This is a genomic window from Ensifer sp. ZNC0028, from assembly GCF_000799055.1.
In the GTDB taxonomy this organism is placed as follows: domain Bacteria; phylum Pseudomonadota; class Alphaproteobacteria; order Rhizobiales; family Rhizobiaceae; genus Ensifer.
Map to the genome: position 1 here is coordinate 1 of NZ_JTLA01000081.1, position 43,486 is coordinate 43,486.

At 63.7% G+C, this 43,486-nt stretch carries 41 protein-coding genes; 18 read left to right on the forward strand and 23 right to left on the reverse strand.

Annotation, left to right across the window (positions count from 1 at the left end; all coding sequences use genetic code 11):
* Positions 1–130: 130 nt before the first annotated feature.
* Both L981_RS18680 and L981_RS18685 read right to left on the reverse strand, forming a co-directional pair.
* A complete protein-coding gene (locus L981_RS18680) occupies positions 131–1,111 on the reverse strand; it encodes an ABC transporter substrate-binding protein (RefSeq protein ID WP_043619562.1) in 981 nt (326 codons plus the stop codon).
* A 139-nt stretch (positions 1,112–1,250) separates the two neighbouring features.
* A complete protein-coding gene (locus tag L981_RS18685) occupies positions 1,251–2,177 on the reverse strand; it encodes a peptidoglycan-binding domain-containing protein (protein ID WP_043619563.1) in 927 nt (308 codons plus the stop codon).
* 236 nt (positions 2,178–2,413) lie between these two features.
* Between L981_RS18685 and L981_RS18690 the strand changes: the two genes are divergently transcribed.
* Both L981_RS18690 and L981_RS18695 read left to right on the forward strand, forming a co-directional pair.
* Positions 2,414–2,884: a carboxymuconolactone decarboxylase family protein gene (locus L981_RS18690; RefSeq protein ID WP_043619565.1), complete on the forward strand. Its 471-nt coding sequence runs from the start codon at positions 2,414–2,416 to the stop codon at positions 2,882–2,884.
* Complete coding sequence (locus tag L981_RS18695) at positions 2,884–3,741, forward strand: sigma-70 family RNA polymerase sigma factor (RefSeq protein ID WP_043619567.1); 858 nt, start codon at positions 2,884–2,886, stop codon at positions 3,739–3,741. Before L981_RS18690 ends, L981_RS18695 begins: the two co-directional genes overlap by 1 nt.
* Positions 3,742–3,915: 174 nt before the next feature.
* Here L981_RS18695 and L981_RS18700 read toward each other — a convergent pair whose 3' ends face one another.
* Positions 3,916–4,338, reverse strand: coding sequence for a RidA family protein (locus L981_RS18700; RefSeq protein ID WP_043619569.1), 423 nt, complete (start codon positions 4,336–4,338; stop codon positions 3,916–3,918).
* 170 nt (positions 4,339–4,508) lie between these two features.
* Here L981_RS18700 and L981_RS18705 point away from each other — a divergent pair, with 170 nt between their 5' ends.
* On the forward strand, positions 4,509–5,105 hold the full coding sequence (locus tag L981_RS18705) for a TetR/AcrR family transcriptional regulator (protein ID WP_043619571.1): 597 nt from the start codon (positions 4,509–4,511) through the stop codon (positions 5,103–5,105).
* 40 nt (positions 5,106–5,145) lie between these two features.
* Here L981_RS18705 and L981_RS18710 read toward each other — a convergent pair whose 3' ends face one another.
* The 3 genes from L981_RS18710 to L981_RS18720 form a co-directional block, all read right to left on the reverse strand.
* Positions 5,146–7,047 (reverse strand): adenylate/guanylate cyclase domain-containing protein, encoded by a 1,902-nt coding sequence (locus tag L981_RS18710; RefSeq protein WP_043619572.1) that lies wholly within the window; start codon positions 7,045–7,047, stop codon positions 5,146–5,148.
* A gap of 145 nt (positions 7,048–7,192) precedes the next feature.
* The gene (locus tag L981_RS18715) at positions 7,193–7,798 is read right to left on the reverse strand and encodes a deaminase (RefSeq protein WP_043619574.1); all 606 of its coding nucleotides are present in this window, start codon (positions 7,796–7,798) and stop codon (positions 7,193–7,195) included.
* A gap of 369 nt (positions 7,799–8,167) precedes the next feature.
* Positions 8,168–9,634, reverse strand: a complete 1,467-nt coding sequence (locus L981_RS18720) for a nucleobase:cation symporter-2 family protein (RefSeq protein WP_043619576.1) — start codon at positions 9,632–9,634, stop codon at positions 8,168–8,170.
* Positions 9,635–10,010: 376 nt separating this feature from the next.
* Between L981_RS18720 and L981_RS18725 the strand changes: the two genes are divergently transcribed.
* Entirely contained in the window at positions 10,011–10,301 is a 291-nt protein-coding gene (locus L981_RS18725) for a hypothetical protein (protein ID WP_371258892.1), read from the forward strand.
* 46 nt (positions 10,302–10,347) lie between these two features.
* Here L981_RS18725 and L981_RS18730 read toward each other — a convergent pair whose 3' ends face one another.
* Positions 10,348–11,253: a hypothetical protein gene (locus L981_RS18730; protein ID WP_052201873.1), complete on the reverse strand. Its 906-nt coding sequence runs from the start codon at positions 11,251–11,253 to the stop codon at positions 10,348–10,350.
* 195 nt (positions 11,254–11,448) lie between these two features.
* A complete protein-coding gene (locus L981_RS18735) occupies positions 11,449–12,087 on the reverse strand; it encodes a glutathione S-transferase family protein (protein WP_043619581.1) in 639 nt (212 codons plus the stop codon).
* 287 nt (positions 12,088–12,374) lie between these two features.
* On the opposite strand from L981_RS18735, the gene L981_RS18740 reads away from it, so the two are divergent.
* The gene (locus L981_RS18740) at positions 12,375–13,388 is read left to right on the forward strand and encodes an aldo/keto reductase (protein ID WP_043619583.1); all 1,014 of its coding nucleotides are present in this window, start codon (positions 12,375–12,377) and stop codon (positions 13,386–13,388) included.
* Between the two features lie 124 nt (positions 13,389–13,512).
* Here the strand turns inward: L981_RS18740 and L981_RS18745 are convergent, their stop codons facing one another.
* From L981_RS18745 to L981_RS18770, 6 genes are all read right to left on the reverse strand, one after another.
* The gene (locus L981_RS18745; RefSeq protein ID WP_043619585.1) at positions 13,513–14,385 is read right to left on the reverse strand and encodes an NAD(P)H-binding protein; all 873 of its coding nucleotides are present in this window, start codon (positions 14,383–14,385) and stop codon (positions 13,513–13,515) included.
* An 88-nt stretch (positions 14,386–14,473) separates the two neighbouring features.
* Positions 14,474–15,334, reverse strand: coding sequence for an AraC family transcriptional regulator (locus L981_RS18750; RefSeq protein ID WP_043619587.1), 861 nt, complete (start codon positions 15,332–15,334; stop codon positions 14,474–14,476).
* A gap of 107 nt (positions 15,335–15,441) precedes the next feature.
* Entirely contained in the window at positions 15,442–16,383 is a 942-nt protein-coding gene (locus tag L981_RS18755) for an HlyD family secretion protein (protein ID WP_043619589.1), read from the reverse strand.
* Complete coding sequence (locus L981_RS18760; RefSeq protein WP_082006083.1) at positions 16,380–16,667, reverse strand: DUF3302 domain-containing protein; 288 nt, start codon at positions 16,665–16,667, stop codon at positions 16,380–16,382. The genes L981_RS18755 and L981_RS18760 overlap by 4 nt, the downstream gene beginning before the upstream one ends.
* A 113-nt stretch (positions 16,668–16,780) precedes the next feature.
* On the reverse strand, positions 16,781–18,283 hold the full coding sequence (locus tag L981_RS18765; protein ID WP_043619591.1) for a M81 family metallopeptidase: 1,503 nt from the start codon (positions 18,281–18,283) through the stop codon (positions 16,781–16,783).
* A gap of 509 nt (positions 18,284–18,792) precedes the next feature.
* A complete protein-coding gene (locus L981_RS18770; protein ID WP_245281661.1) occupies positions 18,793–19,566 on the reverse strand; it encodes a transporter substrate-binding domain-containing protein in 774 nt (257 codons plus the stop codon).
* A gap of 258 nt (positions 19,567–19,824) precedes the next feature.
* On the opposite strand from L981_RS18770, the gene L981_RS18775 reads away from it, so the two are divergent.
* The gene (locus L981_RS18775) at positions 19,825–20,736 is read left to right on the forward strand and encodes a LysR family transcriptional regulator (protein ID WP_052201874.1); all 912 of its coding nucleotides are present in this window, start codon (positions 19,825–19,827) and stop codon (positions 20,734–20,736) included.
* Positions 20,737–20,971: 235 nt separating this feature from the next.
* Entirely contained in the window at positions 20,972–21,679 is a 708-nt protein-coding gene (locus L981_RS18780; RefSeq protein WP_043619595.1) for a DUF4145 domain-containing protein, read from the forward strand.
* A 320-nt stretch (positions 21,680–21,999) separates the two neighbouring features.
* On the opposite strand, the gene L981_RS18785 is transcribed toward L981_RS18780, so the two are convergent.
* Positions 22,000–23,958 (reverse strand): elongation factor G, encoded by a 1,959-nt coding sequence (locus L981_RS18785; protein ID WP_043619597.1) that lies wholly within the window; start codon positions 23,956–23,958, stop codon positions 22,000–22,002.
* A gap of 354 nt (positions 23,959–24,312) precedes the next feature.
* Here L981_RS18785 and L981_RS18790 point away from each other — a divergent pair, with 354 nt between their 5' ends.
* Complete coding sequence (locus tag L981_RS18790; RefSeq protein WP_043619599.1) at positions 24,313–24,993, forward strand: glutathione S-transferase family protein; 681 nt, start codon at positions 24,313–24,315, stop codon at positions 24,991–24,993.
* Between the two features lie 113 nt (positions 24,994–25,106).
* On the opposite strand, the gene L981_RS35135 is transcribed toward L981_RS18790, so the two are convergent.
* Both L981_RS35135 and L981_RS18800 read right to left on the reverse strand, forming a co-directional pair.
* The gene (locus L981_RS35135; protein ID WP_197067161.1) at positions 25,107–25,610 is read right to left on the reverse strand and encodes a hypothetical protein; all 504 of its coding nucleotides are present in this window, start codon (positions 25,608–25,610) and stop codon (positions 25,107–25,109) included.
* A gap of 229 nt (positions 25,611–25,839) precedes the next feature.
* A complete protein-coding gene (locus tag L981_RS18800; RefSeq protein WP_043619601.1) occupies positions 25,840–26,817 on the reverse strand; it encodes a transporter in 978 nt (325 codons plus the stop codon).
* 325 nt (positions 26,818–27,142) lie between these two features.
* Here L981_RS18800 and L981_RS18805 point away from each other — a divergent pair, with 325 nt between their 5' ends.
* Entirely contained in the window at positions 27,143–28,198 is a 1,056-nt protein-coding gene (locus L981_RS18805) for an aldo/keto reductase (protein ID WP_043619603.1), read from the forward strand.
* A gap of 196 nt (positions 28,199–28,394) precedes the next feature.
* Positions 28,395–30,152: an adenylate/guanylate cyclase domain-containing protein gene (locus L981_RS18810; protein WP_043619605.1), complete on the forward strand. Its 1,758-nt coding sequence runs from the start codon at positions 28,395–28,397 to the stop codon at positions 30,150–30,152.
* A 226-nt stretch (positions 30,153–30,378) separates the two neighbouring features.
* On the opposite strand, the gene L981_RS18815 is transcribed toward L981_RS18810, so the two are convergent.
* Entirely contained in the window at positions 30,379–31,002 is a 624-nt protein-coding gene (locus L981_RS18815) for a hypothetical protein (RefSeq protein WP_043619607.1), read from the reverse strand.
* A gap of 174 nt (positions 31,003–31,176) precedes the next feature.
* On the opposite strand from L981_RS18815, the gene L981_RS35595 reads away from it, so the two are divergent.
* From L981_RS35595 to L981_RS18845, 6 genes are all read left to right on the forward strand, one after another.
* A complete protein-coding gene (locus L981_RS35595) occupies positions 31,177–31,581 on the forward strand; it encodes an antitoxin Xre-like helix-turn-helix domain-containing protein (RefSeq protein WP_043619609.1) in 405 nt (134 codons plus the stop codon).
* Complete coding sequence (locus tag L981_RS18825; protein ID WP_052201875.1) at positions 31,578–32,282, forward strand: RES family NAD+ phosphorylase; 705 nt, start codon at positions 31,578–31,580, stop codon at positions 32,280–32,282. The genes L981_RS35595 and L981_RS18825 overlap by 4 nt, the downstream gene beginning before the upstream one ends.
* A 433-nt stretch (positions 32,283–32,715) precedes the next feature.
* Positions 32,716–33,156 carry a GNAT family N-acetyltransferase gene (locus L981_RS18830; protein WP_043619610.1) on the forward strand — a complete coding sequence of 147 codons (441 nt, stop codon included), beginning with the start codon at positions 32,716–32,718 and terminating at the stop codon, positions 33,154–33,156.
* A gap of 116 nt (positions 33,157–33,272) precedes the next feature.
* The gene (locus tag L981_RS35145) at positions 33,273–33,434 is read left to right on the forward strand and encodes a GrpB family protein (RefSeq protein ID WP_197067162.1); all 162 of its coding nucleotides are present in this window, start codon (positions 33,273–33,275) and stop codon (positions 33,432–33,434) included.
* A 72-nt stretch (positions 33,435–33,506) separates the two neighbouring features.
* Positions 33,507–33,908, forward strand: a complete 402-nt coding sequence (locus L981_RS18840) for a GFA family protein (protein WP_043619612.1) — start codon at positions 33,507–33,509, stop codon at positions 33,906–33,908.
* 77 nt (positions 33,909–33,985) lie between these two features.
* Positions 33,986–34,852 carry a DUF3883 domain-containing protein gene (locus tag L981_RS18845; RefSeq protein ID WP_245281662.1) on the forward strand — a complete coding sequence of 289 codons (867 nt, stop codon included), beginning with the start codon at positions 33,986–33,988 and terminating at the stop codon, positions 34,850–34,852.
* Between the two features lie 50 nt (positions 34,853–34,902).
* Here the strand turns inward: L981_RS18845 and L981_RS18850 are convergent, their stop codons facing one another.
* Both L981_RS18850 and L981_RS18855 read right to left on the reverse strand, forming a co-directional pair.
* Positions 34,903–35,670, reverse strand: coding sequence for an adenylate/guanylate cyclase domain-containing protein (locus tag L981_RS18850; RefSeq protein WP_043619638.1), 768 nt, complete (start codon positions 35,668–35,670; stop codon positions 34,903–34,905).
* A 115-nt stretch (positions 35,671–35,785) separates the two neighbouring features.
* The gene (locus tag L981_RS18855) at positions 35,786–36,673 is read right to left on the reverse strand and encodes a LysR family transcriptional regulator (RefSeq protein ID WP_043619613.1); all 888 of its coding nucleotides are present in this window, start codon (positions 36,671–36,673) and stop codon (positions 35,786–35,788) included.
* 125 nt (positions 36,674–36,798) lie between these two features.
* Between L981_RS18855 and L981_RS18860 the strand changes: the two genes are divergently transcribed.
* Positions 36,799–37,143 carry an antibiotic biosynthesis monooxygenase gene (locus L981_RS18860; protein WP_043619615.1) on the forward strand — a complete coding sequence of 115 codons (345 nt, stop codon included), beginning with the start codon at positions 36,799–36,801 and terminating at the stop codon, positions 37,141–37,143.
* 63 nt (positions 37,144–37,206) lie between these two features.
* On the opposite strand, the gene L981_RS18865 is transcribed toward L981_RS18860, so the two are convergent.
* The gene (locus L981_RS18865; protein WP_043619617.1) at positions 37,207–38,646 is read right to left on the reverse strand and encodes a DUF1254 domain-containing protein; all 1,440 of its coding nucleotides are present in this window, start codon (positions 38,644–38,646) and stop codon (positions 37,207–37,209) included.
* Between the two features lie 328 nt (positions 38,647–38,974).
* Between L981_RS18865 and L981_RS18870 the strand changes: the two genes are divergently transcribed.
* Positions 38,975–40,912, forward strand: a complete 1,938-nt coding sequence (locus L981_RS18870) for a translation factor GTPase family protein (protein ID WP_043619619.1) — start codon at positions 38,975–38,977, stop codon at positions 40,910–40,912.
* A 123-nt stretch (positions 40,913–41,035) separates the two neighbouring features.
* Here L981_RS18870 and L981_RS18875 read toward each other — a convergent pair whose 3' ends face one another.
* Positions 41,036–41,884, reverse strand: a complete 849-nt coding sequence (locus L981_RS18875; protein ID WP_043619621.1) for a hypothetical protein — start codon at positions 41,882–41,884, stop codon at positions 41,036–41,038.
* 526 nt (positions 41,885–42,410) lie between these two features.
* A complete protein-coding gene (locus tag L981_RS18880; RefSeq protein WP_043619622.1) occupies positions 42,411–42,833 on the reverse strand; it encodes a YciI family protein in 423 nt (140 codons plus the stop codon).
* Positions 42,834–43,486 lie beyond the last annotated feature (653 nt).

A 43,486-nucleotide genomic window follows, 5' to 3' on the forward strand; every position in this document is an offset into this window, starting at 1 on the left:
AGCCAGCGCGGCTCGGCAGCGGGGCTGGCGCCTGCCCGTAGCTTGGTCGCGCCCATCGTCCTGCCTTGAATGGGAAAGCGCAGCCAGCGGGACCGGCTGCGCGCATCGTTACGTTTCAGCATTGAACCGATCAGTTCGTGCCGAAGATGCCGGAGAAGGTTTTCAGATCCGCGTCGGAATTCTTCACGGCCTCGGCCGCATTGACCGGCAGCACCTTGATCGTCTCGCGCGCCGGGTAGCCCGCAGGCAGCGCCACGCCGTTGCGCGCCGGGATGTAACCCATCTTCACCGCCGTCTTCTGGCCTTCCTCAGACAGGAGGAAGTCGACGAACTTCTTGGAGGCGTCGACATTCTTGGCGGTCTTCAGGATGCCGACCGGCTCTGTGACGGCCGAAACACCCTCGGCCGGGAAGACGAATTCCACCGGCGCGCCCTTGGCCTTTTCGCGGATCGCCATGAAATCGACGAGCATGCCATAGGCCTTCTCACCGGTCGCAACCGCCTTCAAGACGCCGCCATTGCCGCCGGCAGCCGTAGCACCGTTTGCGGCGAGCGCCTTGTAGTAGTCCCAGCCGAGGCCATCGATGCCGGTCAGGGTCTGCGCGTGGATCAGGGCCGCACCCGAGGTCAGCGGGCTCGGCATGGTGACGAGGCCCTTGGCCTCCGGCTTCGCGAGATCCTGCCAGCCCTCAGGCTTTATGGCGGCCGAGGTGTTGTAGACGATGCCGGTCGTGATCATCTTCGTGGAGTAATAGGCGCCGTCGGCATCATAGAGTGCCGCGTCGTAATTCGCCGCTTCCGGCGACTTGTAGCCTTCGAGATGGCCGGCTTCCTTCAGCCGCTGCATGGTCACGGTGTCGGCGATCAGCAGTACGTCGGCGACCGGATTGCCGGCCTCGATCTCGGCCATCAGCTTGGCCATGATCTTCGTCGTGCCCTCGCGCACCCATTCCACCTCTATGCCGGGATTGGCCGCCTGGAACGCATCGACCGTCGCCTGTGCATCCTCGTTCGGCTGGCTGGTATAGAGCACCAGGCTTTCGGCATAGGCCGCGGTCGAAAGCAGGCCTGCGACAACAGCGCCGGCAAGGACGGAGACAAACGATTTCATGGATATACCCTCGTGTTGAAACTGGCGCCGAGGGATAGGGCCGCCCTTTTACAGGGGTATGACAGAACCGGGGGAAGCGTAGTCGGCGATCCCCGATGCGTCTCGCGCAAATATGTGCAGCGGTTTTGCGGCGACGGACCTAGCGTGGCCCGGTCGACATCTGGCTGCGGTGGCGCACATAGGCATTGGCCAGCGTGTATAGAAACTCGCGGTCGCTGTAGTGCGCATAGTCGTCCAGCCTGTAGACCCGCGCGAAGTTCCGGGCGGCGACCTCGAACTCCGGTCCGAGTGCATTGTCGACATCGCCGAAATAAAAGCCGATGGCCTTCAGGTATTTCTGGATAAGGCGAAGGTCGCCCTCCTCAGACTGGAGGGTCAGCTTGTTGAACTCGTTGGTGGTGAAGATCGACAGATCGTCATTGGTGTTGCGGTACTCGAAGGTCACGACATAGCCGAGGTTTTCCGCAGCGATGAATGCGTGCATCGTTTTCAGGATGACGTTGTAATCGACCGGCCTCCCGCTCAACGGCGCCATGCCGCGGTTGAAGAACAGCATCATCGAGGCGATACGCGACGTCATGGAAAAAGGACTGCTCGGCGAGTAACCCAGCACCTCGAAGACGCATCCGTCGGCCTCATAGTCCTCGGCCGGATCGAGCACCCGGCGCAGGTACTCGTCGTCGACCCCGGTGATCCGGTTGTCCTCGCCATAGTGAAGCCGCCCCTTGATGTACTCGCCCTTTTTGCCGGAAGCCTGCCCCGCCTCGACGGCCAGTTCGCGAATGGCCATGCCGAGCCGGCCCATCAGCATCGTCGCGATCACCGCCTCAACGGCGGCCTTCTCCATGCCGTTTCTGGGAACGACCGCCGTGCCGTGGCCGACATAGGCATCGAGCGCGCCGAAGGTCGCTCCGAATTCGCCCTGCAACTGGCCGTACCAATTGGGCAGAAGCGCCTTCAGCGCAAAGCTTCGCCGCTCCAGCTTCCGCCACAGCGCCGCAAAGTCGTTGATGGTGATCTCGAAGACGTACGGAATATCGAGTGCGGCATTGAATTCGTCCGCCATTGAGTACCTCCCGAAGCACTCGGCACCGCCACCTGAAATAGAGTGGTCCCCCCAGCCTACACTCACATATCGACCGAAGGCGTCATAGTCATCCATAGGGGTTAGTGCGGTGCGGCATAGGCCGGCCCCACCGAAACGATGCGCACTGAAGTTTTTTTCAGAAAAAATCGCGGCCATGTCACACCGGCCGTTGCTCGCTCGTCATGGTATCGGAACCAACGAAAGGAAACGGAACCATGACTGCCAAGATCGACCTTTTCGCCGCTGCCCCGCAACTAATGAAGAGCTGGACCAGCGTCTCGATGGCCGTTGCCGCGAGCCTCGACACCACCATTATCGAACTCGTGAAAATCCGCGCCTCGCAGATCAACGGCTGCGCCAACTGCATCAACATGCACACCCAGGAAGCCCGCGAAAAGGGCGAGACGGAACAGCGCATCTACCTGCTTTCCGCCTGGCGCGAAGCGCCCTGCTATTCCGATCGCGAGCGCGCCGCGCTAGGCTGGACGGAAGCGCTGACTCGCCTGTCCGAGGGCCATGCCCACGAAGCCGCCTATCAGGCGCTGAAGGACCATTTCACCGAGGAGGAACAGGTGAAGCTCACGCTGATGATCAACGTCATCAACGGCTGGAACCGTCTCGCCGTCGGCTTCGGCCTCTGGGTCGACCCGGCAGCCGCCAAGGCCGCCGCGCAGGCTGCCGCCTGATGGCGGTGAGCGCCCATGACGACGCAGCGGCGGTCTTCGATCCGCTGCGTCCAAAACTCGTCCGCGTCGCCTACCGCATGCTCGGCTCGGTCGCCGATGCGGAGGACATGGTGCAGGAGGCCTTCATCCGCTGGATGGGGGCCGACCGCACGTCCGTGCGCGAACCGGAAGCGTTCCTGCGCCGCACGGTCACGCGGCTCTGCCTCGATCAGTTGAAATCCGCGCGGATGAAGCGCGAAACCTATGTCGGCCCCTGGCTTCCCGAACCTGTCGTCGAGGAGGAGCCGGAGGACGACGTCACCCTGCCCCTGATGCTGGCGCTCGAACGCCTATCGCCCTTGGAGCGCGCCGCCTTTCTGCTGCACGACGTCTTCGGCCAGAGTTTTGACGAGGTGGCCGTGACCATCGACCGCGATGCCGCCGCCTGCCGCCAGCTGGCAGCCCGCGCCCGCACCCATGTGCGCGCGGAACGCCCCCGCTTTGAGATCGAGCAGCAGCGCGGCCTCGAACTTGCCAACGCCTTCTTTGCAGCCTCCCGCCACGGCGACATGAAGACGCTCGGCGCCATGCTCGCAGCCGATGTCAGCGTGCATGCCGACGGCGGCGGCAAACGCCCGGCCGCAATGCAGCCGATCCTCGGCTTCGATGCCGTGATGAAGGTGCACGAGCAACTGGCCGCCCTCTTTGCCAAGCACGGCTCGACGCTGATACGCGCCGGCTTCATCAACGGCCTGCCCGGCTTCGTCACCCGCGAGGCCGACGGCGAGCTGCAGACGACCGCGCTGGAGATCAAGGACGGCAAGGTCGCGGCGATCTATGTGGTGCGCAATCCGGACAAGCTGGCGCATCTGCATTAGGCGCAAGCTGTCGCGACCTGTCGCCTCGCGTTTCAATTGTCGGAGCGCTGGCCCTCGATAGAGGCCCGCGGATCGGCACCCAAGGAGCGATCGGTCTGTTTGACAAGGCGTGCGGTGCCGGAGGGCGCCGCATAGAACACGACGTCCTCCAACGCTCCAAATGCCCAACAGGCGCTAAGCCGCCCGCCCCCGCTCGGCACCACCCGCTTCGGGTATCCGCGCGATCACCTTGATCTCAAAGTCGAAGCCGGCGAGCCAGTTGACGCCGATGGCGGTCCAGTTCGGATAGGGTTTTTCGCTGAAGATCCGGTCCTTGACCGCCAGGATCGTTTCGAACTGGTTCTCCGGATCGGTGTGGAAGCTCGTCACGTCGACGATGTCGTCGAAGGTGGCGCCCGCCGCCTTCAGCGTCGCTTCGAGATTGTCGAAGGCGCGTTCGACCTGGCGGGCGAAGTCCGGCTCCGGCGTGCCGTCCTCGCGGCTGCCGACCTGGCCGGAAACGAACAGCAGATCACCGGAGCGGATAGCTGCGGAGTAACGGTGCTGCTCGTAGAGCGCATGCCGGCCGGCGGGAAAGATTGCGTCACGTAACGTCATGGGACTTGCCTTTCTGGTTTACGGGATCGGCACGAAGGAGGACGAACGGGATGCCGGGGCCCTCCTTCACAAATGCCTTCCAATTTGATATACGGCACGTATCTGAAATAGCGAAATACGACGCGTATGTCAAATTCATATACGCACCGTATCTGAAGTTGAGGGCGAAGATGGCCAGAAGCCGCCAGGAAACGATGGAGGAAAACCGCGCGAAGCTGATTTCGGCGGGGCGAAAGGCCTTTGCGGAAAAGGGCTATGCCGCCTCCTCGATGGATGAGCTGACCGCCGATGTCGGGCTGACGCGCGGCGCGCTCTATCACAATTTCGGCGACAAGCGCGGGCTGCTGGCCGCGGTCGTCACCCAGATCGACAGCGAGATGGCCGTGCGCGCCAAGAAGATCGGCGCCGGTGCCGCAGCCGGCGATCACTGGCAGGCGATGCTTGCCGAAGGGGCCGCCTATATCGAGATGGCGCTCGATCCCGAGGTGCAGCGCATCGTGCTGCTCGATGGCCCGGCCGTGCTCGGCGATCCCTCGAAATGGCCAAGCCAGAACAGCTGCCTGCTGGCGACGAAGCGGTCGGTGGAGCATCTGCTGGACAAGGGCGTGTTGAAGCCGGTCGATGCGGAAGCGGCCGCGCGGCTGCTCAGCGGGGCTGCGCTCAACGCCGCCCTCTGGGTTGCCGCCAGCGACGAGCCGAAGACGGTTTTGCCGAAAGCGATTGACGCCTTCCGCGCCATGGCGACCGGGCTGCTTGCGGATCGCTGATCCGCCAACGAACCGGTCTCGACGACCGCCGTGGTGCAGACTATCCGCGCGTGCCGGCCAGTTCCCAGAGATCGATGCCGCCCGAGCGCCCCTTCACATGCACCATGCCCATCGCGCGGAAGTCGAAGAGGTCGGCGACGGCGGAGTGTACCGCCCCGCTCACCAGGATCGAGGTGTTGTACTCCTTGTTCAGCCCTTCGAGCCGCGAAGCGACGTTGATCGTGTCGCCCATGGCCGTGTATTGCTGGCGCGCAATCGCACCGAAGCTGCCGACGACCGCCGGCCCTGTATGCACGCCGAAGCGCGTGAACAGTTCCGGACGACCGCCTTTGCGGTTGGTCTCGTTCAGGCGATCGACCGCCGCCTTCATCGCCAGCGCGCAATGACAGCCATTCTCGATATGCTGCGGATCGGCAACCGGCGCGTTCCAGATGACGAAAATGCTGTCGCCGAGATACTGGATCACCGTTCCGTGGTACTGCTCGGCCACCGTGTTCAGCATCTCGAAATAGGCCGAAAGAATATCGACGACCTCCTCGGGCGAATGCTGTTCGGAGATGCTGGTAAAGTCGCGCACGTCGGTGAAAAGCGCCGTCACCTCCTGTCTCCTGCCGCGAACCGCCGCGCCGCCCTCGGGATCGATGATCCGGCGGACCACCTCGCGCGGAACGTAGAGGGCAAACTGGACGATGGCGCGCCGGCTGGCGGAAAGCGCGCCGCCGAGCGTGTTGATCTCAGTGATCCAGGAATGCGGGGCGTCGTTGCCGGCAAAGTTCAGGTCGCCGATCCGCCGCGCCTCGTCGGCAAGGTGATAGAGCTTGCGGCTGATCACCCGTGACAGCATCAGCGAGCCGATGACACCCGCCACCAGCAGCCCCCCGGCAATCATCAGGTTGCGCACCAGCAGCCGGTTTGCCTGCGCCACCAGGTCCTGCAGCGGCACGACGATCGCGACCGAGCTGCCCTTGAACAGGCCGGCGACGCTGACCGGCGCGATCTGCACCAGATAGCGCTCGCCGGCAAACTCGGCCTCGGTAAGCCCCCCACCCGCATAGGCGGGGTCCTTGCGCAGCCCGGCGACGACGTCGAGGCTCGGATCGAGGCTGTGCATATCGGCCCCGCGACCGCCCGACCAGGCCCCGAGGATCATGCTCATGACCGCGGGATCGGAATGGGCGACGAGGTTGTTGTCGCTGCCGATGACATAGGACCGGGCCCGCGGCGAGATCTCGCGCGCATCGAGCAGGCGGCTGACGGTCTGCAGGTGAATGTTGGTGCCCACCACGATGCCGCGGGTCCCCTTCAGTGGCGCTGCCAGCGCCAGGGTCGGCACCTTGAGCGTGCCCGTGACATAGGGCCCGACGGAAACCGGACCGCCGGTTCGAAGGGCCGCCTGATACCAGGGGCTCTGACGCGGGTCGAAATTCGTGCGCTCGAACGGACGTTCCCCGATCTGCTCGGCGCCTGCGTCGAGGAAGCGAAGCGTCGAGACTGTGCCCGCGTCCTGCCCAAGGGCCAGCAGGCGGACCGCAAAGGCCGTGCCCACAGGCGCTTCGAGCGCCTGGCGCACATAGTCTCGCTCCGTATTGATCACCTGCAGGTAGGAGCCGTCGGGATAGCCGGCATAGATGCTCGTCGCGTTGGAAACGCTTCTGAGCACCTCCAGGAAGAATTGCACCTTCGGCTGCAGGTCGCCGGGCGGCGCGACGGCAAGCTGGGGCACGGTAGACGCAAGCGCCACCGCCTCGTGGCCGCCTTCAAGCGCATTCCTGTAGCCCTCGATCAGCCGCAGGCTCATCTCGCGCATGTGCTTCTCGCCGGCAAGGATCGCCGCCTGCCGCCCCTGGCTGAAGGCCATCCAGATGATCGGCGTTGCCGTTAAGACGAGCAGCGCGACCACGAGCACGCTAAGATGCACCCTGAGAGGCCTGGACCAGTTCACGCAATTCCCCCGAAACGCGACTGTACGCCGGCGACCCTAGCACCTGCGTTCATAAGGAGGAATGCATATTCTTTCAAAGAAATAGGCCATTTCACGCTCTGACGAGAGAATGAAATGGCCCGCTTCAGGTGAAGGCTTTCTTGCCTCAGTTCAGCGGGATGGCGTTGCCGTCCTTGCTGTCCTGATAGGCGGAGGAGAGTTCGTCATATTTCGCGCGGATCGCCTCGGCGCGGGCCTTCAGGTCGCTCCGCTGCGGCTCGGGCAGAGCGTCGATCAGCGCGTGGATCGACTGGCCCTTCCAGAACGCATTCGTCCGGTTGTAGCCGCCGGGCTCCAGCGTGAAGACCTCCTTCAGGATCTTCAGGTCATGCGGGATGGAGAAACTGTCGCGCGAATCCTCGTGGCTGAAGAAGTAGAAGAAGTTGTCGAAGCCCGCCCAAGTGATCGCCGAAAGGCACATCGAGCACGGCTCGTGCGTGGAGAGGAAAATGAGATCGCGGCTGTCCGGGCGCTCCGTTCCCTCGATCTCGTAGAAGCGCTTCAGCGTGTGAACTTCGCCGTGCCAGAGCGGGTTTTCCGTTTCGTTGTTGGTTTCCACGAGCACGGTCGAAAGATCGGATTTGCGCATCAGCGCGGCGCCGAAGATCTTGTTGCCGGCGGCAACGCCTGCTTCCGTCGCCGGAATGATGCCCTTTTCCATCGTGCCGAGCAGTGCGTCGAGCAGTTGGTAGTTGTCGGTCTGCTGTGTCATTCCCAGTGTCCTTTCGTTGGGGTTCAAAGCAACGCCAGGAAAAACAGGAAACGATCCCCTGCCCGGAATGGCGGTATTTCAAAGCAATCCTAGGAAAAATGCGAAGCGGTTTTTCGTTCGGAATTGCGTAATTCAGAGCAATCCTAGGAAAAGTGCGAAGCGGTTTTCCGCCCAGGATTGCGTATTTCAGAGCAATTCCAGAAAAAGTGCGAAGGCGCTTTTCGTCCGGAGTTGCGCATTTCAGAACAATCCCAGGAAAAATGCGAAGCGGTTTTTCGTGCGGGATTGCATATTTTTTCAGAACAAATCCCGGGAGAAGTCTGAAGCGACCTCCCGCCGGGATTGGGCATATTTAGAGATCGCGCCTGTTCAGTGCGCCTCGATCAGCGGCACCTCCACGCCCTTGGCGTCGTAGAGCTTGCCGTTGAGGAAGTAGTCGCCGTCATGCAGGCGGGCGATATCCTGGTAGCGGATCGTGCGCTCCGTCGCCGCCACGAACACCGATTGCTGGTCGGAATTGCCCACGGTGAAGTGGTTGAACAGGAGGTTGAGCAGGATTGCCATGACCGCCGCCGACGAGATGCCCGAATGGAAGATCGTCGCGACCCAGGTCGGGAAGTGCTCGTAGAAACCGGGGGCTGCGATCGGGATCATGCCGAAGCCGATCGAGGTCGCAACGATCACCAGGTTCATGTTGTTGTTGTACTCGACCTTGGACAGCGTACGGATGCCGCTGGCTGCAACCGTGCCGAAGAGCACGATGCCGGCGCCGCCGAGAACCGAGGTCGGAACGGAAGCAACGATCCGCCCCATGACCGGCAAGAGGCCAAGGGTCACCAGGAACATGCCGCCGGTCGCCACCACATAGCGGCTCTTTACGCCCGTCACCGCCACGAGGCCGACATTCTGGGCAAAGGCGCTCTGGGTGAAGGAACCGACGATCGGCGCGAGAATGCTCGACAGCATGTCGGCGCGAAGGCCGTCGCCGAGCCGGCGCGAATCCACCTTGGTCTCGACGATCTCACCGACGGCGAGAATGTCCGCCGAAGTTTCGACCAGCGTCACCATGATGACGATCAGCATCGAGATGATTGCGGCAAGTTCGAAGGTCGGGTAGCCGAAATGGAAGACCTTCGGCAGTGCGAAGACCGGGCCGTTGGCAACTTGCGAAAAATCGGTCATGCCGGCCACATAGGCGATGCCGGTGCCGATGACGATCGAAAGCAGGATCGAAAGCCGCGAAATCGACGCGTTGCCGAGCTTGCTCAAGAGCAGCACGATGATCAGCGTCACCGCTGCAAGCTGGATATTCGCGGTGCTGCCGAAGTCCGGCGCCGCCTTGTTTCCGCCCATGGCCCAGAAGGCCGCCACCGGCATCAAGGTCAGGCCGATGGTGGTGATCACGATGCCGGTCACCAGCGGCGGAAAGAAACGGGTGATGCGCGAAAACACCGGCGTGATCAGAAGACCGATCAGCGAAGCCACGATCACCGCGCCGAGAACCGCCGGAATGCCGCCATTGCCCGAAATCGCGATCATCGTCGCGACGCCGGAGAACGAAACGCCCTGCACCAAAGGCAGGCGGCTGCCGAAGAACGGCACGCCGATCGTCTGCAGGATGGTCGCAAGCCCGCCGGCAAAAAGCGAGGCGGTAACGAGCAGGCCGACATCGGCGGAATTCAACCCGGCCGCCTGGCCGAGGATCAACGGAACGGCGACGATGCCGCCATACATGGTCAAGACGTGCTGCAGCCCGTAGGCCAGATTGGCGCCGACACTCAGCCGTTCGTCTTCGGGATTTTCCGGTAGTGCATTTTCCTCTGCAATGCTTGCCAAGGGTATCTCCTCCATACCTTGTGCGATTGCCCCGTCTCCAGCGGGACAAGCAAAAAGGTAACCGAAGGAGGACAAATCTCGTCTTCCTAAAAAAGGCGAAACACCTTTCGGGTTTTGGGCGGGAATAGGTAACGGCCGTTCCGACGCCCATTCGGGCCGATTGGCAGCGGCGTCCAAGGCCGACTTGCGACCGGGCTGCGGCACCCGAAAGCCCGGTCAAGCGGGTCCAGATAGACCCAAAGATGGTACGGCAGCAATCTTCAGCTTGGCACCGAGTTCAGCTAAAGAATTTGTCGCGAGTTCTCGCAATAACATATTCCAACAGGTTGAAAACATGAAAAAGTTTAACTTCGCCCTTCTGGCGTCGGCAGTTGTCATGTGCCTATCGACAACAGCAAAAGCCGAGGATCTCGTCTTCACGCTGAAGAACGGGACCAATTCTGTCCTGAACAATTTCTACGCCTCTCCGACCGGCGTCGACAACTGGGAAGACGACATCTTCGGCCGGCAGGCTCTTGGCCCCGGCGAAGAGATGGAAATCACCATTGCCGACGGTCGCAGCGTCTGCCGGTACGACATGCGCTTCGAGTTCCAGGGCGACGATCTCGACACGACGACCGATACGCAGGACCTCTGCGAAATGGGTTCCTACACGATCCACGAGTAATGAACGCCCGGCGGGGAGCCTCAGCGGACCCCCGCCGCATGCGCCTTCAGGCGGCCTCCAACACACCGCTTGCGCGACAGGTTTCGGCAAAGGCGATCGAAACGGCCGAGAGCTTGATGGCCTGCCAATAGCGGTAGTCGTGCACCAGCGCCGTCGAAATCCAGCACGCGCCGCGATTGCTCGCCTTCGCCCAGCCGATCAGCCCCGCCTCGCGCGCCAGGCCAAAGAGCCGCGCCGTATGGGTTCTGGAAATGCGGTACCGGCTCGACAAGGCATTGGGAGACACTTTTCCGATCCAGATCGGCGCAGCACTTTCGTCAGGCAGCGCCGGCGCATTCTTGATCAGGTCGTGCAGCACGCTGCTTCCGGAATCCGAACGGACGAACTTGGCGATGCTTGGTGGCGGCTTGTGCCAGTCGCGACGCGCCAGCAGCAGGCGCGCGAAACGAGGCTGCGCACCATGCAAGAGGCCGGGCTGCTGGCGCGACAGCGCATATCGGCCGCCGCCATCGATGAGATCGAGCGCGCGCAGATGAATGTCGAAGTAGCGCCGGATGAGTGCCTCGCTCATCTGCGTTGCGCGAACCGCGCGCTGCCGGCCGTCTCCACGCTCCAGCGGTTCGACAAAACGGTATCTCCGCATTTCCAGGAGAAAGGCATGCACCGTGTTGCGGCTTGCGATCGCGCTCATGGTGCGGGCGAGATTGCCCGGTGAAATCGGCAGGCATGCCCTATCCTGCAGATGCTCGAAATGCATGGCCATCGTCACCTGGCTGAGCATCCAGCGCCGCAGATCCGCCACGTAGTGCACTTCCCGCGGCAAGGCGAGATGCGTTTCCAGCAGTTCGCGCGCAGCGGAATCGAGCCCCTCGCGAAAACGATCCATCCGGACCAGATCTTCGGCAGTATAGGGCGGCGACTGCGCCGCGGCGGAAACGACGGACAACGACATGATCGGGAGTTTTCGGCAGGATCGACCGCGCGGGATGGCGGCCGACCGAAAGGAAGGTTGCAGCCCCATCATACTGGGATCGCAGACGAAATCCAGCGTCCGGAGACCTGCCGCCAGGCCGGGAAGCGGCCCCTTCGAAGCCACCCACGACTGCCGCCGAAGGCGACCCGCGCAGGCCGGCCGACGATCCGCCCGTCAAGCCGGAAGCGGTGGCATCTCGGGCGCGGCGAGCCCGCGGAAAGGATCGCGCCAGGCCTCGATCTCGTCCAACTGCCCGGCCCAGCGCGCAAGCGCCGGATAGTCCGCGATCGGCAGCCGCGCCGCGTCGTTGTAGGGCAGGAACGTCGCCATGCGGAAATCGGCATAGGAGATGCTATCGCCCAGCAGCCAGGCGCGGCCGGAAAGCTCCTCCTCCAACAATCGCGCCGCCCTGTGAAAGGACCTCAACCCCTCCTCCACCATCGCTTCTTCGCAAGGGCCGATGCCGTAGCGCAGCTTGGTGCCGCGCTCCCAATGCACCATGTCGCAAGCCTTCACGAAGTTCTCCTTGCCCCAGCTGATCCAGCGGATCATCTCCGGCTCGTCGTCATCCCTTCGCCAGAAATTGGAACCCAACTCTCGGGAAAGAAAGCAGGCGATCGCATCCGCCTCCCAGAGCGCCCGGCCGGGACGCTCCAGGATCGGCAGAAGCAGGTTGGGATTGAGCGGCCGATAGCGGTCCGCCTGCCCCGGCGCCAACGGCTCGGCAAATTCGAAGGCGACCTCGGCGTTTAGAAACCGCGCCGTTGCAACGGCCAGACGCGGATTGGGGTTTCGGCTGAAATAAAGCTTCATGCGGCGTCGCTCCCTGTTACACTTCATGAAGACGAACGAAGGCGGCGTTTGCCGACAGCCGGAAACAACAAAGATCGGCGATCGCGGCGAAAGCCGGCGACCGGCGATCGATAGCCGCCGATGCGGTTTCCAGCCAGCCATCTGTGAATTCGTTTCTCAATTCCTGCGAAATCCGCCTGCCTAATGCCGATCTGCAGCCCGACCTATCTCTCTGCCCGACAGCGATGCCTCACCGATCGCAGCACCGCACATCAACACCTGCCATTCAACAGCAAAGGACAGGACACATGACACTCAAGGATATTCTGCCCGGCAAGCTCGGCTTCGGCGCAGCCCCGCTCGGCAACATGTTCCGCGAAATCCCCGAACAGGAAGCGCTCGGCACCGTCGAGGCCGCCTGGAACGACGGCATCCGCTATTTCGACAACGCCCCCTTCTACGGCGCCGGCCTTGCCGAGATCCGCATGGGCGAGGCGCTCGCCGGACGCCCGCGTGACGAATACGTCATCAGCACCAAGGTCGGCCGGGTGATCCTCGACGAGATCGAGGATGTCAGCGCCCGCGATCTCGGCGAGAAGGGCGACGTCTTCCGCTACGGTCGCCCCAACAAGATCGTCAACGACTACACCCATGACGCGACGCTGCGCTCGATCGAGGACAGCCTCAAGCGCCTGAAGACAGACCGGATCGAGATCGCCTTCGTCCACGACGTCGCCCAGGATTTCTACGGCGACGAATGGCTCGACGTCTTCGAGACCGCGCGCAAGGGCGCCTTCAAGGCGCTCGACAAGTTGCGCGACGAGGGCGTGATCAAGGCCTGGGGGCTCGGCGTCAACCGGGTCGAGCCGATCGAACTGCTGCTGGCGCTCGAAGGCCCCCGCCCCGATGGTTTCCTGCTCGCCGGCCGCTACACCCTGCTGGACCATGACCGGGCGCTGCAGCGCGTCATGCCCGAAGTCACCAGGCGCGGCCTCGGCATCGTCGTCGGCGGCCCCTACAGCTCCGGCGCGCTCGTCGGCGGCCCGAACTTCGAATATGCGCCGGCGACGCCCGCCATCCTCGACAAAGTCGCGCGCATCAAGGCGATCGCCGACCGTCATGGCATCTCGATGAAGGCGGCCGGCCTGCAGTTCTCGCTCGCCAACCCCGCGGTTGCCGCCGTCATCCCGGGCGCCAGCCAGCCTTCCCGCATCGCCGAAGACCGCGCCGCCCTCAACGAGGCTGTGCCGGCCGACTTCTGGCGGGACCTGCGCGCAGCCGGCCTCGTCAACCCGGAGGCGCCGCTGCCGGTTGCCGGCTAAGCAATTCCAGGAAAAGTGCACAGCGGTTTTCCGCGCGGAATTGCGTCGTCTGGCCAAGCAATTCCAGGAAAAGCGTGAAACGGTTTTCCGCCGGAATTGCGTCAGTTCGAAGCCTTGAAACCCATCAGGCCGGCACGAAGGGCCTCAGAGCCTCGACCAATCCTGTCGTTCCATAACGAACCTCGCCGCCCGGCTCGACGTCGATCAGACCGCCCTTGTTGTGGGCGTCGTAGAGATCGACCAGAAGTCGGGCGGTGCTTGCGCTCAAGGCCCGTTCCAGCGCCTCCTGCCACGCGCCACGCGGCACCGCCTGGGCCGTGATCGTACGCCCGAGCAACTGGCCCAGGGCCGCGGCCACGTCGCTGGCGCTATAGCGGCGCGGCCCCTCGATATGCACGATCTGCTCCGACGTTTCCGCGACCGGGCGGCGGAGCAGGTCCGCAGCCATGCGCCCCACGTCTCCGGTCGAAACGGCGGCAAAGGTCCGCTCCACCGGATGATGCAGGGTCGGAAGGGCACCGGTCGCGATCGCCGCCGGGATGCTGCGCGCCCAGCCTTCCATATGCTCGGCCGATCGCAGGAAGATCTTGGGCATGTCGAGCCAGCGAAGCCGCTCCTCGAAGAGACGGAAGACGGTGGGCATGCCGATATCCTCGGGCACATGGGCGCCATAGTCGGAGATCGCCAGCACCCGTTTCGGCCGCGCCCGGGCCAGCGCCTCGACCATGCTCTCGGTGAGCGAACGCATTTCCGCTCTGGCATCTTCGGCCTTGAGCGGCGGCGGCAGGATGATCTGCACGACCTCGGCTTCCGCCAGAGCCGCGCCGAGCGCTGCCGTGTCACGCAAATCGGCAAAGGCGACGTCGCAGCCGATCGCCTGCAATGGACCGGCCTTTGCCGGATCGCGCAGCACCGCCCGCACCGGCAGCCCCTCCGCGCGCAGGGCCGACGCCGTTGATGTCCCGACCTTTCCGGCCGCTCCGAGAATGACGAACATGATCTTTTTTCCTTGCTGAAGACGGGCAAGGCATAGGGATCACGCGGAACCCGGTCGCACAGAATCGGCCAGGATTTTGCAGCTTCGGTCAGATTTCGCCGGAGCGCCGCATGATTGCGCCCGGCGTCTCGCCGAGCAACCGGCGCATGGTCGAGGCCATATGGCTTTGATGGGCAAAGCCTGCGGCGACCGCGATCTCGCTCGCCGGCAGGCTCGTCGTGGTCATCAGCGCGCGGGCAAATTCCACACGGCGACGGATGACATATTGATGCACCGGCATGCCGGTGCTGTTGCGAAAGAGGATCTTCAGCCGCGTGGCACTCAGGCCCGCCACAGCAGCGAGATCGGCCAGATGAAGCCGCTGGTCTAGATGGGTCTCGATGTACTCGGTCAGCACCCGCAACTGCCGCGCGGAGAGCTTGGGTTCGCTGCGCCCTTGCGCCCGCGCGCCGCCGGTCGCGCTTTCGATCAGCCGCACGGCAAGCGCATTGGCGAGAAGATCGACATAGAGCGGATCGGACGGCGTCTCCGCTTCGAGGTCCGCCTTGATCGCCCAGCCGATCGCCTCGAGCCTGATATCGCGCACCTGCATCTGCGGCAGCAGCTCGACGCTTTCCCGCCCGAGATCCGCCGCCACGCCATCGAGCAGCGCGCGCGAGAAACTCAGCCTGAGGATCCGACAGTCCGCATCGTCCTCCCAGGAACCATCGATGCCGGCGGGCACGATGTCGATATCGCCCGGCTTCTGCACCCGTCGCATGCGCCGCCCGCCGCAGCGGCAATCGGCGTTGACCGGCGGCCCGAAATGCATGCCCAGCCGGTGCACGTCACCGCCAGGCACATGCACCAGCCCGCGCGGAATATGGATGAAATCCGCGGCAAGCCCCTTCCACGCCCGTCCGGCGCTCGTGAACAGAACCTGCGGCGTCTGGATTGCGGAAAGTGTCATGATCTGTCGCCGTCCTGATGCCGGTTTGCGGACGCCATGCTACGTCCCAAACGGTCACCGAACAACCACGCGCAAAAACCTGCGGACGACAAAGGATCAGAACGGGATCAGAACGGATTGACGTAGTTGGTGATCGCGATCTGACGCAAAAGCACCCGGCGGATCACATGCGCCGCCTTCACCCGCTCGGTAAAGATCGCCGCATCGCCCGTGGCGCCGGCCGGCAGCCGTGCGGCGAAAGCCTGGTCGTCGAGCTTCACCCGGACGATGAACGGCGCGGCCGAAAGCGCCTCCGGCGTCACCGCCGTGCCGGACACCCGCGCCTGCCCGGAGGCGATCGCCTGCAGCACGCTTTCGACCTTGCCGGTGTAGGTCTCGCCAGGCGCGAACTTGAAGGTCGCCTCCACCATCTGGCCGGGCTTGATGTAGCGCGCGTCGATCTGGTTGATCTCCACCCCGATGATCGTTTCCGACGTGTCGATGAAGGCCATGGCCGGCGACAGCGGCAGCGTCGTCACGCGCGCGCCCTTGCGCAGCGCGAGGTTGGTCACGTAGCCATCGGCCGGCGCCCGCACGGTCGTCTTGCCGAGGTCCCATTCGGCGCTGCTGATCTGCGCCTTCAGATTGTCGACCTCCGCCTGGCGCTGCTGGACGTCGAATTCGGTCGCCGCATCGCGCGACTGCAGCTTTGTCATCTGCGAAAGCCGGAGCTCCTGCAGCGACAACTGCGCCTGCAGCGCATCCACCTTCGCCTGGTAGGGCACGGGATCGATGCGGAAGAGCACGTCGCCGGCCTTGAGCGGAACGTTGGAAACGACCGGCACCTCCAGCACCTCGCCTGAGACATCGGGCACGATCGCGACCGAATTGCGCACCACCAGCGCCTCGCCCTGCGGCGCGCCCCAGTTCATCGGAATGAACAGGCCGACGAGGAGCAGCAGGAACACGATCGCCGGCGATACCTTCCAGAAGAGATTGAAAGTGACGATCCTGAGCTTCACCAGAAGAAAGAGGATCGCCAGATAGACATTGAAGAGAAAGACGATCATGGCTGGGGGGCCTCGCTCGCATGAACGTCACCGGCGGGGACAGCAGCCGGATGCGGCCCGATTGGACGCGGCACGTCCACATAAGCCCAGATGAGCGCGATCGGCCACAGCGCAAAACCGAGGAACAGCGTCACCCAGCCCGCGACATTGACCGCCTCGCTCCAGGGATGATTGCGCCTTTTTGCGATCGAGCCCGGCAGCATGGCGAGAAAGATCAGCACGGCGACCGTGCTGACCACGAGCACGATCAGCACGATCCAGGCAAAAAGATCGATGAAGCTCATGGCGCTCCGCTCCCGTTCCTTAAGGGAACGCTAGATCCGGAGCCCGGGAGCGTGGAAGTACGTAACAGTTGCGATCCCGCCCAGGAGCCTTGAGTGACATACAGCGGCCCGCCTCAGCCGAATTCACCCCGATCCAGCGGATAGACCGGCCGCCGCACGCGCTGGAATTTGCGCGCGCCGATGTTGGCACTGCTGAGGCCCGTGCCGTCGATCTCGACGATAGCAGACGCGATCGGGCCGAAGGCGGCGCGGAAGTGCTGCTGCGACTTGACGACGACGATGGCGTAATCGGAAGGCTCGATGCCGACGGCGCGGAAGAGATTTCGGTCGAGCATCTGCTGGCGCTCGCTGCAGATGAGGATGTCGATGCCTTCGACACGGAAGCGCACGCTCGGCCCCATCGTCGCCGGCAGGCCCTGGAACATCGGCCCCTCGAAGACGATCTTCCCGTCCGAAATCGCCTCCACCCTGCCCGTAGCCTTGATCGGCCCGCCGCCGACCTCAGGGTCGATCTTGCAGCCGAGCGTCACCTCGCGTCTCGCACCGATGCCGGCGGCGATGAGCTCGGCCACGACTTCCGGATCGCAGAGCGCACCGAAAGCCGCCCTCTCGACGCCGATATCGAGCAGCCGGGCGAGCACGCAGGTGGAATCGCTGTAGGCGCCGCAGCCGGGATTGTCGGAGAAGTCGGCGATCACCAGTGGCCCGGCCCTATCTTTCGCTGAATGCGCGGCGACGATGCCGGGCAGCGCGTCGAGCGGCAGCTGCACATCCTGATGCTCGCGCCGGTCCCAGATCTCGCGGCAGAGACGCTCTGCTTCCGCTTCCGCCTCTTCGGGCGAAACCCGGTTGCGGTCGTAGCAGATGACAGCCGAAGGGCCGGTGTTGAAGATATCGGCATCGTAGAAGCCGGCATTGATCGAAGTCGCGAGCATGCCGTCGCGGGCGGCGATCCCGTCGGCAATCTCGAGCAGCTCGGTCATGGCGCAGGCATGGGTCGTGCGCCCGTCATTGCAGCCGTTCAGCATCGGCGGCTGGCGGATGGCGAGCGTCGGACGGATTTCGCCGCGCATGGCGCGGTTCAAGAGCGCGCCGGCCTTGTGGGCGCATTCGGCCATGTCGACATGCGGATAGGTGCGGAAGGAGACGGCGATATCGAGCAGGCCGGCCATCTCCGGCGCCGAATTGGCATGCAGGTCGAAGGTCGCGGCGATCGGCAGCTCCGGCCCGACGATGCCGCGCACCACCTGCAGCAACTGGATCTGCGCATCGTCAGCCGTTTCCGTGCACATGGCGCCGTGGAAGACGATGAAGACGCCGTCGAGCCTTTCGCCTTCCAGCGCGCTTTGGAGATCGGCGACGAAGCGCTGCCGCATCGCCTCCTCGATCCTGCCGCCGGGCTCGGCCCGCGCCGCCACCGTATAGACCGGCTGCCAGCCATAGCGCTCGCAGCAGTCGATGAACCCGCCGATCTCCGAATTGGTGCCGCGGCCATGGCTCTCGATCTCGGCCCCGACGAAATAGTGGCAGGCCTCGAAATCCCGAAACCCGGTCTTGAGCTTGGAAAACGTATTGGTTTCCTGGTTGAATTCGAGAACGGCGACCCTGAAGCTCATCGCATGCACTTTCATTTTCGGATTGGAGAAGGAGACGGGCGCCGGGGAAAACGCGAAACCCCGGCGCCCGCCTGTTCGCCTGGCGCACGAAGCGTCGAACGCAGCGCGCGGCAGGCGAATTCTATGTGGCAGGACTTGCCCCTTGGGTTCGGCGTCTCCCGTCACCCATTTTGAGAAGAAGGCCGCCCCTCATACATATCTTGAGAGGGAGACCGCCCTTCACACATCTCGATAGGGAGGCTGCCCCTCACGCATCTTTGGAGGGAGGCTGCCCCTCACCCTAACCCTCTCCCCGCAAGCGGGGAGAGGGAACGAGAGCGAGCCATCTACCGATCACCTCGGCCACGTCCCACCGGAGAAAGCCGCAAGCGTGTCAGATTCGGGCGAGCGAGCGCCGCACCGTTCCTTCTCCCCGCCTGCGGGGAGAAGGTGGCCGGCAGGCCGGATGAGGGGCAAAACAACAAACCTCGGCGAGCGCGACCGCAAACCTCAGCGGGCGCGCGTCACGCTCAGCGGAAGTACTCACTCGTCGTCTTCGGCTTCGCCATGATGTCGAAGTCGAAATACTGTTTGCGGATCTTGTCGTAGGTGCCGTTTTCCATGATCGCCTTCAGGCCGGCATTGAGCTTGGCGAGCAGTGCCGCGTCGCCCTTGCGCACCGCCATGGCGTTGCCCTCGGCGGTATCCAGCACGAAGCTTTCGCCGACAAAGGCGCAGCAGCCGCTTTCTTCCTTGGCAAGCCACTCGGTAAAGGCCATCTGTCCTTCGAGGATCAGGTCGAGCCGGCCATTTTCCATGTCGAGAAACACTTCGCTCATCGTCGGATAGAGCTTCACTTCGCTATCGGGGAAGAACTGCTGCAGCGCTTCGACCGCGACCGAGCCGGACTGGGTGCCGATCACCTTGCCCTTCAGCGCCTCGGGAGAGATGTCCTTGAGGCCGAGATCCTTGCGGGCGACGAAGCGCATGGCGTTGAAATAGTAAGGGGTGGTGAAGTCGACCTGCGTCTTGCGATCCGGGTTGATCGCCATCGAGGCGATCATCACGTCGAACTTCTTGGCCTGAAGTGCGGGAATGATGCCCGCCCATTCGTTGGTGCTCCAGACGCAATCCGCCTTGATCTCGGCGCAGACGGCCCGGCCGATATCGTAGTCGAAGCCTTTGATCTCGCCGGCGGCGGTCACATAGTTGAACGGCGCGTAGTCGCCCTCGGTGCCGATCGCCAGTGTCTCGGCCCTGGCTGTGCCGGCCGCAAGCAGCGCCGCAAGCGCAGACATGGTCATGAACTTCTTTATCATCTCGCTCCCTCTGTTCTTCCCTTCGACCGAGCAGGCAGCCTCAGCCACAGCGTCATTCGGGTCGCACCCGACATGCCCCTATGCGCGGAACTGCCTGTGTTTTCGGCCGATTTCAGTTTTCGTTTTGCTTTATTATGCTTCGACAATGCGCAAGACGGCCGCCCTTCGCAATGTGAAAGAAATCATTCCAGACATCGAAAAAATTCATGCTAAGCTGCCGGCGATCCAGACCCGGAGAAGCGGATGCGTGATCTGCCGAGCCTCAAATCCCTGCGCGCCTTCGAGGCGGCCGCGCGCAACGGCAGCCTGACGGCGGCCGCCGACGAGCTTTGCATCGGCCAGGGGGCGATCAGCCACCAGATCCGCAACCTGGAGCTCAATCTCGGTCTCCGTGTCTTCGTCAGAAAACAGCACGGCGTCGAACTGACGCCGGAGGGCGGGCTGCTCTATGCTTCCTGCCAGCGCGCCTTCGACGATCTCGAAGGCGTCGTCCAGCACATCCGCCCACGCACGAGCGACAAGATCCTGCGGGTCCGGGTGGGGCCGTTCTTTTCGATGAAGGTGATCGCGCCGCGCATCTCGGAGTTCCTCACCGCCAATCCCGGTGTGCAGATCCACCTCTCCCACCTCGAAACGATCACCGCCGGCACCGGCCCGGCCGATGTCACGATCGCCTATTGCCTGCAGCCGCCGGCCGGTCGCTTCACCCGCAAGCTCCTGCGCGAACGCCTGGTGCCCGTCTGCGGCCGCGACCTCTGGCAGGAAGACAGGCAGGCGCTGCTGTCCGGCAACCGGCTGCATTATCGCGGGCTTCAGGAATGGCAAAGCTGGATCGCCTCTTCGGGCCTGGCGCTGCCGCGCAGCCGCCAGGACCTGATCTTCGACGACCAGCACATCATCCTCGAAGCGGTGAAGGAGGGCCAGGGCGTGGCGCTGATCGACCGCACCATGGCCGAACACGAGTTCAAATCCGGCCAGATCCGCCTCGCCCACGACCATTTCTACGAACCGGCCGAAACCTACCAGTTCGTCTGCCAGGAAGAACTCTTGCGCACGAAGCCGGTAACGAAGGCCTTCCTCAACTGGCTGATCGCCGAGATCGAGGAGCGCGAGCGGCTTAGCGTGGAGGGGACGAGGGTGTTGGCGCCGAGATAGCCGTGGCAGTCGCGGCTATCCGGAAGTCGTCGCCTGCTCGCGGAAGCTGGGCCTCCCGGTGGCACGGCCTGTAGAAAACTGGACACCGGTGCACGTGCCAGCGCTAACCGTGGTGTTCATACTGTCTCAACCAAGCCCATGAAAAAGCGATGTAATTCGTCCAGGCTCCAGGCTTGCGAAAGCTATCGTTCACTTTGACCGCTTAGCCCTCACGCCAACAGGAAGGAGAGAATGAATGCAGTCGAAGCTGGGTACCTCACGTAAAGGCAATTGCCCCAAATGTGGCGACAATAAATGGGCGACAATTGTCGGGCACTTTGAGCACTCGTATGAACATGACGAAGCGCCGATGACGATTAACGAAGAGTGGTTTCTTCTCTTTTGTCCCGCATGCAAGAAGGCATATTTTGCATCTAAACCGACGTACTCGCAGGTTGTGCCGGTTGGTGACGACGAAGGCGACGAGGCCGAGTATTTTTGGGAAGGCGAAGCGCAACAGTGGCCAAAACCTGAGAAATGGAAGAGGCCGACATGGCTACCGGTTCTTCAAACGAAGAGTGCTCAGCTCCACAGTCTCTTTCTCGAACTTTTTGCAGCCTTGGATGAAGATCTAAAAGTCCTTGCCGCGATTGGCATGAGAACGGCGTTCGAATGCACCTGGGGATTGCTTTCGCTCCCGCCTACCTACACCTTTGAAGGGAAGCTGGACGCTTTGCTGAACGCCGGAAAGATCGGCCGTCACGAATATGACTCCCTATCCGCACTGACTGACGCTGGAAATGCCTCTGCACACCGCGGCTGGGTTCCCAGCGAAGAAGAGCTGGAAGAGATGATGTCCATTCTGACGGCGTTTGTTCAAAGGAGCATTATGACGGGAGCCGTCAAACTTGACCCCCCGCCAAAACCACCAAGACCACCCAAACAGCCTAAGAAATCTTACTAACACGACTATCTGGGGCGGTTACCCCATCGTATTTGGCTTCACGCATGCTCGGAGCGGCATAGCCACTGATCGGCTTTGCCTTCTCCGCGGACGCCTCGCCCGCCACAACGCGCTGCTCGTCGTTCGTCCGACGCCTGCTCGCTAAAGCGCGGTCTTATCAGGCGCGCAAAGGCTCCTCGATCGCGGCATCAAGGCCAGGCACAAACCGTCCTCGACGAGCGTGTTGATCGGGGCAGACCGCGTGAGTTCGCCGGAACCAGAGCGCTACCGGCGAGGCAATGCCGCATCGTCATCACGGGTGGATGACAAGGCGATACCTCTCACCCCGCCTGCTGCGCCCCGTGCGCGTGGATCACCGCATCCGCCTCCTTGCCGTAGAGCTCCTCGAAATGGTCGAAACTCTTGGAGAAGTAGCCGATCCCTTGCGTCGCCGCCCTTAGCGTCCGGGCGAGATCGTCGAGGGCCGATCCCGGCACCAGGGCGCGAAAGATGTCCCAGCCCTTGGCGGTCTCGTCACGGTCGAAGCCGAGCACTTGCCCCTTGTAGGTGGAGACGATCGGCACCAGGCTGCCGGAATAGATCGACGGGATGTGGATCTCGACGCGGATGACCGGCTGCATCAGAACCGCGGACGCCTGCGACAGCGCCTGGCGCACGCCCATCTTGGCGGCCGCGCGGAAGGCGAAGTCGTTGCTGTCGACCGCATGGTGCTGGCCGTCGGTCAGGGTCACGCCGACATCGATCACCTGAAAGCCGAGCGGACCCTTCTCCATCGCTTCGCGCGCGCCGGCCTCGATCGCCGGGATGAAGTTGCGCGGCACCGCCCCGCCCTTCACCGTCTCGGCGAAGGAGAAACCGGCGCCGCGCTCGTTCGGGTGCACGCTGAGCTTGACGTCGGCGAACTGCCCGGCACCGCCCGTCTGCTTGCGGTGGCGGTAGTGCACGTCGGAGGGTTTCAGCACCGTCTCGCGATAGGTCGGGCTCGGCGGCCTGTCGGTGACGCCGACATGGAAAACGTCGGCGAGCGTCTTGCAGAGGTCGCGCAGGTGCATCGGCCCCTGCACGCAGACGAGCTGCGCGCCGCTGCCTTCCTCCTGCATGACCGCGAGTGCGCGGTCGGTCTCGGCGAGCTTGGCGAGCGTGCCCGAAAGCTTGGTCTCGTCGCGTTCGCTGTCGGGCACCAATATGCGCACCAGCATCGGCGTCGGCGGCGCCGTCCAGTCCGGCGCCTCGGCACTGGTGTTGGCGGCAAGAAGCGCCGGCACCGGCAGATGGTCGGCCTTGACGGCGGCAAAGATTGCGCCCGCCTCCGGCGTGGCGTTCGGCAGCGGCTTGCCGGTCGCCGGGTCCTGCAGCGAGCCGAGGCTGCCGCCGCCAAGCGTCGTGCCCTGCTTGATGCCTGCGGTCAGCGCCCTGACCAGCACCGTCTTGCCGACATTCGCCTTGTGATAGGCGTGGAAGCTGACGGCCGAAAGGGCGTTCTCGGCGATCGGGCCGGCCTCGGCCAGTCTCTTTCGCAGCGCATCGACCTGAGGCGCTTCATGGCGCAGCGCCTTCATCAGCCGGAGAATGCCGTTGGCGTGGCTTGCCGCACCCACCAGCACCGGGATGATGCGGTTTTCCTTCAACAGCCGCGTGGAGATCGCGTAGATCGTGTCGTTGGCAGGCGCCCGGTCCTCGATCAGCTCTTCGAGCAGCCAGTCGTCGAATTCCGAGAAATGTTCGAGCAGCTCGGCTCGCGCCTCCTTTTCCCGATCCATCACCGTGTCGGGGATTTCGATCAGCGCCGAGGTCTGCCCCTCGCGGTATCGCCAGGCGCGTTCGGAGATCAGGTCGCAGGTGCCGACGATCTTGTCGCCCTCGCGGATGGGCACCTGGCGCAGGAGCAGCATGTGGCCGGAGTAATCCTGAAGCGCTGCTATCACATCGCGCAATCGCCCCTGCGGCTCGTCCATGCGGTTGATGAAGAGAATGCAGGGCGTGCCCGACGCCTCGATCGCCTTCAGGTAGGGCGCGGCCAGCACCGCCTCCTCCGGCACCGGCGAAACGCACAGCACGCAGGCGTCGCTGGCGATCAGCGCGTGCTGCGCGTGGCCCAGCGCCTCGGTGCCGCCGGGTGCGTCGAGCGCGCACCAGGACTCATTGCCAAATTCGAATTCCGTGAGGTTCAATCCATAGGGTGAAGCGGCTTTTCGAGAGGCCCCCTCCAGACCGGCCAGCTTGTCTACCAGCGTGGTTTTTCCGGTCTGCGAGGGCCCTAGTACCGTGAAGCAGCGCATCGGCAATCCTCCCCTGTCGCGATGACGACGGGCGCCGAGCGTTGCGACGCCCTTGTTCTATTAATTCTAGGGCAGCTTTTGCGCTTTCAATGGTCGCCGGGCACGATGGCGGCAAGTCTTTGCGCTTCTGCCCCCGTTTCCGGCGCTAACCGCTTGGAATCGATCAGCATGGCGTCCCCAAAAAATCGGCGCGCTTCCGGCGCGGCTGCCGCCGTTCACCGCTGCGCCCCCAGATCTTTTGGTCCTCAGACCTCGAAAACCGATTGCAAAACAGGACCGGTTTTGCAATAAACGGGCCCGTAAAGACCTGACGACCGATCCGCAAGCGTCCCTTCGGCACTGGAGACTACGCGCATGTCCCTCACGCTTTACCAGCACCCGCTCGCTTCCTTCTGCCACAAGGTGCTGATCGCGCTTTACGAAAACGAGACCCCGTTCAGAAGCAGCCTGGTCGACCTGCTCGACCCGGAAGAAGCGGCCCGCTTCGCGGCGCTGTGGCCGGTCGGCAAGATGCCGGTCTTGACGGATAGCGCTCGCGACGTGGTGATGCCGGAGACGTCGATCATCATAGACTATCTCGACCGCTACTATCCGGGCCGCCAGCGGCTGATCCCCGATGATCCCGACACGGCCCTGAAAGTCCGGCTCTGGGATCGCTTCTTCGACAATTACATCCACGTGCCCATGCAGAAGATCGTCACCGATACGCTGCGAGCCCCGGGCGAAAACGACACCCGCGGCGTTGCCGATGCCCGCGCAGCACTGGCTCTGGCCTACGGCATGGCCGACAAGCACTTCGCCACGCATGCTTTCGCCGCCGGCGACGCCTTCAGCCTTGCCGATTGCGCCGCCACGCCGGCGCTCTTTTATGGCGGCATCGTCGAGCCCTTCGACGGAACGCATCCGCATCTTTCAGCCTATTTCGAGCGGCTGCTCGAACGCGCGTCCGTGCGCCGCGTGCTCGCCGAGGCACGCCCCTATTTCCACATGTTCCCCTACCGGAAGCTGATGCCGGAGCGGTTTTTCGAGATCTAGAGCGTGTCGCGCAAAGCGCGCAGCGGTCTTGCGATAACGACATTCGCCAAATCAGGGACTTAAAGCGCGTCGCGCGTTTCAAAGATCGCGGCGGGCTTTAGGTGATGCCGGCGTCAGTTGTCGGCGCGGTACCGCCTTGGATCGGCCTGCTGCTCCAGCCACATGGCGTTTTCAAACAGCACCCGCTCGTCGGAAACGCCGCGACGGAACTGGCCGGTGATGTGGCGGGCCAGCCGGTCGGCGCGCTTGCCGTAGCGCGGGATGCTGCACCAGATGCAGACGCGGTCGAAGGTGCGCTGCAACATGTCAAGATCGTCAGGGCCGATCTGACTGTCCGGTTCGCGTGCAATCTCCTGCATTGAAACCTCCTGGCTGCCATGGACGGGCGTGCCGGCATCCGTTTGCGTCGCCGACCGCAGGTCTAAACCGATCATGTATTTGAGGGCACCGCTCTCGCGGATGCCGCGCTGGTAGCAACTGAAGATGCGTCTTGCGATTGCCTCCGCCATCGCGCAGTCGCGCGAAAGTCCGCGCTCGAGCAGGATCTCTGCGAAAACCTGCTCTATTCTGTTCATGTCGTGTGGGAGAAGCGCCTGTGCGTGGGCCGTGGAATACATCGCGCGACCTCCTGAACTGGGGCGAAAGCGCGAATGATCTTTCAGCCGCCGGGGCCCGTATCACTGCCCAGCGATGGCGGCAGTATGCGCCGTTCGGGAGATAAAGCAACGTCGCCACAGACGAACCCTGCCGCGGGCGATCGTTTCGCCCCGGACGGTAATCATGCATTGCCCTCGTCCCGCCGGCCGAAAACGGCGCCGGCGGACGAAAGGGAAGCCCGGTTCGGGCCTACTTCACCTGCGCCGGCGGCGTGCCGATCGGAAAGGCGATGGTGACGAAGCCGGCGGTGCCCTCCGGCCGGTTCTTGGCCCCGAACTCCTGGAAGACCTTGAGCGTCAGCGAGACCGGCGTCTCGGCCATCTTGAAATTGTAGCCCATGGTGCCGCCGATCGCGGCGATCCGGCCCTTGAACGGACCGAGCCTTGCGCCCGCGCCACTGTCGCCCGTTACCTGCTGGTAGAAGTAGCCGGCGACACCGGCGGAGAATTCCGGACTGAAGTGCTGGGTCACCGCCCATTCCGCGTGGAATTCCGTACCCGTCCGGTAGTCCGTCGCCGGGTTCTCGCCGTTGAAGGTGAAGCCCGCGGCACCGGAGATGTCGAGACCGGTTTCCGGGTTGAACCAGGTGCCGGCGAAGGTGAAGTCGCCCGCCCAGCGGTTGAACGAGAGATTGGCAAGCTGTCCCTTCTGGTAGTCGCCGATCGGCACGTTGACGGTGGCGTTCGCCGTCCAGTGGAAATCGCCCTCATGCCAGCCGAGAACCGCGCCGAATACGGGGTCGCCGATGGTAAAGACGGAATCGCTGACCGAGGCCGAGCGGCCGGCCCTCGGCGCCGACAGCGTCGCATCGACGGTCGGCCCGCCAAAGGGCACGATAGCGGTGAAGCCGAGATTGCCGCCGAGCACTTCCTCGGGCATGACCCAGAGGCCGGTGACGAAATCGCCAAACAGCTTCGCATCGACTTCGCCGACGATCTCGCCGCCGAGCGGAAGCTGCTTGTTGCCCTTGAGCTCGCCGAAATAGAAATAGGTGTCGTTCTGGACATAGGTTCCGGGCGGCGCCAGCAGGCCGGCCATCGGGCCGCGCGCACCCAGGAGATAGAACCCCGCGCCGTTTTCGGCCGCATTCGCGGTCAAAGGTGCAACAACGCAGCCCAGACCGGCAACGATCGCCGATGCGGACAGCAGACGCTTTACAACGCTCATCGAGTGATTCCCCTCATCTCTCGACCAAACGATAACATTTTGCCGTCCCCAAGCCAGCCCTAAGAAACCGGAACCGAAAGAACCGCAACATCCGATTGCAGAGTGTTGCAGGTCTACACGCCGTGCCCGCGCACGGACGCCGCGCCCATGCGATCGCCCTTGATTGCCCTCGTGATCGCCCTTGTGGTCGCCACTCGCACGCGTCCCGTGACCCGCCTCCTGACCCGCCCCTTGGCCACCTCTTGACCGCCCCCATCGCCATCGGCTTTCATCGCGGGCCAAGGCTTCTCCTCCCGCTCCGCGCACCAGCAAAGGATCAGAGACCATGGAATACCGGCTGCTCGGCCGTTCCGGCCTGAAAATCTCTGTCATTACCATGGGCACGATGACCATCGGCGGCCGCGGCAAGTTCGCCGAGGTCGGCAATGTCGGCCTGAAGGAGGCGCGCCGCTATGTCGACCTCTGCCTCGATGCCGGCGTCAACCTGATCGACACCGCCGACATCTATTCGACCGGCGCCTGCGAGGAGATCATCGGCGAGGTGCTCGGCGGCAAGCGCAAGAACGGCGTGCTCGTCGCCACCAAGGCGCGCTTTGCAATGGGCCCCGGCCCCAACGACGGCGGGCTGTCGCGCCAGCACCTGATCGCCGCCTGCGAGGCGAGCCTGAAGCGGCTGAACACCGACGTCATCGACCTTTACCAGGTGCATGAATGGGACGGCCTCACACCGCTCGAAGAGACGATGGAGGCGCTCGACAGCCTCGTTCGCAGCGGCAAGGTCCGCTATATCGGCTGCTCCAACTATTCCGGCTGGCACATCATGAAGGCGCTCGGCGTCAGCGCGCTCGAAGGCCGCCAGCGCTTCGTCAGCCAGCAGATCCACTACACGCTCGAGGCGCGCGAGGCCGAATACGAGCTGATGCCGATCGCGATCGACCAGGGGCTCGGCGTGCTCGTCTGGAGCCCGCTCGCCGGCGGCCTGCTCTCCGGCAAGCACCGGCGGAACGAGACGCCCGAAGGCACCCGCCAGCTCGCCGGCTGGAAGGAACCGCCGATCCGCGACGAGGAGCGGCTGTGGAAGATCGTCGACATGCTCGTGGCCATCGCCGGCGAGCGCGGCGTGTCGCCGGCGCAGGTGGCGCTCGCCTGGCTGGTCGGCCGCAAGGGCGTGACATCCGTCATCATCGGCGGCCGCACAGAGGCCCAGTTCGCCGACAACCTGGCCGCCGCCGGCCTGAAGCTCTCCGATGAGGAACGCGAACTGCTCGACGCCGTCAGCCTGCCGCCGGTCATCTATCCCTACTGGCACCAGCTCTGGACCGCCAAGGACCGGCTCGGCGAAGCGGACCTGTCGCTGCTCGGGCCGTATGTAAGAGAATAGCGCCCGATCAGGCTCGCCAACGCTTCGTCGGCATCGTGGATGCAAGCCCCATCGAAGGCGGCACTCGTGAAGCGTCGCCATGGAACCGCCTGAGTGGTATCATGTGCGGGCACGGTCGCGGTGTCGGGCAGCCGGATGGTGCATCCCGTCAATCGCCTGGGCTTCATGCGGCGGATCTCCTGAGGGGGAGACAGCCATGGCACCTGCAAGAGCGGAGCGGCGGCTGGCCGCGATCCTGGCCGCTGATGTCGTCGGCTATTCCCGCCTCGTCGAACAGGACGAGGCCGGGACGTTGTCGGCTCTCAAGGCTCTGCGCCGGGAGCTGATCGACCCGCTGCTCGCCGAGCACCAGGGCCGCATCGTCAAGCTGATGGGCGACGGCGCGCTCGTCGAATTCGGCTCGGTCGTCGATGCCGTCGCCTGCGCGGTCGCTATCCAGAAACGCGTTGCCGAGGACCAGGCCGGTATCCCCGCGGAGAGGCGCATCGTCTTCCGGATCGGCGTCAACCTCGCGGATGTGATCCACGAGGTCGACGGCGATCTCTACGGCGATGGCGTCAACATCGCCGCCCGCCTGCAGTCCGTGGCGGATCCCGGCGGCATTTGCATTTCCGGCACGGCCTACGATCACCTCCAGGGCAAGCTTGACTGCGACTACGAGTATCTCGGTGAACGCGCGCTCAAGAACATGGACCGCCCGGTGCGGCTGTATCGCCCCCTACTGGAAGGAGCGGCCGCACGGGCGCCGCCGCCGAGGCCCGCCCTTCCTGATCGGCCGTCCATCGCCGTGCTGCCGTTCAGCGCCATGAGCGCCGATCCGGAGCAGGACTTCTTCAGCGATGGGCTGACCGAGGACATCACGACAGCGCTCTCCAAGCTCAAGGGCTTCTTCGTGATCGCCCGCAACACGATGTTCACCTACAAGGGAAAGCCGGTGGACGTGCGCGCCGTCGGGCGCGAACTCGGCATCCGCTATGTTCTCGAGGGGAGTGTGCGCAAGTCCGGCAACCGGATGCGGGTGAGCGCGCAGCTCATCGATGCCGCCTCCGAAGTCCATCTCTGGGCCGAGAGATACGACGGCGACCTCGGCGACATCTTCGCCATCCAGGACGAAATCACCGCAAGCGTCGTCGGCCGCATCGGCCCGGAACTGCTGGCGGCAGAGCATGCCCGCGAAAGCCCCAAACCGCATCATGGCCTCGATGCCTGGGAATGTGTCGTGCGGGCGGTGTTCCTGTGTTCGCAACTGTCCGAGGAGAGCAGCGGGAAGATGCTGCCGCTCCTCGACCGGGCCATCACGCTGGCTCCCGGCTATGCCCAGGCGCTGGCCATGAAAGGCTGGATTACCATGTGGCGCGCCTTCCAGGGGTGGGAGGACATGGGCTACGCGCTCTCCCTTGGCAGGGACCTCGTCCAGCAGGCCATTGCCGCTGACGACAAGGAGCCGTGGACCTACCTTGCGCAGGCGATGATCGCCTTTGCAACGCGTGACAATGCGTTGGCGATGGCAGCGATCAGCCAGGCTGTCGCGATCAACCCCAACTCCGCCTTTGCCCACGGCCAGCTGGGCCTTGCGCATGCCAATGGAGGCCGCGCAGCCGACGCCATTCCTTGCATCGACTACGCCCTCAGGCTGAGCCCGCGCGAAGCCTTTCTCGGCGACTTTCAGTTTTACTACGCCATGGCGCATTTCCAGGGTGCGAATTACGAACGTGGACTGCACTACGCGCGGGAGGCGCATCGCTTGCGCTCCGGCCACGTGGTTCCGCTCATCATCGGCACGGCCTGCGCCGGGCTTCTCGACAACCGGGAGGCTGCCGCGGACCTGCTCGCACGGTTGAAGTCACTCGTTCCCGACATCTCCCGCAATGCGGTCGCGGTAACCTCGTCTTTCGTCCGCGCCGAGGACCGGGCGCGCCTGGTCGAGGGACTGGCCCGCGCCGGCCTGAACTGACCGGTTGACCGCAACAACCGGTGGCGGCGTTTGCTGCCGAATGCCGTGCTTCTTTCCAAGTCTTCGGGTTCCCCTTCATCCGCACGGCTAAGGGTTGCCCCCTCATCCGACCTGCCGGCCACCTCGGGACAAGAACTCAAGCGGCAAGAGCCACCAGGACGCCGTCCCTCAGAGGCATGGGACAAAGACACCGGCCAGACACGGACAGCGGCGAACCGAGGGCGCCCTACTTCACGGCAAAGCAGTAGAACAGCCCCTCGCCGCCGGTGCCCTTGAAGGCCTCGACCGTGCAGCCGCCGCGCGTCGCGTGCGACGAGTTCCAGGATTTTGCCTCGGCGGAATCGTTCAATCCGGTGCGGTCGCTGTGGCCGACGATCGCCGAACCGTCGGCGCCACCCATCGTCCAGTTGCCGCAGGTCTCGGTCGCCGCGGTGCCGTCGGCCTTCGAGCCCGTCAGGATATCGTGGCGGTTGGGCGTGTCGCCGCGCCCGTTGATCACTTCGCCCTTTTCGTTGAGCGCCGTCTGCTTGGTCAGGTTGTTGCTGTCGCTGTGAAGCGATGCGACGTCATCGGCGATCTTCTCGCCCTTGGCGTTGTACCACGGCCCTGTGCCAATCCGGTCCTTGGCGTTCTCCGCATCCGTGGAAAGATAGGCTTTCCAGCTCTTGCCCGTCGACCCCGCCGCCTTGGCCAGTGTGTCGCAATAGGCATCCGCCCCTTGCAGGCCGCCGAGGTCACCGCCTTTTCCGGGGTTGGCGCTGGTGACGAAGAAGCTCATGCTGGTGTCCTGCGCATAGGCGGAGCCGGAACAGGCGAGTGCGAATGCGATTGCTGCAAGTGCGCGCTTCATGACTCTCTCTCCCATCAACTGTGCCCGAAAGCCTAGCGATCGCCTTCCAGGGAGTAAAATCGAATTGCCGTGATGGCAGATCCCAAGCCAGCAACCGGCTCAACCCTTGACTTTCTCGCGCTCACGATCAATTTATATCATATGATACAAACGGTCACCGCATAGGAGACATTCATGGCCCTCGCACAACCGGCTTTCGCGCCCGACCGACAAGCTGCCCGGCAGGAAGAGGCTGTCATCGTCAAGGCGGTGGTGAAGGCCTGCGACCTCTGGAACCTCACCAACCGGGAGGCGGCCCAGCTCTTCGACGTGCCGATCGCCACCTGGAACCGCATGAAGGCAGGCGACTTCAAGGGCAAGCTCGACCAGGACAAGAAGATGCGCGCAAGCCTGATCGTCGGCATCTTCAAGGGCCTGCGGCTGTTCTTCAACGGGCCGCTCACCTATCAATGGCCGAAGGCGGTCAACACCGGCCCGCTGTTTTCCGGCCGCTCGCCGGTCGACTTGATGATCGAGGGCGGCATTCCCGTGATGATGAAGGTCAGGCGCTATCTCGACGGGTTGCGCGGCGGCCTATGATCGCCCAAGCGCCCATTCCGGAAATCAACTTCAACGAGCCGGCAACCGTCCGGCTGATCTCGACCGCGTATATCGACGAGCCCGCGGTCAAGCCGCTCGCCGACGGTGACGACGAGATCGAGATCCTCAACCGGCTGGAGGCGATGACCTCGGCGCGGCTGAGCCCGCTCGCCTTGCCCGTCGGCGTCGATCCGGCCGAACTCCTGAACGAGACCTTCGGCTACGGCTGGTCGCTGATCAATGCCGCCTTCTGCCATGCCCGCCCGCCGGGCAACCGCTTCAACGGCGAGGAACGCGGCGCCTGGTACTGCGCCTTCGGCCCGCGCGCGCTTCAGACCTGCCAGGCGGAAATCGTCTATCACCGCACCCGGGCGCTCAGCGAAGCCGGCAGCTTCCACGATATCGCCCGCTACCGCGAGCTGATCGCCGGCTTCACCTGCCGCTTCCATGACGTGCGCGGCGAAAAGGACGCCGCCTATCTCTCGCCCGACACCGCCGTCGCCTACCCCGCCGGCCAGGCGCTTGCCGCCACCATTCTTGCCGAAGGCGGCAACGGCCTGATCTATCCGTCGGCGCGCGACCCTGAGGGCGAGTGCCTCGCCGTCTTCCGCCCCTCCGTCATCCAGAACGTCCGCCAGGGCCGCACCATCACCCTGGAATGGACGGGCAAGGCCGAGCCGAAGATCGTGGAAGAGACCTGAGCGGCCGACAGGACGGCCGATCCTTTCTTGCCATCGCAATGTTGCGGTAATGCGCCCGTTGGAGAAGGGCTCGCTTTCCGGATTTCGGCGCCTGTAGCGGCCGGGCCGGTACGGCAGAAACTGAAAACGTATAATCAAGTTGTTATTGACGCTTAGCCAAGCTGGACGCGTGTCCCCGTGCCTCCGGTTCCTTGCCCCCAACTCCCTCGCCCGTTGACCGGGAGAGGGAACGGCAGCGGCCCGGCTCCGCCTACCCTTTGGTTTCCCTGCCCGCCCCGCAGAGGAAACCGCTCGCGCCCCCCGGCGCAGGATGTGGACGCCGAGCATGCTGCAAGGTCCCTTCTCCCCGCTCGCCCCGCGGGGAGAAGGCGACCGCAGACGGGATCGAACAGAGACCACCGCGCAAGGCCAAAGCGTCGACCACGAGGACCGAATGACGATTACACTCCTGCCCGTCGATACCGTCGATGCCGATGTCATCCGAAGGCTCGACGTTCACGAAAACCAGATGGATTTCATCGCCAGCAACGACGAATCTCTCGAAGAACTCGCCGAACGCCCCGAATGCGTCGGCTTTGCCGTGATGGCCGAAGGCGCGCCGGTGGGCTTCGCCATGTATGCGCTCGACCCCGATGACGGCAACCACTGGATCTACCGGCTGATGATCGACGCCGGCCACCAGGGCAAGGGCTATGGCGCCCAGGCGCTCGCGGCCCTCCTCGAACACATGGCCACGATCCCCGAATGCGGCGACATCTATCTCGGCGTCTACCCGCAAAACGCCCGCGCCCACGCCCTCTACCACCGCTTCGGCTTCCGCGAGACCGGCATGGTGCTTGGCGAAGAAAAGGTCATGCGGCTCGACCGCAACTAGGCAGCGCGATCCGGCACGGACCTTTCGCAGGACCACCACTTCTACCGGCGCGACGTCAACGGCGTTCGAACCCACAAGGTCCATGTCTGCCGATCAGGACATTGGCAGATGCAAGAATGCTGCGCTTTCGCGATCTCCTTCGGCAGGATCCGGATCTCTGTGCCCGTTATCAAGCGTTGAAGCTGCATCTGGAAGCCACGAACCAGCGTGGCATCGGCGAGTATCTCGCCTTGAAGGCGCCCTTCATCGACGCTGCCTTGGCGCTCGAGCAAGGTTGACGTCCGGCACCGATTGCGGACGCCCCGCCAACGGGGCACTATGCCGCCTCAAAACAACAGCAGGAGCGGCCCATGCTCGACGGCTCATGCCATTGCGGCAACGGAAAGTGGACATTGAGGGGCGATCCCGGCCCGATCACCGCCTGCAACTGCACGCTCTGCCACCGCTACGGCACGCTCTGGGCCTATGATTACGAAGGCGAGCGCATCGCGGTCAGCGGCGATCTCCGCGCGTACACGCGGGCTGACGAGAAGGACCCGACGCTCGAAATCCTCTTCTGCCCGACCTGCGCCGGCGTCGTCGCCTGGCGCAGCCTCACGCTCGACCCACGGGGCCGCCGACGCATCGCCGTCAACGTCAGGCTGGCCGCGCTGGAGCAGGTCGCCCATCTCCCGATCGACCATTTCGACGGCTTCGACACGTTCGAGGACCTGGCACCGGACGGCCGCTGCGTGCGCGACATGTGGGCGTAGCCAAGTCCAGCCGTGGATTGAAGCGCCCGATTTCGGGGGATGAAGGCGAAGAACAAGGCGCAATGTGATTTCTTCGGATGACAGGCAGAAGCGCGCTGCATAGCCTGGCGCGCATGAGCGTAAACGATTGGACAGAAACGGAAAATGACGCGATCGTCGCGTCCTATTTTTCCATGCTCAGCGCCGAGCTTTCTGGTCGCCCCTACAACAAGGCCCTGCAAAACCGCGTTCTGCAGGGCGCGCTTGGAAGAACTCGCGGTTCGATCGAATTCAAACATTGCAACATTTCGGCAGCCGCAAAGGGTTTTGGCCTTCCCATTCTCAGCGGTTATCAGCCGAGGTTCAATTTCCAGATGTCGTTGGCCGAAGCGATATCGCGATGGCTAGCCCGCCACCCGCAATGGGATAGCCTCCTTGGCGCTGATCTGGCGTCCGCCATGGCGGAGCCGCCCGCACTCTTTATTGGCGTCGCACCCACTCTGCACAATGCGCCACCACCCACCGAATTGACGCAAATGCAGGCCGTTGCCCGGCGTTTCGACGTGGCTGGACGAGACGAACGCAATCGCGCCCTTGGCCGCGCTGGAGAAGAGCGCGTCCTCCTTCATGAACGCATCCAGCTACGACAAAGTGGTCGCCAGGATTTGGCCGGCGAGGTTCGGTGGGTGGCGCAGGAAGACGGCGATGGCGCGGGTTATGACATCGCAAGCTTCACGCCGGACGGGCGCGTGCGCTTGATCGAGGTAAAGACCACCAACGGCTGGGAAAGAACGCCATTCCATATCTCCCGCAACGAACTTGAGGTAGCCGAGAGACGACGCGAGGAATGGTGCCTGGTCCGCCTCTATGATTTCTCACGCCATCCAAGGGCTTTCGAGTTACGCGCGCCTCTCGACGCGCATGTCTCCCTGATCGCAACCAGCTATCAGGCAAACTTCCACTGACGAAGCCTTAGCGCACCGGTTGGACAGATCAGCGGTGGCTTCGCGGCCGGTCAATGCGTCGCCAGCACCTTCGCCTCCACCGGCTGGTCGATGCCCTTCAGAACCAGCAGCCGGGTGCTGGCGCCCGCCGTCAGCGTTGCCGCCTCGAAAGCCGTTTCCGGGGAGATCAGAATTTCCCCGGCTTCGGCCTGGGATTCGAGCCTTGCGGCCAGGTTGACCGTGCCGCCGATCGCGGTGAAATCGCTGCGGAACGTCGAGAACTCGCCAATCTCGACCTCGCCTGTGTGAATGCCGACGCCCACGCCGAGCGGGCGTTCGCCGAGACCGTCGAGGTCGAGGCGGCCGAGCGCATCGGCGCAATGCCGCTGGATGTCGCGTGCGGCCAGGATCGCCGCCTGCGCATGGTCTTTCCGGATGATCGGAAAGTTGAAGATCGCCATCAGCCCGTCGCCCATCTGCTTGTTGACGATGCCGTCATGCGCCCAGATGGCTTCAGCGCAACGATCCTGAAACAGGCTGACGATCTGGCTCAACCGCACCCGCTCGATCCGCTCCGAAAGGTGGGTGAAACCGCGGATGTCGGCAAAGAGGATGGTGGCGCTTGCCGCGACGTGACTCTGCTTCTTCACGTAACGGAAGGAGCGCTCGCAGATCGTGCAGATGTTCGGGTTCATCTTGCTGCGGGTGATGCCGAAGGCGCGGAACGGCAGCGCCAGGGGCCCGCGGATCGGGATCGGCACATGCATCTGGTCCCAGCATCCCCGGCAGATGCGGGCATCGTGGCTGGCAGCTGGCTGAATGGAAGAGGCGTCTGTCATGGTGCGCATCTGCTCCGGCTCGCAAGACCCGATGGCGTCAGCGAAGCTTCTGACATTTGGAGCACTTTAGCAACGGCTGGATCAACGACGGGGAACGTTCCGCGCCGCCCGACCGTCACCCGGCAAAGAGGTTCGCCGCCATGAAATCGACGAAGGCGCGCACCTTGGGCGAGAGATAGCGATTGGTCGGCCACAGCACGCGGAATGTGCCGGTTTCGCGAAGATAGTCCTCCAGCAGCGAGACCAGCTTGCCTTCCGCCAGTTCCGCCGACACCGCAAAGGGCGGCAGGCAGGTGATGCCGAAGGCGCGCTCCGCAAGAAAGATCAGCGGGTCGAGCGTGCTTGCAACCGTCGTTACAGGTAGATCGAGCTTCACCTCTCGCCCGTCACGATGAAGCGGCCAGGGTTCGAGGCGGCCGGAATTGGCATAACGATGATGCAGGCAGCGATGCCCAAGCAGATCCTCCGGCACCTCCGGCCGGCCATGCGCGCCAAGATACTCCGGCGAAGCGACGATCCGGTGCCGGAAGGTCCCGAGCTTGCGGCTCATCAGGCGCGTGTCCTTGACGTCGCCGGTGCGGATGACCGCGTCAAAACCCTCCTCGATCACATCGACCAGCCGGTCGGTGAAATCGAGGTCGAGATTGATCAGCGGATAGGCGCGCATGAAGTCCGAAATGGTCGGCATCAGCAGCATGCCGGCGAGCGGCAGGCTGACGCGCAGCTGCCCGCGCGGCGTCGCATGCGAGCGCGACAGTTGCGCCTGCGCGGTCTCGAACTCGGACTGGATGCGGCGGCAGGTGTCGAGAAAGAAGCTGCCGTCCTCGGTCAGCGCCATGCTTCTCGTCGACCGGTTGAACAGGCGCACGCCCATCTCGTCTTCGAGCCGTGCGATCGCCTTGCCGACGGCCGAGCCCGAAAGCCCGAGGCGATGGCCGGCGGCCACGAAACTGCCGGCCTCTGCCACCTGAATGAAAATGCTGAGCGTTCCGAGCTTGTCCATCGCGCGCCGATTGCGGAATTATTTTCCGAAGTGATGAGAATACGCGCTCATTTATCCGCTATTTCTCTGCCGATATCCAGATGCCGTCGCGGCCGATGCGCCGCGACGTTCAAATGGAGAGAAGCATGACAACGATCCCTAGCCCCACATTCTCGGCATCCCCCGCTCCGACGACCTTCGTCGTCAACGTCATTCACGCCCATCCCGGCAAGCAGGAAGAAGCCTTCGCCGTCATCCAGGACGTCGTGCATTACGTTGCCGAACGGAAGGAAGGTTTTCTCTGGAGCACGCTGTCGAAGAGCACGGACGGTGAGACCGTCGTCAATGTCGAGGCGATACAGGGCACCGGAAATGTCGACGAGTTCTTCTCCGATCCGGTGTTCGCGGAGAAGTTCTGCAAGCTGGACGAGGTCTCGCGCAGCGAGTTTCACATCTATACGGTCGGCGATCTCGTGCTGCCGAAGCGCTGAGCCGCAGCCTGATCGCGACGCCCTGCGCCTTCACGCGAAGACGCAGGGACGCTTTCGCCTTTGTCATCCCGCCTTTTTCACCGGCGGGATGAGCCACGAGCCGTCGAGAATGGAAGGCGGACTGTCGTCCGGCCAATAGAGCCGCATCATCAGGATGAACTTGTCCTTCGGAGCCGGCAACCAGTTGTTTTCCTTGTCCTTTCCGGGCGATTCATTCTGGATGTAGATCTCCGTCGATCCGTCGGCATTGGCCTTGGGGCTGACGCGGGCGCTGATCGAATAGCGGTTGAGCGGATTGTCGACGAAGAAATAGTTCTCGTCGTACATGGTGATCGACCAGAAGCCGCGCACCGGCGGCAATTGCCCCTTGGGGAAGGTGACGACGTATTTGTTGGAGCCGTGATAGGCGCGGGAAACCAGGCCGTCCCTGGACTTCAGCGACGTCGGATAGATCGCATCCTGCGGACGGTTGGCGCCAAGCCCGATCGCCGTGATCAGCGCCCGCTGCAGGTAGTTGGTGCCGTAGATGCCGGTCTTGGTGGTAAAGCCCCAGCCGTTGATGTTCTGGATGTCGCCATCGCTGAACTTGAAATGCAGCATGGTGCGGTGGAACGCCATGGGAGGAATGCGCGAGACGAAGGCGACGTCGAGCTTGCTCTTGTCGAAATCCTGGCCCGGTACGATGCCGATCTCGGCAAACTTGGCGACCGCTTCGCCATCGGCCGCCGTCGGCGGATTGGTCTTCATCAACTCGCAAAGAAGCGTGAAATATTCGACCGCATCCATGCGGTTGACCTGCTCGCGCACCGCCGTCTTCATGTCGATCGCCGGATCGACCTTGCCGGCGGGCGGCGTCCAGTCCTTGCCATAGGCGCTGAGCGGGCAGAGCTTGCATTCGTCCTGCAGCTTATGCACCGCCGCATAGTCCTCCGGCGTGCCATCGCAATAGATGCGCCCGAGGATCCAGACGATGCCGGTTGAGGATTTGTATTCGGTCACGCCGTCGGGAAGGCTTCCCTGCCAGCCCGGCCCGGTAATGGCATAGGCCTGCGCCCCGCCGCCGGTCGTGCGCTTGCCCGGCACCTGAAACACCGTCGTCCAGCCGTCGAGCATCGGAAACAGGAAGAAGCGATCCTTCATGTCGGGGATCGACAGCACCCACGGTTCCTTACCGACGTCGACGAAGGCTGTCGTGTACAGCGTATCGGCATTCGGCGCGGTGACATCCTTGAAGGATGCGTTCGGATATTCACGCAGCTTGATGACGTGGCCCATCGGCCCCTTGCTGCCTTCGGGCTTGGCCACATTGGTCACCACCCGGCGGGTCATTTCCGTCGTCACCAGTGGGTAGCCGTAGATATAGGCTTCCACCGCCAGCCAGAAATCATCGGCAGCCTCGACCGGATCGAAAAGCGGCGATTCCAGCGCGTTCGCAGGTAAGAACGATGCTGATGCAAGCAGGCCGGCGCCGCCCAAAGCGACGGCGCGACGGGTCATATCCATGTTTGCCTCCCCTTTTTCTTTGGCGGAAGGAAGTTAGCATATACTAATAAGTACGACCAGACATTGTGTTCGCCCGGATCTCGCGTGCGCCCTTGAAGGGGGAGCATCGCGATTTTCGATGGCTCCGGCCACAGCCAGCAAATCTGCAACACCAATTCAGAGTTATCCGGCGGCGCTTGACGCCCTTCACGTGGCGTCCTTAGATTTCACGAGCACCCTCGCCTGCCGTGGGTTGCGCGATCCGCAAGAAGCTCAAGTCTGGAGGCCCCGATGCGCCGAGTCACTTCTCAAGAAACCCAGATCCGAATTTTTGAGAAGCTGATGGGATATGCGCACATTGAATCTGGGCATCCTCGCCCACGTGGATGCAGGCAAGACTAGCCTTACGGAACGACTGCTTTTTGACACCGGCGCGATCGACAAGCTCGGCAGCGTCGACAGCGGCAATACCCAGACCGACAGCCTGGAACTCGAGCGGCAGCGAGGCATCACCATCGCCGCCTCCGTCGTGTCGTTCAGGCTTGGCGATCTGGTCGTCAACCTCATCGACACCCCCGGGCATCCGGACTTCATCGCCGAGGTCGAGCGGGTGCTGCAATCGCTCGATGCCGCCGTCGTGGTCGTCTCGGCCGTGGAAGGCGTGCAGGCGCAGACCCGCGTGCTGGTGCGGGCGCTACGCCGTCTCGGCGTCCCCTTCCTGTTCTTCGTTAACAAGATCGATCGTCTGGGCGCGCGTCCCGCCGAGGTCGTCGAAGAGATCGCCGGCCAACTCTCGGTCCGCCCCGTCATCATGTCGGCGGCGGTCGGGGCCGGCAGCCGGCAGGCGAGAACCGTGCCAGTCGACCTTGCGCAGGAGCCGCATTTCTCGGCGCTTTCGGAGGCGCTTGCCGCCAACGATGAGGCCTTGCTCGACGACTATGTGCTGGCGCCTCAGCGCCTGACTGTCGAACGGTTGAAGAAGGCTTTGGCGACACAGCTTGCCGCCGGCCTTCTGCACCCGGTCTATTGCGGCATCGCCATGACCGGCGTCGGCGTGCCGGACCTGATCGCCGCGATCGAGACGCTGTTGCCGGCGAAAGCGCCCGCCCCTGATGCGCCGGTCGAAGGGCGGATCTTCAAGATCGAGCGCGGCTGGGGCGGTGAAAAACTCGCCTTTCTCAACCTGACCTCGGGCACCGTCGCCACGCGCGACTATCTCGCTTTGCCCGGCGGCGCGGCAAAGGTCACCAGCATCCAGCTCTTCGACCAGGGCCACCTGCAGAAGGTCGAGCAGGTGACAGCCGGCCGCATCGCCAAGATCGGCGGGCTTGCCCAAGCCCGCATCGGCGATTGGGTCGGCGTCGGCGGCGGTGCTGCCGGGGCGTTTCACTTCGCGCCGCCGACGCTCGAAACCCTGGTGCGGCCGGTGCGCCCGTCGGACAACACGGCGCTCTGGCTTGCGCTCCAGCAACTGGCTGAACAGGACCCGTTCATCAACCTGCGCTGCAGCGACGACGCCAGCGAGATGTTCGTTTCGCTCTATGGCGAGGTGCAGAAGGAGGTGATCGAGGCGACCCTGTCTGCCGATTTCGGCCTCGCCGCGCAGTTCGAGGAAAGCACGGTCATCTGTGTCGAAAGGCCCGTCGGTACCGGCACCGGCATCGAGATCATCTTCCGCGAACCGAACCCGTTTCTCGCAACCGTCGGCCTCAGGATCGAACCGCGGCCGCCGGCAGCTGGGAACAGTTTTGCCCTGGAGGTGGATGTCGGGCAGATGCCCGCGAGCTTTTACCGGGCGGTCGAAGAGGCTGTCGCCGAGACGCTGAAGGCGGGTGTCTTCGGCTGGCAGGTGATCGATTGCCACGTCGCCATGACGGCGGCGCGCCAGACATCGCCGGCGAGCACCGCCGTCGATTTTCGCCGGCTGACGCCGCTGGTGCTCGCCGAGGCATTGTCTTCGGCCAGCACGGTCGTCTGCGAGCCGATCGACAGCTTCCGCCTCGAAGCGCCCGCATCCGTGCTCACCGCCATCCACACGCTGCTTGCGAAATCAGGCGCATCGACGACGGATGCGGTGATGGAGGGTGGCGTTGCCCGGCTCAAGGGGACGATGGCATCGGCCAACGTCCAGGGTGTCCAGCGGCAGTTGCCGGGGCTTACCAGCGGCGCAGGCGTGCTTGAAAGCGCGTTCGATCATTACGCCCCGATCGCAGGCACACAACCCGCCCGGCCCCGGCTGGGTGCGAACCCGTTCGATCGGGCTAATTATCTGAGGAGCCTGCGATGACATAAGAACACCGCGCGCCTTGTCAGACGCGCGGTGCCACCATGCTCTTGCCTGATGATTGTCCCTGGCCGGCGGCGGCGCAAAATGTCGCCGCCCCCCAGACCGATCAGAACGCCAAGCCGATCAGAACGCCAGGCGATTGCTGGACCAGACCGGGCCGAGGCGCTCTTCTTCCTTGAGCGTCGTCGAACCGTAGGAGAAGCGAAGGCCACCGAAGAGGGTGCTGGTGTCGCCGGAAACCGAGGCGCTCAGCCCCGACAGTTCCTCATTGGTGTATTTGTAGCCGGCAAAGAGCGTGACCGGGAAGGCGTCCAGCCGGTAGTTGGCCGTCAGCTTCACGCTGCGCAGGTCGTAGTCCAGGTCGTTTTCGCTGATGCGATGTAGCGAGCCGTCGACGTCGAAGCGCAGGTTGTCGGTCGCGTAGATGCGGGCGCCGAGCGAGCCCATGTAATGGTCGGCGTCGATGTCGTCGAAGTCTTCGACGCTCGCCTGGCCGTAGCCGAGCGCGCCGTGCAGCGTCCAGGTATCGAGGAAATAAGCCGCCTCGACACCACCCATGTAGTCGTTGAGGTCGACGCCGATACCCGGGTCGAGCCGTGCGCCCTGCACGAAGACGCCGGCCGCAAAGAGATCGTTGCGGTAGTAGCCGTGCAGCGCACCGTCATAGCTGTTGGTGTCGATATCCTCGAAGGAGGCGCGCGTGTAGCCGAGATCGACCTGCAGGTTCATGCCGGCGCCGGCGTCGAAGTTCACCGCGCCGCGCAGGTCCCATGCATCCGCATCGATATCGCCGGGCGAGTCCACGGCAGCGCCATAGGACGTCTCGACATAGCCGACGATGCCGCCCGACGCCTGCTCCACCGGCACCTCATAGGCGTCCTGCGGCCCCACCAGCGGACCGTCGATATCGGCAGCCGCCGCAATCGAAACACTTGAAAGAAGAAAAACGACGAAACTGCTCGTCCTGACCATTGCCCCACTCCGGTTCAAACCCCGCAAATAAGGTAAACGAACACGGTTAATACAATCTCTACGGGAAGTAGATCAGACCTTCAGCCAACGTCGACACGATCCGGACATTGCGGCAGCCGTTCATCCCGCGGACGGCCTTCGTCCCACTCGCCGCGCAGCACCTTGTCACCGCGCAACACCAGCGGCCGCCCCCGTCCCGCGGTAAGGACTTACTCCTCATCCGCCCGGTGACGACTGCCCCTCATCCGCCCGGTGAGGGCTTGCCCCTCATCCCGCCCGCCGGCCACCTTCTCCCCGCTTGGCGGAGTGAAGGACATGCGTGGCACTCACTCCCTCGGCGACAAGCACCGCAATCCGGCCCCACCCCCGACCAGACACATTTGACCGTAACGGCGCCGCGTTCGAAATCACCGAGAACCGGGCTCGTCCCCTCTCCCCGCCTGCGGGGTGAGGGGCAAGCAGGGTTGGCACTCGGGTTAAACCTGAGGAGATGGGCAAGACCACTCCAAGGTTCGGCTAAGTGCCCTTACTGGTTGGCGATCTTCTCGCGCAGTTGCTCGTCCCGGGCGGCGATCTCCGGCGTCACCAGGTCGCCGAAATCTTCCATCTCGAAGACCGGGCGGATTTCGATTTCGCTCGGACCCGGCATCGGGTTAGGGCAGCGCTTCACCCAGGCGATCGCCTCGGCCATGTCCTTGACGGTCCAGATCCAGAAGCCGGCGACCAGTTCCTTGGTCTCGGCGAAGGGACCGTCAATGACCATGCGGTCGGCCCCGTCGAAGGCGACGCGAGCGCCGCGCGATGAGGGCTGCAGCCCCTCGCCCGCCTGCATGATGCCGGCATTGACCAGTTCCTCGTTGTACTTGCCCATGGCTTCCAAGAGCTCGGTCGAGGGCATGTTGCCCGCTTCGCTGTCTTCGGTCGCCTTTACAAAAACCACTACGCGCATTGTCCATTCTCCTCTGTCACGCCAGTCCCGGTCCTCGTGACCTCAGGGGGTGCCGGCGTGGTGAAACCCAGATAGGTAGAGCAGGCTGCGGGCGAAAGACCCGCGCGGATTTTTTTCCTATCCCGCTCCGGTGGAGGAAGCCAGATTGCCTCCCTGCCTAAATGACGAACGGGAAATCACGGTGCCGACAGCGGTGTCGAAATTTTCCCAAAAAAGTTTGGCGCGGGGGAAGCGAAGAGAAAAGCGCTGTTCGACGAGACCATCGCCGCCGATCCGAATGTGTCCCATTGGCTCAAGCCCCACCCCCTCCACCCTCATCCGGCGGTTGGGCACGAGGCCGCCCCCTTCCACCCTCATCTGGCGGCTTGGCACGACGCCAGCCGCACCCACCCTCATCTCTGTGCCCGTCACAGAAATCCAGCAGCCGTGTGTCGGCACGGCGGGAAATGCAGTCCTGGCACGTGAACGTCCGGCCTGGTGGGAAAAGTCCCTCGCGCCGCCGACGCGACGCGGCTGGATTCCTGTGACAGGCACAGGAATGAGGGGGCGATGTTGGCGCCAGTATTTGTCCATGCTTTTGCCGGCGGCTTGGCACGAGGCCAGCCCAACCCACCCTCATCTCTGTGCTCGTCACAGAGATCCAGCAGCCGTGC

What these genes read in the sequence shown, in the direction of transcription:
- L981_RS18850 (WP_043619638.1), bottom strand. Translation starts at nt 35,670, where the DNA reads ATGACAGACGCCTCTTCCATTCAGCCAGCTGCCAGCCACGATGCCCGC.
- L981_RS18825 (WP_052201875.1), top strand. Translation starts at nt 31,578, where the DNA reads ATGATCGCCCAAGCGCCCATTCCGGAAATCAACTTCAACGAGCCGGCA.
- L981_RS18880 (WP_043619622.1), bottom strand. Translation starts at nt 42,833, where the DNA reads ATGCGCGTAGTGGTTTTTGTAAAGGCGACCGAAGACAGCGAAGCGGGC.
- L981_RS18830 (WP_043619610.1), top strand. Translation starts at nt 32,716, where the DNA reads ATGACGATTACACTCCTGCCCGTCGATACCGTCGATGCCGATGTCATC.
- L981_RS18705 (WP_043619571.1), top strand. Translation starts at nt 4,509, where the DNA reads ATGGCCAGAAGCCGCCAGGAAACGATGGAGGAAAACCGCGCGAAGCTG.
- L981_RS18695 (WP_043619567.1), top strand. Translation starts at nt 2,884, where the DNA reads ATGGCGGTGAGCGCCCATGACGACGCAGCGGCGGTCTTCGATCCGCTG.
- L981_RS18700 (WP_043619569.1), bottom strand. Translation starts at nt 4,338, where the DNA reads ATGACGTTACGTGACGCAATCTTTCCCGCCGGCCGGCATGCGCTCTAC.
- L981_RS18730 (WP_052201873.1), bottom strand. Translation starts at nt 11,253, where the DNA reads ATGTCGTTGTCCGTCGTTTCCGCCGCGGCGCAGTCGCCGCCCTATACT.
- L981_RS18780 (WP_043619595.1), top strand. Translation starts at nt 20,972, where the DNA reads ATGCAGTCGAAGCTGGGTACCTCACGTAAAGGCAATTGCCCCAAATGT.
- L981_RS18785 (WP_043619597.1), bottom strand. Translation starts at nt 23,958, where the DNA reads ATGCGCTGCTTCACGGTACTAGGGCCCTCGCAGACCGGAAAAACCACG.
- L981_RS18860 (WP_043619615.1), top strand. Translation starts at nt 36,799, where the DNA reads ATGACAACGATCCCTAGCCCCACATTCTCGGCATCCCCCGCTCCGACG.
- L981_RS18685 (WP_043619563.1), bottom strand. Translation starts at nt 2,177, where the DNA reads ATGGCGGACGAATTCAATGCCGCACTCGATATTCCGTACGTCTTCGAG.
- L981_RS18750 (WP_043619587.1), bottom strand. Translation starts at nt 15,334, where the DNA reads ATGACACTTTCCGCAATCCAGACGCCGCAGGTTCTGTTCACGAGCGCC.
- L981_RS18840 (WP_043619612.1), top strand. Translation starts at nt 33,507, where the DNA reads ATGCTCGACGGCTCATGCCATTGCGGCAACGGAAAGTGGACATTGAGG.
- L981_RS18845 (WP_245281662.1), top strand. Translation starts at nt 33,986, where the DNA reads ATGACAGGCAGAAGCGCGCTGCATAGCCTGGCGCGCATGAGCGTAAAC.
- L981_RS35145 (WP_197067162.1), top strand. Translation starts at nt 33,273, where the DNA reads ATGCTGCGCTTTCGCGATCTCCTTCGGCAGGATCCGGATCTCTGTGCC.
- L981_RS35135 (WP_197067161.1), bottom strand. Translation starts at nt 25,610, where the DNA reads ATGTATTCCACGGCCCACGCACAGGCGCTTCTCCCACACGACATGAAC.
- L981_RS18865 (WP_043619617.1), bottom strand. Translation starts at nt 38,646, where the DNA reads ATGGATATGACCCGTCGCGCCGTCGCTTTGGGCGGCGCCGGCCTGCTT.
- L981_RS18805 (WP_043619603.1), top strand. Translation starts at nt 27,143, where the DNA reads ATGGAATACCGGCTGCTCGGCCGTTCCGGCCTGAAAATCTCTGTCATT.
- L981_RS18815 (WP_043619607.1), bottom strand. Translation starts at nt 31,002, where the DNA reads ATGAAGCGCGCACTTGCAGCAATCGCATTCGCACTCGCCTGTTCCGGC.
- L981_RS18680 (WP_043619562.1), bottom strand. Translation starts at nt 1,111, where the DNA reads ATGAAATCGTTTGTCTCCGTCCTTGCCGGCGCTGTTGTCGCAGGCCTG.
- L981_RS18790 (WP_043619599.1), top strand. Translation starts at nt 24,313, where the DNA reads ATGTCCCTCACGCTTTACCAGCACCCGCTCGCTTCCTTCTGCCACAAG.
- L981_RS18715 (WP_043619574.1), bottom strand. Translation starts at nt 7,798, where the DNA reads ATGACACAGCAGACCGACAACTACCAACTGCTCGACGCACTGCTCGGC.
- L981_RS18735 (WP_043619581.1), bottom strand. Translation starts at nt 12,087, where the DNA reads ATGAAGCTTTATTTCAGCCGAAACCCCAATCCGCGTCTGGCCGTTGCA.
- L981_RS18725 (WP_371258892.1), top strand. Translation starts at nt 10,011, where the DNA reads ATGTGCCTATCGACAACAGCAAAAGCCGAGGATCTCGTCTTCACGCTG.
- L981_RS18690 (WP_043619565.1), top strand. Translation starts at nt 2,414, where the DNA reads ATGACTGCCAAGATCGACCTTTTCGCCGCTGCCCCGCAACTAATGAAG.
- L981_RS18770 (WP_245281661.1), bottom strand. Translation starts at nt 19,566, where the DNA reads ATGACCATGTCTGCGCTTGCGGCGCTGCTTGCGGCCGGCACAGCCAGG.
- L981_RS18760 (WP_082006083.1), bottom strand. Translation starts at nt 16,667, where the DNA reads ATGAGCTTCATCGATCTTTTTGCCTGGATCGTGCTGATCGTGCTCGTG.
- L981_RS18855 (WP_043619613.1), bottom strand. Translation starts at nt 36,673, where the DNA reads ATGGACAAGCTCGGAACGCTCAGCATTTTCATTCAGGTGGCAGAGGCC.
- L981_RS35595 (WP_043619609.1), top strand. Translation starts at nt 31,177, where the DNA reads ATGGCCCTCGCACAACCGGCTTTCGCGCCCGACCGACAAGCTGCCCGG.
- L981_RS18810 (WP_043619605.1), top strand. Translation starts at nt 28,395, where the DNA reads ATGGCACCTGCAAGAGCGGAGCGGCGGCTGGCCGCGATCCTGGCCGCT.
- L981_RS18875 (WP_043619621.1), bottom strand. Translation starts at nt 41,884, where the DNA reads ATGGTCAGGACGAGCAGTTTCGTCGTTTTTCTTCTTTCAAGTGTTTCG.
- L981_RS18765 (WP_043619591.1), bottom strand. Translation starts at nt 18,283, where the DNA reads ATGAGCTTCAGGGTCGCCGTTCTCGAATTCAACCAGGAAACCAATACG.
- L981_RS18800 (WP_043619601.1), bottom strand. Translation starts at nt 26,817, where the DNA reads ATGAGCGTTGTAAAGCGTCTGCTGTCCGCATCGGCGATCGTTGCCGGT.
- L981_RS18755 (WP_043619589.1), bottom strand. Translation starts at nt 16,383, where the DNA reads ATGATCGTCTTTCTCTTCAATGTCTATCTGGCGATCCTCTTTCTTCTG.
- L981_RS18775 (WP_052201874.1), top strand. Translation starts at nt 19,825, where the DNA reads ATGCGTGATCTGCCGAGCCTCAAATCCCTGCGCGCCTTCGAGGCGGCC.
- L981_RS18745 (WP_043619585.1), bottom strand. Translation starts at nt 14,385, where the DNA reads ATGTTCGTCATTCTCGGAGCGGCCGGAAAGGTCGGGACATCAACGGCG.
- L981_RS18740 (WP_043619583.1), top strand. Translation starts at nt 12,375, where the DNA reads ATGACACTCAAGGATATTCTGCCCGGCAAGCTCGGCTTCGGCGCAGCC.
- L981_RS18870 (WP_043619619.1), top strand. Translation starts at nt 38,975, where the DNA reads ATGCGCACATTGAATCTGGGCATCCTCGCCCACGTGGATGCAGGCAAG.